The sequence below is a fragment of the Leisingera daeponensis DSM 23529 genome, assembly GCF_000473145.1.
Taxonomy (GTDB): Bacteria; Pseudomonadota; Alphaproteobacteria; order Rhodobacterales; family Rhodobacteraceae; genus Leisingera; species Leisingera daeponensis.
The window spans coordinates 1-55,863 of sequence record NZ_KI421502.1 but is presented as its reverse complement, the minus strand read 5'-3'; the positions used below and the strand labels follow the sequence as shown (position 1 = coordinate 55,863).

Sequence of the window (55,863 nt, the reverse complement as noted above, 5' to 3'; positions counted from 1 at the left end):
TTGGGAGTGGTTCGAGGATCAGGTCGATCTTTACGAGCCTCTTGAGGCCACCGACCGGATCATGCACCCGATCCAGATCGGCAAGCGCAGCGCCGCCGCAGAACGGCTGATGCTGGCCGGGAACCGGGATTTCTACCGCATCGTCGGATCCTTCAAGGAACGGGTCATCGCGCGCGCGATGCACTCGCACAGGATGCTGAGCGAGGTGCCGTATATCGTCACCGACGAGGAGCTGGACGTGATCATCAAGGGGCTGCGGGTGCGCGGCGGCTACCGCAAGGTGACCATGCGGGTGACCGGCCCCCGGGGGGAGCCGGTCACGGCCGTTTTCTCAAAGATTACCTGGCTCGACACTGCTGACAATATGCGAGAAGTGGACTGCGTTGAGGCCTAGGATCATCTGATCGTTCGCCAGCCCTTCGGGCACCGGATCCGCCCAGGAAATCGCGTTGCGGTATTTGCCGTTAAAGCCGTAATCATCGGCCAGGCGGCGGTGCTTGTAGGCAATGATCGTGTACATCCAGTCAAAGTCCCACCGCGTGGCGGCCAGCAGTTTCACATACTGGGCGAAATCGCCCAGCCGCCGGATGCCGCCGCGTTCGTCCGGCGCGACCTCGATCCCGCCAAAGTAGATCAGCCTGCCCCGCAGCTCATCGACCAGCGGCTGCGAAACGCTCTCCACCACCTGATCGCGGTTGCTGTAGCGGGAAGCCGCAAGGCCGCGGAAGTAATTTCCGAAGTCCTTGCCGCCAAGGTCCACACTCTTGGCCGAAATGCAGGTGATGCAACGGTCCTGCCGCTTCAGGAACAGCCAGAGCGCCCGCCCCGACCTCAGTTCCTCGGCGCTGACTTCGGACATCGGGTGAACCTGCTTCTTTCCCACATCCTCCAGAAGCGCCGGCAGCTCTTCGGGATCGGTGCACACGTAAAGCGTCAGGCCCTCGGCGTTGAACCTGTCTTCAATGGCCCGCATATGTGTGAGGATGCTGTTACGTTCCATTTTATTCTCCTTTAACTAATGGACTGTCGCACTCGCATGACGAGTGCAGAACAAGGATTCCCTCATTTTTAGTTGTGGAAAATGCCTTTCCCGCCGAATTCCGCTGCGGCTTGCGGTCAGGCACCGGATTTCAGGCCCGCGGCAGGCCGGCCCGGCGCGGCGGCGCGCCGATCCGGGAGGCCATCCTCGAAAAAACAGGCCCTAATCAGCGCCGTTTGCCGCAGACTCATGCTGCCGCCTTATCCGGTGCGACTCGGCCCCGGCAGGCGTTTCGGATTCTGCCAACTGCCGCAGGGATGGCCCGCCCTCCCCTGCCCCGGCGCTGCGGCGAGCATATTTTGTATTTATTTTCAGTCTATTATGGCGAAACTTGCCGCGGGTTTCGCAATCCGGCAGAAATCCGGAAAACACGTCTGCAACCTGTAAATGAAGGAATCTATTGCAAAACGCTGTTCGCATTGCGTATAGAAACGATAAATAAGGCGCTGACGCAAAACAGCGTTACTACCGAGAGGGCAGCAGTTGGCAGTAGCACTCCACATCAATCAGCGAATCCGCGAAAACGCGGAGAACCTAAGTGCGGCCCTCAACAGCCATATGCTGGCGAGTTTTGCGCCGGATGCAAGGAAGGAGCTGCGGCTGTTCAGCCCCGGGGAAGCGGCGGAGATGCTGGGCATTTCCTCCAGTTTTCTGCGCAAGCTGCATTTTGACGGAAAACTTCCCGAGGTTCACACCACACCGGGCGGGCGGCGCCATTATTCCGCCGCCGATCTGCTGGAGATGCGCAAGATCCTGGATGCCTCGGCCAAGACGCCGGGCACCTACCTGCGCGGCCGCCGCGAGGGCGACAAGGTGCAGGTGCTGTCCTTCCTGAACTTCAAAGGCGGCTCGGGCAAGACCACCTCGTCCATCCATACCGCGCAGCGGCTGGCGCTCAAGGGCTACCGGGTGCTGGCGGTGGATATCGACCCTCAGGCGTCGCTGACGACGCTTTTCGGCTACCGGCCAGAGGTCGATTTCCTCGAAACAGGGACGATTTACGACGCAATCCGCTATGATGACCCCCTGCCCCTGCGCCAGATCATCCAGCAAACCTATTTCACCGGCCTGGACCTGGCGCCGGGCGGTCTGATCCTGCAGGAATTCGAGCATGAGACGCCGCAGGCGCTGATCCACAACGTGCAGCCCGCGTTCTTTTCGCGCATGGCCGCGGCGCTGGAGGAGGTCGAGGCCGATTACGACGTGATCATCTTCGACTGCCCGCCGCAGCTCGGCTATCTCACCATGTCGGCGCTCTGCGCCTCGACCGGCGTGATCATCACCGTGGTGCCGAACATGCTCGACATCGCGTCTATGTCGCAGTTCCTGCAGATGTCAGCCGAGCTGCTGGACGTGGTGTCCAACGCAGGCGCAGCGCTGGAGTTCGATTTCCTGCGCTTCCTGATCAACCGGTACGAGCCGAACGACGGCCCGCAGCAACAGGTGGTTGCATTCCTGCGGCAATTGTTCGGCGAGGAGGTCATGGTCGCCCCGATGCTGAAATCCACCGCGATTTCCGACGCGGGCCTGACCCAGCAGACGGTCTATGAGGTCGAAAGATCCCAGTTTCACAGGTCAACCTATGACCGTGCGGTCGATTCACTGAATCAAGTTAACGATGAAATAGAATCGCTCCTTCAACAAGCATGGAGGCGTTGATGGCACGCAAAGGCATTCTCAGCACGGCACTCAGCAGCCCGGCAGCATCCGCTGGCGGGCCGAAACCCAAGATGATGCCGCGCGGCGCGGTCGGGGCGCTGCAATCCTCGCTCAGCAAGCTGCAGGAAAGCGCGGTGCAGGAAATCGACACGGCCCTGATCGACGACGCCGGCTACGAGGACCGGCTGGGCATGGACGGCGCGGCCTTCAACCAGCTGAAGGACAGCCTGAAGACCTATGGCCAGCAGGTGCCGGTGCTGCTGCGGCCGCACTCCAAGACGCCGGGGCGGTTTGAAATCGTCTATGGCCGCCGCCGCCTGAAGGCGCTGCGCGAGCTGGGCCTGCCCGTCAAGGCGATGGTGCGGCAGCTGGACGACCACGCGCTGGTGATGGCGCAGGGCCAGGAAAACACCTCGCGCCAGGACCTCAGCTTTATCGAAAAGGCCGCCTTTGCGGCGCAGTTGCAGGCCGATGGCTATGGACGGCAGACAATTGCCGCCGCGCTGTCCATCGACCTGCCGATGGTGTCGCGGATGCTCAAGGTCGGCACCGCCTTTGATCTGCCCTTCCTGCGGGCAATCGGCTCTGCCCCCGGCATCGGCCGCGACCGCTGGATGATGCTGGTCAAGCTGTTCGACGATCCCGCGGCACGGTCCCGGGCAATCACCCGGACGAACCGGCCCGATTTCACGACCTTTGATTCCGACGGCCGGTTCGAGGCCGTTCTGAAACACGCCCAGGACGTGCCGCAGGAGGTCAAACCGGCCCCTGCCCCGCCGAAGTCGCGCCCCCTGCCCGGCAGCAACGGCGCTGAGGTCGCGGGCATCAAGACCACCGCCAAGGGGATCACCCTGACGATCGCCGCCAAGGACGCGCCGGGCTTTGACGCCTGGTTCGACGCCAACGCGGAAGAGATCATGGCAGAGCTTCACGGCCGCTGGCAGCAAGACCAGCCCGAGCAGCCGGAAGACTGAGCAAGAGCAGAGAAAACAGGACAGGAGGCACGTAGCAGGCAAAAGAAAAGCCCCCCAGGACATTACATCCCAGAAGGCCGTTCTCAGATTTAGCACCTTTGGAATAGCCCTTCAGACTCGTCAGTGTCAACTCTGTGCGCCGCACAGGGGCGGGTATTTTTTGTCTTTCGTGAAAAAATCATGGAAAAGGCGTCCCAAATCGCATTTGGGCGGCAGGATCCGTGCGGCCGGCTGGCAGGTACTCACGACAAGTGGGACCTTCTGGCTGCGCTGACGCACGCCGCCGCGGAATTCGAACTCAGCCACCGCACCCTTGGGGTGCTGAAGGCCCTGCTCACCTTCTTCCCGGAGCGCGCCCTGCCCGCGGACCCGGACAGCGCCATCGTGTTCCCGTCGAACCGCAAGCTGATGGAGCGCTTGAACGGGATGCCCGAAAGCACCCTGCGCCGCCATCTGGCCGCCCTCACCCGCATTGGCATTGTCAGCCGGAAGAACAGCCCCAACCGCAAGCGCTATGCCCGCCGCAGCGGCGAGGACACGGCGCTGGCCTTCGGCTTCGACCTGTCTCCCCTCGCCCGCCACGCCAGCCAGATCTTTGACGCCGCGCTGGAGGCCAAGGCCCGCGCCGAGCGTTTGGCGGTTATGCGTGACCGGGTGGCCGTGCTGCGCCAGCAGCTGTTGGACCTGGCAGACGGCGCTGCGGAGCTGCTGGACACCGCCCGCAAGCTGCTGCGCCGCAAACCCTGCGCGGCGGAGCTGGCTCGGATGGCTGAAACGCTGCGCGACGAAATTGCCAGCCGGACACCGGAGGAGACGCCGCAGCCTTCCCGGCTGCCTGCACGCGAAATGAGCGGCAGCACCGGCCAGAATGAGCGGCACATACAGTATTCAATAAAAAAAGATTCTGACTCTGAAGCGGCGCAGGCCGCAGCCCCCCAAGGCCCCTCGGACGGTGCAGACACAGCCCGGGAAAAGGCTGAGAATGACAATGGCCTCACCACGGTTCTGCGGGCCTGCCCGGAAGTGCAAAGCTACTACCCCGGCGGATTGCGAAGCTGGCAGGATGCCGACCGGATTGCCGAGAAGCTGTCACCGATGATGGGGATCGCAATGCCCGTGCTGAGCGATGCACGCGCCGCCATGGGCCGCAGGGACGCGGCAACAGCGGTCATGTGCATACTGGAGAAGCTGGGCACCATCCGCAGCCCGGGCGCCTATCTGCGGCGGCTGGCGCAGAAGGCGCGGGCCGGTCAGTTTTCGACCAAGCCGATGCTGGATGCGCTGCTGCAAAGGGGTGCCGGGGCGAAAATTGTCAGCTGACAATTTTCTGCCGGGTGCGGGATTGCGAAGGGTCTGCAAAGCCCAATGGCGCTTCTGCGGGATGATGCGCGCCCTGCCCGCGGTCCTGCTGACCTCGGCTCGCATCGTCTGCCTATGAAAAATTGTCAGCTGACAATTCCGGCTGTTTCTGGCGGCGCCTGCCGCTCACACGGGTCATTCCCAAGCGGTTTCGCAGCCAGCCGCCGCCCGCGCTCAGCGCCAGCACACGCTTGGACTCCAATAATTGTCAGCTGACAATTTTTCTCTGCCGCGGCGTTCCGGTGGTCCGGGCCGTTGCTTTTGCCACTGGCCTCCGGCCACAGTGGCGGCAACGCTCCCAGCCCGAGGACCCAGTGGCCCATGCTCTCCATCCTGAAGAACCGGACTTACCGGCATCTGTTCCTGGCCCAGATCGTGGCGCTGACCGGCACCGGCCTGGCGACCGTGGCGCTTGGGCTGCTGGCCTTTGACCTGGCGGGCGACCGCGCCGGGCTGGTGCTGGGCACCGCGCTGACGATCAAGATGGTGGCCTATGTCACCGTGGCCCCGATCGCGGCCGCCTGGGCGGAACAGGCGGACCGGCGGACAATGCTGATCGGCTTGGATCTGGTGCGGATGGCGGTGGCGGTTTGCCTGCCGTTCGTCAGCGAGGTCTGGCAGGTCTATGTGCTGATCTTCGTGCTGCAATCCGCCTCTGCCGGGTTCACGCCCGCGTTCCAGGCCTCGATCCCCGATGTGCTGACCGATGAGAAGGAATACACCCAGGCGCTGTCGCTGTCGCGGCTGGCGTTTGAGCTGGAGAGCCTGGCCAGCCCGATGCTGGCCGCGGCGCTGCTGCTGGTGGTCAGTTCCGGCACTCTGTTCTGGGGCACCGCGGCGGGGTTCGCCGGATCGGCGCTGCTGCTGCTGACAATCGTGCTGCCGTCGCCCGCGCCCAAGGCGCCGCGCCCGGTCTGGGAGCGCACGACCCGCGGCATCCGCAATTACCTCAAGACACCGCGGCTGCGCGGGCTTCTGGCGCTGAACTGGGTGGTGTCGGCCATCGGCGCGATGGTGATCGTCAACACGGTGGTGCTGGTGCGTGCGGGCATGACCCTGCCTGAAAGCTCCGTCGCGCTGGCGCTGGCGGCGTTCGGCGGCGGCTCGATGCTGTCGGCCATGCTGCTGCCGCGGCTGCTGGAGCGGCTGCCGGACCGGACCGTGATGCTGGCCGGGGCAGGGCTGGGCATCGCCGCCATGGCCATCCTGGCGCTGGCGGCCTTTGCCGCGCCGCTGACCTTTGCACGGCTGGCAATCGGCTGGGCGGTGATCGGCGTTGGCTGGTCGGCGGTGCTGACGCCCTCGGGGCGGCTGCTGGCGCGCTCGGCCCATGCGGCGGACCGGCCCGCGATCTTTGCCGCGCAGTTCACCCTGTCGCACGCCTGCTGGCTGCTGTTCTATCCGCTGTCGGCCTGGCTGATGGCCGCCTGGGGCGGGGCGGCAGCGATGCTGGTGCTGGCGCTTCTGGCCGCAGCAGGGCTGTTTGCCGCACAGCGCCTGTGGCCCCGCGACAGCGCCGCACCGGTTGCGCACAGCCATCCGGATTTGCCAGCCGACCATCCGCACCTGCGGGGGGCCGCGCCGCACGCGCATCCGATCATCATCGACGATCTGCATCCGCGGTATCCCCGCTAAAGGGGGGGCAGGCTGCGGCCGGAAGCGCACGCGGTCTTGCGATTTTATGACTAGACATAATATCCTAAATGAGTAGCTTAATGCCAAACCAGCACCACAGCGACTCGGGGGGATTCCGTGACAGGGAACTACGTTCTGACAGACGCCCGGCTGGCCACGATGGCCGGTTCAGACACGCCTTATGGCCTGATTGAGGACGGGGCCGTCGCGGTTTCGGACGGCAGCATCGTCTGGGCCGGGCCGCGGGAAAAATTGTCAGCTGACAATTTTCCGTGGGAGCAGCGCAGCCAGGGCGGGCGGCTGGTCACGCCGGGTCTGATCGACTGCCACACCCATATCGTCTTTGGCGGCAACCGCGCGATGGAGTTCGAGATGCGCCTCAATGGGGCGTCTTACGAGGAAGTCGCAAGGGCAGGGGGCGGCATCGTCTCCACCGTGTCGGCCACCCGCACCGCATCGCAGGAGGATCTGGTGCAGGGCGCGCTGCCGCGGCTGGATGCGCTGATCGCCGAGGGCGCAACCGTGGTAGAGGTGAAATCCGGCTACGGGCTGGATCTGGACACCGAACTCAACATGCTGCGCGCCGCCCGCCGTCTGGGGGAATTGCGCCCGGTGACGGTCAAGACCACCTTCCTTGGCGCCCATGCCACGCCGGGCGAGTACAAGGGCCGTGACGATGCCTACATCGATCAGGTCTGCATCCCCGCCCTGCGCGCCGCCCATGCGGAGGGGCTGGTGGATGCGGTTGACGGCTTCTGCGAAAACATCGCGTTTTCCCCTGCGCAGATCGAACGGGTGTTCAAGGTGGCGCAGGAACTGGGCCTGCCGGTGAAACTGCACGCCGAACAGCTGAGCCACCAGGGCGGCACCAAGCTGGCCGCGGACTACGGCGCGTTGTCAGTCGATCATGTGGAATACGCCACCGGGGACGATGCCAGGGCGATGGCCGCCGCGGGCTCCGTCGCGGTGATCCTGCCCGGCGCCTTCTACACCATCCGCGAAACGCAAGCGCCGCCGATTGAACATTTCCGCGCCCACGGCGTGCCGATGGCGCTGGCGACCGACTGCAACCCCGGCTCCTCGCCGCTGACCTCCTTGCTGCTGACCATGAACATGGGCTGCACCCTGTTCCGGATGACCCCGGAGGAGGCGCTGGCAGGCGTCACCCGCAACGCAGCCCGTGCGCTGGGGCTGGCGGACCGGGGACAGATCGCTGCCGGTATGCGCGCCGATCTGGCGGTCTGGGACGTGGAAACGCCGGCTGAGCTCGCCTACCGCATCGGCTTCAACCCGCTTTACACCCGTATCTATGAGGGAAAACGATGATCGAGATGATCCCCGGCACGGTAACGCTTGCCACGCTGGAAGATATCTACCGCAACCTGACCCCGGCCAAGCTGGATGCCTCCGCCCGCGAACCGGTGGAGGCCGCTGCGAAAATGGTGGCGGATGCCGCTGCCGGTGAGGAGGCCGTCTATGGCATCAACACCGGTTTCGGCAAGCTTGCCTCGACCAAGATCGCACCGGCTGACACTGCCACGCTGCAGCGCAACCTGATCCTCAGCCACTGCTGCGGGGTAGGGGAGGCGCTGCCGGAGGACAAGACCCGGCTGATGATGACGCTGAAGCTCTTGTCGATGGGCCGCGGCGCGTCGGGCGTGCGCTGGCTGGTGATCGAGCAGATCGAGCAGATGCTGGAACGCGGCGTCGTGCCGGTGATCCCGTCGCAGGGCTCCGTCGGCGCTTCCGGCGATCTGGCACCGCTGGCGCATATGGCGGCGGCGATGATCGGGGCAGGGGAGGCCACATTTGAGGGCACCCGCATGTCCAGCGCGGATGCGCTGAAAAAGGCCGGGTTAGAGCCTATTGTGCTCGGCCCCAAGGAAGGCCTGGGGCTGATCAACGGCACCCAGTTCTCCACCGCCTGCGCGCTGGCCGGGCTGTTTGACGCCTGGCGCATGGCAGAGGCCTCGATGGCGATTGCATCGCTCACCACCGACGCCATCATGGGCTCCACCGCGCCGCTGGTGGCCGACATTCACACCCTGCGCGGCCATGCCGGGCAGATCGACGTGGCCCGCGAGATGCGCGCGATCATGGACGGATCGGAAATCCGCGAAAGCCACCGCGAGGGCGACACCCGGGTGCAGGATCCCTATTGCATCCGCTGCCAGCCGCAGGTGGTGGGCGCGGCGCTGGACGTGCTGCGGATGGCCGCCAAAACGCTGGAGATCGAGGCCAACGCCGTCACCGACAACCCGCTGGTGCTGGTGAACGAGGGGCGCATCGTCTCCGGCGGCAATTTCCATGCCGAATACGTGGGCTTTGCCGCCGACCAGATCGCGCTCGCCGTGGCCGAGATCGGCGCCATCGCGCAGCGCCGGGTGGCCTTGATGGTGGACCCGACCCTCAGCCACGACCTGCCGCCCTTCCTGACGCCCGATCCGGGCCTGAACTCCGGCTTCATGATCGCCGAGGTGACCACCGCCGCGCTGATGAGCGAAAACAAGCATTTGGCGAATCCTTGCGTGACGGATTCAACCCCAACGTCAGCAAACCAGGAAGACCACGTGTCGATGGCCGCCCACGGTGCGCTGCGGCTGGGACGGATGAACGCCAACCTCTCGGTGATCCTGGGCGTCGAAATGCTCTGCGCCGCGCAAGGCGTCGAGGCGCGCGCGCCTCTGCAAACCTCTGCCCGCCTGCAGGACGTTCTGGCGATGCTGCGCAAGGAGATCCCCGCGCTGGCGGAGGACCGTTACCTGGCGCCGGATATTGAGGCTGCCAGCGCCATGGTCCGCGCAGGCCGCGTCGCGGACGCCGCGGGCGTCAAGGTGGCGGCATGATCGGCGTCACCCAAGGGTCATCGCCGCTGGTGCTGGGGCTGCCCCACACCGGCACCGATGTGCCGCCGGAGATCTGGGAGTGCCTCAATGAGACGGGCAGGGCGCTGGCCGACACCGACTGGCATATCCATGACCTGTATTCCGCGCTGGTGGAGGAGGTAACAACCGTGCGCACCCCCATCCACCGCTATGTGATCGACGTGAACCGCGATCCCGCCGGTATCAGCCTCTATCCCGGGCAGAACACCACCACTCTGGTGCCGATGACCGATTTCGACGGGCTGCCTGTCTGGCAGGAGGGCAGGGAGCCGGATGAGGCGGAAATCACCCGCCGCCGCGCGGCCTATCACGCGCCGTACCACACGGCGCTGGCGGCAGAGCTGGAGCGGGTGAAGGCACTCCACGGCTTTGCCATCCTCTACGATTGCCACTCGATCCGCGGCGACATCCCGTTTCTGTTCGAGGGCCGCCTGCCGGATTTCAACGTCGGCACCAACATGGGCGAAACCTGCGATCCTGCCATCGAGGCGCTGACCGTGGCCCATTGCGAGGCGGCGGAGGGCTATACCTCCACCCTCAACGGGCGCTTCAAGGGCGGCTGGACCACCCGCCACTACGGGCGGCCCGGCGAAGGCTATCACGCCATCCAGATGGAGCTGGCGCAGGCCACCTACTGCCAGGAAAGCCCGCCCTGGACCTATCTGCCGGAGCGCGCGGAAGCCCTGCGCGCCCATCTCACCAATATTCTCACCGATCTTCAGACCTGGAGGCCCGCATGAGCGATCCCCGCAAGAACACCCGCGACATCTTCCCGCCGACCGGCACGGAGCTTAACGCCAAGTCCTGGATGACCGAGGCGCCGCTGCGGATGATGATGAACAACCTGCATCCGGATGTGGCCGAAAACCCGCATGAGCTGGTGGTGTACGGCGGCATCGGCCGCGCCGCGCGCACCTGGAAGGATTTCGACATGATCGTCGAGACCCTGAAAAACCTTGAGGAAGATCAGACCCTTATGGTTCAGTCGGGCAAGCCCGTGGGCGTCTTCCAGACCCACAAGGACGCGCCCCGCGTGCTGATCGCCAACTCCAACCTGGTGCCGCATTGGGCCAACTGGGACCACTTCAACGAGCTCGATAAGAAGGGCCTGATGATGTACGGCCAGATGACGGCCGGCTCCTGGATCTATATCGGCACGCAGGGCATCGTGCAGGGCACTTACGAGACCTTTGCCGAGGCCGGCCGCCAGCATTACGGCGGCGACCTCAAGGGCAAGTGGATCCTGACCGGCGGCCTCGGCGGCATGGGCGGCGCGCAGCCGCTGGCCGCTGTCTTCGCCGGTGCCTGCTGCCTGGCGGTGGAGTGCAACCCGGACTCCATCGACTTCCGCCTGCGCACCAAATACCTGGACGAGAAGGCCGAAACCCTGGACGAAGCGCTGGAGATGATCGAGCGCTGGACCGCGGCGGGCGAAGCGAAATCCGTGGGCCTTCTGGGCAACGCGGCAGAGATCTTCCCCGAACTGGTGGAACGCGCCAAGGCGGGCGGCATCCGCCCCGATATCGTGACCGACCAGACCTCTGCCCACGACCCGGTGAACGGCTACCTGCCGCTGGGCTGGACCATGGGCGAGTGGAAGGAGCGCCGGGTCTCCGAGCCGAAAGCGGTGGAAATGGCCGCCCGCGCCAGCATGCGCGTGCAGGTGAAGGCGATGTGCGATTTCCACGCGATGGGCGTGCCGACGGTGGATTACGGCAACAACATCCGCCAGATGGCGCTGGAGGAGGGGCTAGAGAACGCCTTTGACTTCCCCGGTTTCGTGCCCGCCTACATCCGCCCGCTGTTCTGCCGCGGCATCGGCCCGTTCCGCTGGGCCGCACTCTCGGGCGATCCGGAGGATATCAGGAAGACCGACGCCAAGATGAAGGAGCTGTTCCCCGAGAACGAGGGACTGCACCGCTGGCTGGACATGGCGCAGGAGCGGATTGCCTTCCAGGGCCTGCCCGCGCGGATTTGCTGGATCGGGCTTGGCGACCGCCACAAGGCGGGCCTCGCCTTCAACGAGATGGTCCGCACTGGCGAGCTGAAGGCGCCGGTGGTCATTGGCCGCGACCATCTGGACTCGGGTTCCGTCGCGTCCCCGAACCGCGAGACCGAGGCGATGATGGACGGCTCCGACGCGGTGTCCGACTGGCCGCTGCTGAACGCGCTCCTCAACACCGCCTCCGGTGCGACCTGGGTGTCGCTGCACCACGGCGGCGGGGTCGGCATGGGCTTCTCGCAGCATTCCGGCGTGGTGATCTGCTGCGACGGCAGCGAGGACGCCGCGCGCCGGATCGGCCGCGTGCTGTGGAACGACCCGGCCACCGGCGTCATGCGCCATGCGGATGCGGGGTATGAGATCGCCAAGGACTGCGCGCGCGAGCATGGTCTGAACCTGCCCGGTATTCTGGGCTGACCTGGAAACGGCTGAAATCCGGCGCGGATTTCAGCCCTGAAAAATCCGATTTTTCAGGGCCGTTTCCCTTGCAGGGAAACGGCTTTTTTCAGTCTGAGCGCCAGTGCAGCCCGTGCATTAGCAACTGCCGCTGCACCCGCCCCGGAAAATCGGTGCAGATGGCATCGACGCCAAGGGCGATCATCCGGTCGATGTCTTCCGGCTCATTCACCGTCCAGACCACCGTCACCAGCCCCAGCGCCCGGGCGCGGGCCAGCGAGTCTGCCGTGATATCCAGAAAATAGGGGCACCAGAACTGGCCCTTGGCGGCAGCCACCCGGTCCGGCAGGTCAATGGCGCTGAAGCCCGCCACCGGGTTCACCGCCTTGGAGGAATCCTCGCCCGCGTCGTCGTCGTTCTCCGGCAGCTGGGTCAGGAAGGAGGCAGGCATTTCCGGGGCGATCCGCTGGCAGTCTGTCAGCAGATCCCAGTCGAAACTGTGCAGCACCGTGCGCGGCTGCATCCGGGCCTGGCGCACCTCTGCCACCACTGCCTCCACCAGTTTGCGGCGCGCGGCGGTGTCGCCGATCAGGTCCGGATCGGACTTGATCTCCAGCAGCAGATGCACGTTCTGATGCTCGGGCCGCTGCAGCAGCGCCAGCAAGTCCGCAAGCCGGGGAATGCGCACGCCGGTCAGAAACGCCTGATCCGGGAACCGCTGGCCATAGACGCTGCTGCCGTCCAGCCCGCCCGCGTCATAGGCCTGCAGTTCGGCGTAAGTCAGAGACGCCACCTTGGGTTCCTCCCCCTGCAGCCAGCAGCCATCGGCGCCGCGGATCATCGACCGGGTGAGGCGGTGGTTGTGGGTGATCACCGGGACGCCGTCGCGGGTGGCAGTCACGTCCAGCTCTAGCAGCTCCACCCCGGCGGTCAGGGCAAACGCAAAGCCTTCCATCGTGTTTTCCGGCAGCACGCCGCGGGCGCCGCGGTGGCCGATCAGGCGGATCACGCCCGGCCGGGCGGCGAAGGCGGGGATTTGGGGGTACTGCATCAGCCTTCCAGACGTTTGCCGGTGGCGGGATCGAACAGGTGGGTCAGCTCCGGCGCCACGGAAAAGCGGCGGATGCTGCCGGTGCCGTCATTGGCATGGCCCGGCACGCTGGCGGTGATGCTGAGATCGGTGCCCGGCAGGCGGCCGTGGATCAGGGTGTTGGCGCCCAGCTGTTCCAGCAGCTCCACCTCGATGGCGATGGGGCCTGCGGGGTCTTGCATCAGGTGTTCCGGGCGCAGGCCCAGGGTGGCGGTGCCGCTGCGGGCAGAGGCCACCGGCAGCACGCTGCCGCCGGGCAGGGCGGCCTGGCCGCCGCTGAGGTCCGCCGGGAAGAAATTCATCGCCGGGCTGCCGATGAACCCCGCCACAAACACCGAGGCCGGGCGGTCATAAAGCTCGATCGGGGTGCCGAACTGCTCCACATAGCCGCCGTTCAGCACCATCAGCCGGTCGCCCAGCGTCATCGCCTCGACCTGATCGTGGGTCACGTAGATCGACGTGACCCCCAGCCGCTGCTGCAGCTTGCGGATTTCCAGCCGCATCTGCACCCGCAGCTTGGCGTCGAGGTTGGACAGCGGCTCGTCGAACAGGAACACCTGCGGGTCGCGCACGATGGCGCGGCCCATGGCAACCCGCTGGCGCTGGCCGCCCGACAGCTGGCGCGGCTTGCGGTCAAGGTATTGCCTGATCTCCAGGATCTCCGCCGCCTCCTCGACGCGGCGGTTGATCTCGTCCTTCGGCAGTTTGCGGATCTTCAGGCCATAGGCCATGTTCTGGCGCACCGACATATGCGGATAAAGCGCGTAGTTCTGGAACACCATGGCGATATCGCGCGCCGAGGGTTCCAGCTCGTTCACCCGGCGCCCGCCGATGGCGATTTCGCCGGAGGTGACGCTTTCCAGCCCCGCCACCATCCGCAGCAGCGTGGACTTGCCGCAGCCGGAGGGGCCGACGATGACGATGAACTCGCCATCCCTGATGTCGCCTTCGATATGGTGCAGCACCTCGGTCGGGCCGTAGGATTTCACCAGGTCTTTGAGTTGAATATCAGCCATTATTCGGCGCGCCTTACTTATCGGTTTCCGTCAAGCCCTGCACAAAGAGCTTTTGCATTGCGATGACCACGAACACCGGCGGGATCATCGCCAGAAGGGCCGTGGTCATGATGATGTTCCACTGCGGGCTTTGCTCCGCCGCCTCCAGCATCTGCTTGATCGACATCACGATGGTGGTCATCGAGGTGTCGGTGGTGATCAAAAGCGGCCAGAGGTACTGGTTCCAGCCGAAGATGAACAGGATCACGAACAGCGCCGCGATGTTGGTGCGCGACAAGGGCAGCAGGATATCAAAGAAGAACCGGAGCGGCCCGGCGCCGTCGATGCGGGCGCTTTCCAAGAGCTCATCCGGCACCGTCAGGAACACCTGGCGGAACATGAAGGTCGCGGTGGCCGAGGCGATCAGCGGGACCGACAGGCCCCAATAGCTGTTCAGCATTCCCAGGTTGGCAACCACCTCGAAGGTCGGCAGGATCCGCACCTCGACCGGCAGCATCAGGGTGATGAAGATCATCCAGAAGAAGGTCATGCGGAACGGGAACTTGAAGTAGACGATGGCAAAGGCCGACAGCAGCGAAATCGCGATCTTGCCGGTGGAGATCATCAGCGCCATCGCCAATGAGTTCAGCAGCATCAGCCAGACCGGCGCGGTTTCGGTCCCGCTGAGGCCGGAGCCGAACAGGGTCTGCTTCATGTTCACCAGGAAATGATCGCCGGGCCACAGCGGCAGCGGCGCCTGGTTCATCCGCAGCTGGTCGTGGGTGGCGGCGACAAAGGTGATCCACACCGGCAGCGCGATCGCCAGAACCCCAAGGATCAGCACCAGATGGGTGAGGAAGGCGGTAAGGGGGCGGTTTTCGACCATCAGTATGCCACCTTTCTTTCAACAAAGCGGAACTGGACCACGGTCATGGCGATCACCAGCACCATCAGCACAACCGACTGCGCGGCAGAGCCGCCGAGGTCGAGGCCGACAAAACCGTCGTTGAACACCTTGTAGACCAGAATGGTGGTGGAGGTGCCGGGGCCGCCCTGGGTCACGGCGTGGATGATGCCGAAGGTCTCGAAAAAGGCATAGACCATGTTGATCACCAGCAGGAAGAACGTGGTGGGCGAGATCAGCGGGAAGATGATGGTCCAGAACCGCCGTGCCGGGCCTGCGCCGTCGATGGCGGCGGCCTCGATCACGGAATTGGGGATCGACTGCATGGCGGCAAGGTAGAACAGGAAGTTATAGGCGACCTGTTTCCACGCCGCGGCCAGGATCACCAGCGCCATCGCCTGGGTGCCGTTGAGGTAGTGGTTCCAGGTGATGCCCGCGAATTCCAGGAAATAGGGGAAGATGCCAAGGGTGGGGTTGAACATGAACACCCACAGCGCGCCCGCCAGAACCGGCGCCACCGCATAGGGCCAGATCAGCATGGTGCGGTAGAACATGGCGCCGCGCACCACCCGCTGGGCAAAGCCCGCGAGGATCAGCGCAAAGCCCATCGACAGCGCCGCCACCAGCAATGAGAACACCGCGGTGCGCTGGAAACTGGCCAGATAGTGCGGGTCGGTGGCGAGAATCTCGAAATTCTCGAACCAGACGAATTCGGTGCCAAGGCCAAAGGCGTCCTCGATCAGGAACGACTGATACATCGCCTGGCTGGCAGGCCAGAGGAAGAACACCAGGGTAATGGCGATTTGCGGCGCAACCAGCAGGTAGGGCAGCGCCGAGGTTGGGAAATGCACCCGTTTGAGCATGAAGGACCCCAATCAGGAAAATGGCCCTGCCGCCCGGGGAAGGGGCGGCAGGGCCGGGGCGTCAGGGAGGGGTTACTTGGCGGTGCGCTCGAACTTGCGCAGCAGGTCGTTGCCGCGCTCAACCGCGGCGTCCAGCGCCTCCTGTGCGGTTTTCTCGCCGCCCCACAGCGCTTCCAGCTCCTCGTTGATCACGTCGCGGACCTGAACGAAGTTGCCATAGCGCAGGCCGCGGCTGTTGGCGGTGGGGGTGTTCAGGCTGAGCTGCTTGATCGCGGTGTCGGTGCCCGGGTTGCTGTCATAGAACCCCTGCTCCTTGGACAGCTCATAGGCTGCCGCGGTGATCGGCACGTAACCGGTCTCCTGGTGCCACCAGGCCTGCACCTCGGGCGAGGACAGGTAGCTGAGGAACTTGGCGGTGCCCTTGTATTCCTCCTCCTCGTGGCCGGCCAGCACCCACAGGGTCGCGCCGCCGATGATCGAGTTCTGCGGCGCGTCGGCCACGCCGGTGTCCAGCGGCAGCATGGTCTGGCCGAATTCGAACCCGGCCTGGTCCTTGATCGAGCCGTAATAGGCCGAGGAGTTCATCCACATGCCGCATTCGCCGTTGGTGAACAGCGGCAGGCTGTCGCCGCGGCGGCCGCCATAGACGAACAGGCCGTCCTTGCCCATCGACGCGACATCATCCAGGCGCGCGGCCAGCTTGTCGTTGTTGAAGGTCAGTTCGGTGTCAAAGCCCGCAAAGCCGTTTTCCTGGGTGCCGGTGGGCAGGTTGTGCCAGGCCGAGAAGTTCTCGATCATCACCCAGGACTGCCAGCCGAAGGACAGGCCGCATTTCATGCCGTTGCCGACCAGCTTCTGCGCCGCGGCTTTCACCTCGTCCCAGGTTTCGGGCACCTCGGCGCCGGCCGCGTCCAGCGCGTCCTTGTTGTACCACAGCACCGGGGTGGAGCTGTTGAAGGGCATCGACAGCAGCTCGCCCTCGGGGGTTTCGTAATAGGACACCACGGCGGGCAGGAAGGCGTCGCCGTCAAACGGTTCGCCTGTGTCGTTCATGAGCTGTTCGACCGGGTAGATCGCGCCCTTGGCGGACATCATGGTGGCGGTGCCGACCTCGAAGACCTGCACAATCTGCGGGTGTTCCTTGGCGCGGAAGGCGGCAATCGCCGCGGTCATGGTCTCGGTGTAGTTGCCCTTGTAGACGGGCACGACCTTGTAGTCGTCCTGAGTGGCGTTGAAGTCTTCGGCGATCTTGTTGACGCGCTCGCCATTGGTGCCGCCCATGGCGTGCCACCACTGAATTTCGGTTTCTGCAAATGCGGTGCTGCCGGCGACGGCCAGAATTGCCGAGGCGCAGAGCAAGGATTTAACGGACATGAGCTTCTCTCCCAATGTTGGCTCTGCAAAAGCTTTTGTCCGGCGAAGGGAATAATTCAAGCAAAAGTTTTTTGACAAAAATCATAACATCATGTTATGCCGCGGCCAGTTCACCCCCGGCAGAAGGCCGCTAAACCCTTGAAATTCAGTCTCAGACAGCTCGAGGCCTTTCAGGCCGTGGCCCGCAGCGGCTCTGTCACCCGGGCGGCGGAGACGCTGGGAATCTCGCAGCCCGCCGCCAGCCGGCTGCTTTCGGATTTTTCGAAATCGGTGGCGGTGGAGCTGTTCACCCGGCAGGACGGGGTTCTGATTCCCACCAGCGAGGCGCGTTACCTGCTGTCCGAGGTGGGGCGCGTGTTCGACAGCCTGAACCACCTGGAAGAGCTCAACCGCGACTTGACGGAGCGCACCGCCGGGCACCTGCGCATAGCCTGCCTGCCGGGGTTCGCCACAGCCCTGCTGCCCAAGCTGCTGGCCCGGTTTCTGGAGCACCGCCCGGGCGTGCGGCTGACGCTGGAGCCGGACCGGCCGGAGCGGATTTTGGAGTGGATCATCGGCGAGCAGTATGACTGCGGCATCACCGACGGTTTTGCCGCCCATCCGGCCGTGGAAAACATCGACATCCCGATCCGCACCGTCTGCGTGCTGCCCGAAGCGGATCCGCTGGCAGAACAGGATGTTATCACGCCCCGCGATCTGCAGGACCGCAAGATCATCCACACACGGCGCGACAGCCCGTTTTACCGCAAGCTGCACAAGGCGTTTTCCGAAGACGGGGTGGAGCTGAACAGCTGGATCGAGGTGCGCCAGTTCTCCACCGCCTGCATTATCATCAGCCAGGGGCAGGGCGCCTCGGTGGTGAGCGCACTGGACGCCGAGCAGTTCCGCGGCCAGGGGATCGCCATTGTGCCGTTTGCGCCGGAGCTGCACCACCGGCTGTCGATACTGCGGCCGGTGTCGGGCAGCCGCTCGCTGCTGGCGCTGGATTTCCTGGACGCCTTTGTCGACAGCCTGAAACCTTTCCGCGCCGGTCCGCACCAGCCGCCGCAGATCTGAGGCCGGACCGGTTACGCCTGGTTCAGCAGCCGCTCGGCAGTGTGCTTGGCGTCGTCCAAGTGCTGTTCGATGGCGGCCTGCGCGGCCCGGGCATCGCCGGACACGATGGCGGCGCAGATCTCCTGCATATGGGCGGGGCCGGGTTTCTGGCGGTCCGCAGTCGACAGCGTCACCGCCCGCAGGCGGCTGATGCGGCCGTTAAGACGCTGGGCGATCTCCCAGGCGACAGTGTGGCCCGCGCCTTCGAAGATGATCCGGTAGAACTCCGTCGTGGCGCGCAGCATCGGGCCGGGCACGCCTGCCGCCACCGCCTCTTGCAGCTTCTGCAGCGCGGCCTTCAGCTGTTCTGCCAGCGCTGGCGTGATGTGCTGCGCGCAGGCGGTGGCGGCGGCGGTCTCCAGCATCTGGCGGATGTCGTAGATCTGCCGCGCGTCCTCCCAGGTGAGCTGCGCCACGATCGGGCCCTTGCCGGGCAGGATCTCCACCAGCCCCTCCGCCTCCAGATAACGGATGGTCTCGCGCACCACGGTGCGGCTGACGCCCAGCTGGTCGCACAGGGGCCGCTCCACCAGACGCGCGCCGGGGGCAAACTGGCCGGAGATGATCGCCTCCCGCATCCGCTCCTGCACGATGTCGCGCAGGGTCTGCGGCGGGTGGTCGATCTTGCTCATCACAGGCTGGTTCATTGGGCTGGTCATGTGACCTCCGATAGCAACAGGGGAAGGGCGGAACAAGGCTGCATTGACATACTGTATGATGGTATACCATATTACGGCAACTGGAATCAGACAGGAAAGACCCACCCATGCCCGCCGAGATCCGCAAGACGCTGCTGCATGTCGAAGAAACCCTGATCGAGGGCGGCAAACCGGCTGAGGTGCCGCTGAAGATGATTGCCGCCGTGGCGGTGATCAAAAACCCCTGGGCGGGGCAGGGGTTTGTCGAGGACCTGCGCCCGGCCATCCACGATTGCGCGCCGGGTCTGGGGGCCAGGCTGACCGCGATGATCCTGGAGGCCGCAGGCGGCGGCGACCGGGTGGAGGGCTACGGCAAATCCGCCATTGTCGGTGTGAATGGCGAGGTGGAACATGCTTCTGCCCTGATCCACACGCTGCGCTTCGGCAACCACTTCCGCGAGGCGGTGGGGGCGAAGTCCTACCTTGCCTTCACCAACACCCGCGGGCCGGCCAATGCGCCCTTGCAGATCCCGCTGATGGACAAGAACGACGGCGGGCGGCGCAGCCATTACCTGACCATTCAGCTGTCGGTGGCCGATGCGCCGGGGCCGGATGAGATCGTGATCGCGCTGGGGGCCTCCATCGGCGGGCGGCCGCATCACCGCATCGGCGACCGCTATCAGGACCTGAAGGAACTGGGCCATGACGCCGACAACCCTGCCGCCGTCTGAGCCTTACGGCACCGTCACCTGCCAGCGGGCGGGGCGTGGCGATCCGGTGGTGCTGATCCACGGGGTCGGGATGCAATCGGCGGCCTGGGGGCCGCAGTTTGACGCGCTCTCGAACGCTCACGAAGTAATCGCGCTGGACATGCCCGGCCACGGCGGCAGCGCGCCGCTGCCGGAGGGCGCGGAGCTGCCGGACTATGTGGCGTGGCTGCATGAAGTGCTGACGGCGCTGGATCTGGGGCCGGTGTCGCTGGCGGGTCATTCCATGGGGGCGCTGATTGCCGGCGGCTATGCGGTCTGCCATCCTCAGAATGCGGCCCGCGCGGCGCTGCTGAACGGGGTGTTCCGCCGCTCAGCCGGGGCACGGGCTGCGGTGGAGGCACGCGCCGCCGAAATCCGGGCGGGGAGCTTTGATCTGGAAACGCCGCTGGCGCGCTGGTTCGGGGAGAGTGAGGCAGACCAGAGCGCACGGGCGCAGGTCGCGGAATGGCTGTCTGCCGTGAACCTTCAGGGCTACGCCGCCGCCTACACCGCCTTTGCCCGCGGGGACAGCACCTATGCGGATGGCTTTGCGGGCATCCGCTGCCCCCTGCTGGCGCTGACCGGCGATGGCGATCCGAACTCCACGCCCGCGATGGCTGAGGCGATGGCCGCTGCCGCGCCGCGGGGACGGGCGGTTGTCATTGAGGGCCACCGGCATATGGTCAACCTGACTGCGCCCGCCGCGGTCAACGCCGCGCTGCGGGACTGGCTGAACACGGAAGGGGAGCCGTCATGAGCGATATCGACCCGAGATCCCTGCGCAACGCCTTCGGCACCTTCATGACCGGCGTCACAGTGGTGACAACGCATGACCCGGAGGGACACCCCATCGGCTTTACCGCCAATTCCTTCACCTCCGTGTCGCTGGATCCGCCGCTGGTGCTGGTCTGCATTGCCAATTCCTCCAGCAACTACGCCGCATTTGAAACGGCCGCAGGTTTTGCCGTGAACGTTCTGGCGGAGGATCAGAAGGATGTCTCCAACACCTTCGCCCGCCCTGTCGAGGACCGCTTTGCTGCCGTCGCTTGGCAAAAGGGGCCGCAGGGCAGCCCGGTGTTCGAGGGCGTTTCCGCCTGGTTCGACTGCTCCATGCATAACCGGGTGGAGGCGGGCGACCACCTGATCCTGATCGGCAAGGTGGAGGCGTTTGAGACCTCGCCCGCGCCGGGACTGGGATACGCCCGCGGTGCCTATGTGACGGCGGCGGCGGAGGCGGAGGCGCTGAGCCAGGGCGCCAAGCTCATTGTCTCGGCATTGATCGAGCATGAAGGCAAGGTGCTGCTCATGGGCAACGGCCAGGGCAAGCTGACGCTGCCGGAAACCCGGGTCGGGAAGGAGGGCGCCTCAGCCGCGCTCGCCCGGCTGATCGCGGACACCGGCGTCGCGGCGGAGCCGGGGTTCATCTATTCCGTTTTCGAGGACAAGGCGCGCGAACATCAGCACATCTCGTTCCTGTGCCAATCGGCCGGCGGCACACCGGCCAAGGGGGTTTTCACCCAGCTCAGCCAGACCACGCTGATGGACATCGCCGACGCGGCGGTCTGCACCATGCTGGAACGGTTTGCCAGTGAAAGCCGGATGGGCAATTTCGGGGTGTATTACGGCAATCAGACCAGCGGGCAGGTTCGGCCCGTTGCCACAGGGAGCAAGGGCGCATGAAGTTTTCCCTCTTTGCGCATATGGAGCGGATTTCCGCGGCGGACGACCAGAAGCAGCTTTATGACGAGTTCATCCAGCTTTGCAAAATCGCCGATGACGGCGGGATGCACGCGGTCTGGACGGGCGAGCATCACGGGATGAACTTCACCATCTCGCCCAACCCGTTCCTGAACCTCATTGACGTGGCGCGGCACACCAGGAATGTGCGTCTGGGCACCGGCACGGTGATTGCGCCCTTCTGGCACCCGATCCGGCTGGCCGGTGAGGCGGCGATGACCGACATTATCACCAATGGCCGTCTGGACCTGGGCATCGCGCGCGGCGCCTATTCGTTTGAATATGAGCGGATGATGCCCGGCATGGACGCCTGGGAGGCCGGCCAGCGGATGCGGGAGCTGATCCCGGCGGTGAAGGGGCTGTGGCAAGGCGATTACGCGCATGAGGGGGAGTTTCACGCCTTCCCGAAAACCACCTCCTCGCCCAAGCCGTTGCAGGAAAACGGCCCGCCGGTCTGGGTCGCGGCGCGCGATCCCAACAGCCACGAGTTCGCTGTCGCCAACGGCTGCAACGTGCAGGTGACGCCGCTGTGGAAGGGCGATGCGGAAATCGCCGACCTGATGGGCAAGTTCAACGATGCCTGCGCCAAGCATTCGGATGTCCCCCGGCCCAAGATCATGCTGCTGCAGCATACTTATGTGGCCGACAGCGCGGCGGATGTGAAACGCGGCGCGGAGGAGCTCAATCGCTTCTACTGCTACTTCGGCGCCTGGTTCATGAACCAGCGCGAGGTCAGCCAGGGCCTGATCGACCCGTTGAGCGATGAGGAAATCGCTGCGCATCCGTTCTACTCTCCCGAGGCGATGGAGCGCGATCTGGTGATCGGGGAACCGGCGGCGGTGATTGAGCGTCTGAAGAAATACGAGGCGCTGGGGTATGACGAATATTCGTTCTGGATCGACTCCAGCATGAGTTTCGAGCGCAAGAAAGCCTCGCTTGAGCGGTTCATCACGGATGTGATGCCGGCGTTTCAGTAAGGGAGCGGCAGATGCAGACCTTCCAGCAGTATATTGGCGGGGCGTTTGAGGACGCAGGCGAGACCTTTGCCAGTCTCGATCCGGCCACCGGCAAAGCCTGGGCATGGATGCCAAGCGCTTCGGCGGCGGATGTGGACCGGGCGGTTCGGGCCGCAGAGACTGCATTCTTCTCACCCGAGTGGGCGGGCATGAGTGCCACCCAGCGCGGCAAGCTGCTGATGCGGCTGGCCGATCTGGTGGCGGAAAATGCGCCGCGTCTGGCGGAGCTGGAAACCCGCGACACCGGCAAGATCATCCGCGAGACCTCGGCCCAGATCGCCTATGTGGCGGAATACTACCGCTATTACGCGGGGCTGGCGGACAAGATCGAGGGCGCGCATCTGCCGATCGACAAGCCGGATATGGAGGTCTGGCTGCGGCGCGAGCCGGTGGGCGTGGTGGCCGCCATCGTGCCGTGGAATTCGCAGCTGTTCCTGTCCGCTGTCAAAATCGGCCCGGCGCTGGCCGCGGGCTGCACGGTGGTGCTGAAAGCGTCTGAGGACGGTCCCGCGCCGATGCTGGAGTTTGCCCGGATCTTTGATCAGGCGGGTTTCCCGCCCGGTGTTTTGAACGTGATCACCGGCGGGCCGGAGGCGGGGGCGGCGCTGACCCGCCACGCATCGGTCGCGCATGTCGCCTTCACCGGCGGGCCGGAAACCGCGCGGCACATCGTGCGCAATTCGGCGGAAAACCTCGCCTCCACCTCGCTGGAGCTGGGCGGCAAGTCGCCCTTCATCGTGTTCGACGACGCCGATCTGGAAAGCGCGGTGAATGCGCAGGTGTCGGGGATCTTTGCCGCCACCGGGCAAAGCTGCGTCGCCGGATCGCGGCTGGTGATCCAGAGGGGCATCAAGGATGCGTTTCTGAAGCGGCTGAAGGAAAAGGCCGAAGCGGTGGTCATCGGCGCGCCGGATGACATGGCGACCGAAGTAGGGCCGCTTTGTACCCTCAGACAGCGCGACCATGCGCTGCGGCTGATTGCGGCGTCGGTAGAGGCGGGCGCGAAGCTGGTCACCGGCGGCACCGTGCCGGAGGGGGAGGGGTTCTATTTCCCGCCCACGGTGCTGGACTGCTCTGACGCGCCGGGGGCGCCCTGCCTCAGCACCGAATTCTTCGGACCCGTCCTGTCAGTGGTGGCGTTCGGGACCGAGGCGGAGGCGGTGGAGATTGCCAACAGCACCGCCTTTGGCCTCGCCTCGGGCGTGTTCACCCGGAACCTGACCCGCGCGCACCGGATGATCCGGGGCATCCGGGCCGGGATCGTCTGGGTCAACACCTACCGCGCGGTCAGCCCGGTTGCGCCCTTTGGCGGCCACGGGCTGTCCGGTCACGGGCGCGAGGGCGGGCTGCAGGCGGCGCTGGATTACACCAGGGTGAAGTCGGTCTGGCTGCGCACCAGCGACGATCCCATCCCCGATCCCTTCGTGATGCGCTGACGGCCGTGCGCCGGGCGGAGGATCCATGCCGCGGCGTCCTGCAAGTCTCTGCGAACAAGGGAAACTCCTTGCTTAGCCAAAAGCGAAGCAGCAGTTCGCCATGCAATTCTTTGCCTTGGCCCCGCGATGTGGAAATGCTGCCGGAACAGCGCGGCGGGGCAGCAGCCCGCGCGGGATCGCAGGGGGGGCGGATATGGCGGCAGAAACGATTGACACGCTGGTGGTTGGCGCAGGCCAGGCGGGCATCGCCATGAGCGAGCATCTGAGCCGCAACGGCGTGCCGCATCTGGTGCTGGAAAAGAACCGCATCGCCGAGGCCTGGCGGACCGGCCGCTGGGATTCCCTGGTGGCCAACGGCCCGGCCTGGCACGACCGCTTTCCCGGCCTCGAATTCACCGGCACCGACCCGGAGGCGTTTGCGGGCAAGGACCGGGTGGCAGACTATTTTGCCGAATATGCCGAACGCATCAGCGCGCCGGTCCGCACCGGGGTGGAGGTGCTGAAGGCAGAACGCCTCGACGGCAGCGGCAGGTTCCGGGTGGAGACCTCGGACGGGGTGATCGAGGCGCAGCGCATCGTCGCCGCCACCGGCGCGTTTCAGCATCCGGTGATCCCGCCGCTGGTGCCGGACGGGGCCGGCGTGCATCAGCTGCACTCCTTCCGCTACCGCAACCCCGGGCAACTGCCGGACGGCGCGGTGCTGGTGGTGGGGGCGGGCTCCTCCGGCGCGCAGATCGCCGATGAGCTGAACCGCGCGGGCCGCAAGGTCTATCTGTCGGTGGGGCCGCACGACCGGCCGCCGCGGCGGTACCGGGGACGCGATTATGTCTGGTGGCTGGGGGTGCTGGGCCTGTGGGACGTGGCGGCGCAGGACCCGGGCAGGCAGCATGTGACGATCTCCGTCAGCGGCGCCTATGGCGGGCGCACGATGGATTTCCGCCGTCTGGCGGGCGAGGGCGTGACCCTCTTGGGGATGACCGAAGCCTTTGAGGGCGGGGTGCTGGCCTTTGCGGGCGATCTGCAGCAGAACATCGCCAATGGCGATGCCGATTACCTGAAGATCCTCGACCTCGCCGATGCCTATGCGGTGCGCAACGGCCTGGATCTGCCCGAGGAGCCGCAGGCGCGCGCGGCCTTCCCCGACCCGGAGTGCCTGACCCGGCCGCTGCGCGCGCTGGACCTGGAGGCGCAGGGCATAACCACTATTCTCTGGGCAACCGGCTTCCGGCAGGATTTCTCCTGGCTGAAGGCGGATGCGTTTGACGATCAGGGCCGCCCGCAGCACCAGCGCGGGGTGTCGCGCGCGCCGGGCGTCTATTTTCTGGGCCTGCCCTGGCAGTCGCGGCGCGGCTCGACCTTTATCTGGGGCGTCTGGCATGATGCCAGCCATGTGGCGGACCAGATCGCCATCCAGCGCCAGTATGAAGGCTACCGCGGCCCTGCCGGGCGCCGCGCGGATCAGGATTGAGGGCGGGCTCCGCCCCATCCGCTGCAACAGGCAGTTTGCCTGCCAGCCGTCACGCCAGGAGGACACCATGGCCCATACCCGTATCCGCAAGTTCAACACCAGGGACACCTACCCGGAACAGAACCTGGACAACGACCTGTGCCAGGCGGTTGTGACCTATGGCGGCAAGACCGTCTATCTGCGCGGCCAGTGCCCGCAGAACCTGGATGATGCGAAGACCATTGCGAGCCACGATCCGGTGGAGCAGACCCGTAAGGTGATGCAGAACATCCAGCAGCTGATCGGGGAGGCGGGCGGCTCGATGGAGCATCTGGTGAAGGTGGTGGTCTATATCACCGACGTGCGCCACCGCGAGGCGGTCTACCGCACCATGGGCGAATACATCAAAGGGGTGTATCCCGTAAGCACCGGGCTGGTGGTGCAGGCGCTGGCGCGGCCCGAGTGGCTGGTGGAGATCGACGCCACGGCGGTCATTCCGGACTGATCCGGAAGCGCGAAGGGGGCTGTCTGCCCCCTCTTGAGCCTGCGGCTCAATTCACCCCTGAGGATATTTCCGGCCAGATGAAGAACGGATCATCTCCAGCGGCTGGTGAGGAGGAGAGACGATGACATTTTCGCTTGTGGCGCGCTGTGCGGACAGCGGCATGTTCGGGGTGGCGATCGCGTCGTCGTCGCCAGCGGTGGCGGCGCGCTGTTCCTTTGCCCGGGCGGGCACCGGCGCGGTGGCGAGCCAGAACGTGACCGACCCCAGCCTGGGGCCTTTGGCGCTGGACCTGATGGAACAGGGCATGAGCGCGGCTGAGGCCCTGCGGGAATTGCAGCGGCGCGGCAGCTTCATGGAATACCGGCAGGTGCTGGCGGTGGACAGCACGGGCGGCACCGCCATTCATTCCGGGGCGAACGCGCTGGGGATCTGGGCGCAGGCAGAAGGCCGGGATGTGGCCTCGGGCGGGAACCTCTTGGCCAACGGCGGGGTGTGCCAGGCGATCGCGGAGGGGTTTCAGGCGGCAGGGGGGCATCTGGGCGGCCGGCTGATTGCCGCCTTGCGCGCCGGGCTGGCGGCGGGCGGCGAGGCCGGGCCGGTGCATTCCGCGGGGCTGAAGCTGGTCGGCAAGGTGAGCTGGCCGGTGGCCGACCTGCGCTGCGACTGGACGGAGGACTGCCCGGTGGAGGCCGTCGCCGCCGCCTGGGACATCTACGAGCCGCAGCTGGACGCCTATGTCCAGCGCGCCCTCGACCCGCGGGCGGCTCCGTCCTACGGGGTGCCCGGCGACGAATGACAGGCGGCGGGGGGCGGGGCTGTGCGGGCGCGCGCGGCCCCTGTCCTTGCCCCTGCCGCGGACGTAGACTGCGCTGAAAACCGCCCGGATCAGGGGTGCGCCCTGATCCGCCAAGCCCCCGGAGAGCCTGACCTTGCCTTTCAGATACACGCTGCGCCAGCTTGAGTATTTCGTGGCCGTGGGGGAAGCGGGGTCGATCGCGCTGGCCTCGGAGAAGGTGAATGTGTCCTCGCCCTCGATCTCGGCGGCGATTGCGCAACTGGAGCAGGAATTCGGCCTGCCGCTGTTTGTCCGCCGCCACGCGCAGGGGCTGGCGCTGACGCAGGCGGGGCGGGTGATGCTGGCGCAGGCCCGCTGCGTGCTGCGCGAGGCCGCCCGCATGGGCGAAATCGCGGACGGCATCTGCGGCCAGGTGCGGGGGCCGCTGGCGGTCGGCTGCCTGCTGACCTTTGCCCAGGTGGTGCTGCCTGCGGTGCGGCGCAGCTTCGAGGACCGCTATGGCGAGGTGACGGTGCGCCAGATCGAGCTGGATCAGGCGGCGATCTTCAGCGGCATCCGGCGGGCGGAGCTGGACATCGCGCTGACCTATGACCTGGATATTCCGGCCGATCTGCGCTTCATCCCCCTGGCGGAGCTGCCGCCCTACGTGCTGGCGGGCGAAGACCATCCGCTGGCGGATCTGCCGGAGATCACGGTGGAGGCGCTCTGCGCCCATCCGATGGTGCTGCTGGATCTGCCGTTCAGCGCGGATTATTTCCTGTCGTTCTTCCAGCAGGCCGGGATCACGCCCAACGTGGCGGAGCGCACCCGCGACATGGCTGTGATGCGCAGCCTGGTGGCCAATGGCTATGGCTATTCGATTGCCAATATCCGCCCGGTCAACGACCGGTCGCCGGATGGCAAACCGCTGAGGTTCATTCCGCTGAAGGGGGATCTGCGCCCGATGCGGATTGGGTTGCTGATGGCGCCGGATGCGGAGCAGTCGAGCACCATCCGCGCCTTTGCCGGTCACTGCGCGGAGCTGGTGACGGACGGCGCGCTGCCGGGGTTGAACGCTGCGCCGCCGGGGCAGGCCGCAGCACCGGGGGGGCAAGGCTGGGGCCTGTGAGGCGGAATGGCTGGACGCAGGCGGCAAATCCGTCACACTGGCTGGCGCTGAACGGGCCGGCACCGGCGCTGCGCCGCAGGTGCGGCGCGCCATTGCCGGGCTGGCCGCAGAGTGAGGAGAAACGTGATGAGTGACGCCATTTACAAGACGGTTGACGTGGTGGGCAGCTCCGCCAGCAGCATCGAGGATGCGGTGAGCGGCGCGATTGCCCGGGCCGCCAAGACCATCGACCACATCAACTGGTTCGAGGTCGGCGAGATCCGCGGCCATGTCGAGGACGGCAAGATCGCCCACTATCAGGTCGGGCTGAAGATCGGGTTCCGGCTTGACTGACCTTGCCGGGACACTGGAGATCCTGGAGCGGCTGACCGCCTTTGACACGGTCAGCCGCAACTCCAACCTGGACCTGGCCGCCTATGCGGAGAGTGTTCTGGCCGGGCATGGCTTTCGGGTGACGCGCCTGCCGTCGCCCTGCGGGCGCAAGACCGGGCTTTATGCGGAAACCGGCCCGGCGGGGGCGGGGGTTCTGCTGTCGGCGCATACCGATGTGGTGCCGGCGGACGGGCAGGCGTGGACCCGCGACCCCTTCCGCCTGACCCGCGAGGGCGCGCGCGTCTATGGCCGCGGCACCACCGACATGAAGGGGTACGCCGCGAGCGTTCTGGCGCTTGCCGGGCGGGCGGCGGCGGCTGAGCTGAAGGAGCCGCTGAAGATCGTGCTGTCTTATGACGAGGAGATCGGCTGCGTCGGCATTCAGCAGATGCAGGACCGGCTGGCGCCGCTGGCGGGCCGCCCGCGCGCCTGTATCGTCGGCGAGCCGACGCAGATGCAGGTGGCCACTGGCCACAAGGGCAAGGCCGCGCTGCGCGCCGTCTGCCGCGGCCGGGGCGGCCATTCGGCGCTGGCGCCGGAGTTCACCAACGCCTTGCATCTGGCGGCGGATTTCCTGGCGGAACTGCGCGCGCTGCAGGCGGATTTCGCCGCCAATGGCGCGCGGGATGCGGCCTATGACGTGCCTTATACCACGGTGCATGCCGGGAAGCTCTCCGGCGGCAGTGCGCTCAACATCGTGCCGGACCGGGCCGAGCTGGCGTTTGAATACCGCCATCTGCCCGCCGACCGGCCCGGGGACATAATGGCCCGCATTCGGGCGGCGGCGGACCGGGTTGCCGCCCGCTACCCGGCACCGGAGGCCGGCATCGAGGTGCAGCAGGACAGCGCCTATCCCGGTCTCGGCACGCCGCCGGACAGCCCGGTTGCGGTCTATGCCCGCGCCCTCGCCCGCAGCCCCGGCTGCACCAAGGTGGCGTTTGGCACCGAGGCCGGGGTCTTTGACCGGCTGGGCATTCCAACCGTGGTCTGCGGCCCGGGGTCGATGGCGGGGCAGGGGCATCAGCCGGACGAGTATCTGGAGCTGAGCCAGCTGGTCGCCTGCGATGCGATGATGGACCGGATCCTGGCGGATCTGACGGTCTGAGGCCGGTGTCCGGGAGGGCGGTCCTGACCGCGCGCCAGCCTGGCGGGGTGCCTAAAATTTTACCGGAGTTGTCAGCTGACAATTTGCCCGCCGCCTGCCGCGCCGCACGCGGGCTGGCGATGGCGCCGGGGCGGCGCACTTGCTGCCGCCGGTGGCGCGGGCGGGCGGGCGCGCTATGTGGTAGCGCTGCTAGGGGTTGGTCCGGCGGGCGGTTGCTGCCGGGCGGGCAGGCCTGCGCCGCTGACGCAGGCTTACGCGGGGCGAAACGCCATGAAGACCAGCGTGCGGAATGTGATCGTGCTTGGCGGCACCGGGTTTCTGGGCCAGCGGGTGGTGCGCCGGCTGCAGGACCGCGGCTGCCCTGTCAGTGCCGGAACCCGGTTTCCGGAGGCCGCCGCCTCCTATCGCAGCTGCTGGGACCGCGGGGTCCGGCTGGTGGGGATGGATCTGGCGGACCCGGACACCCTGGCCCGGGCGCTGGAAGGCGCCTCTGCCGTGGTCAACTGCATTGGCTTTTACGCCGAGACCCGCCAGCAAAGCTTTCAGGGCGTTCATGCCGAGGGCGCCCGCCGGATTGCCCGGCTGGCGCGTGACGGCGGGGTGCAGCGGCTGGTCCATATCTCCGGCATTGGCGCCAGCCTGCAATCGCCCTCGGCCTATGTGCGCGCCCGTGCCGAGGGCGAGGCCGCCGTGCGCAGCGTCTCTCCGGGCGCCGTGATCCTGCGGCCCAGCGTGATGTTCAGCCGCAGCGGCGCCTTCTTCGGCGACCTGCAGAAGATTGTCGACCGCCTGCCGGTGATCCCGCTGTTCGGCAACGGGCGCACGCGGCTGCAGCCGGTCTGGGCGGGCGATGTGGCGGAGGCCGTCTGCCGCCTGCTGGATGGCGCGCGGGCGCCGCGTAAGGTGTTTGAGCTGGGCGGGCCGGATGTGTTCACCTACCGGCAAATCCTGCGGCGGCTCGCGGTGCGGTCGGGGCGCCGCCGCCTGCTGGTGCCGGTGCCCTTTGCGCTGTGGCGGGCGGGGGCTGTGCCGCTGTCGCTGCTGCCGCATCCGCCGGTGACGCGGGCGCAGATCGCCCTGATGGAGCATGACAATACGGTGGGGGAGGCAACGGCGGGATTTGCCGATCTCGGGATCACGCCGCAGTCCGCCATCGCCATGGGGCTGGTCTGAGACGTGGGTCTAAAATCTTGTATTTAAAACGGATTTCCCCGCACCGGACTCCTTGTCCGGCGCGGGGAGAGGCTCAGGCGAAGCTGACGCCGTTGAGGTTCATCGGCAGCTCTGTCACTCGCGGGCCGTTCGCCGCGATGGCATTGGCCAGCGCCGGGGCCGCGGGCGGGGTGCCGGGCTCGCCAACCCCCGTGGGCATCTCGGCGGAGGGCACGATATGCACCTCGATGGCGCCGATGTCACCGATCCGCAGCGGCTCGTAATCGGGGAAGTTGAACTGGTCCACGACGCCCTCGGTCAGGGTGATCTGGTTGCGCATCGCATGGCCCAGGCCGTAGCCGATGCCGCCCTCCATCTGCGCCTTGATCACATCCGGGTTGACGGCGATGCCGCAGTCAACCGCGCAGGTGACTTTCTCGATCTGCACCCCGTCATCGGCAGTGCCGGAGATCTCCACCACCTCGGCCACATAGCTGCCAAAGCTCTTGTGGACAGCGATGCCCTGGCTGCGGCCCTCCGGCGCGCTGCCCCAGCCGCCCTTGTCCGCGGCCAGTTTCAGCACCCCTGCCAGCCGCTGCTGATCCTCGCCGCCGCCCTCCAGCAGGGCAAGGCGGAAGTCCACCGGATCGCGGCCTGCGGCGCGGGCGGCGGCGTCCATCATGACCTCCATCACATAGGCGGTATGGGTGTGCCCGACGGAGCGCCACCACAGCACCGGGGTCGCCTTGGCCACGTCGCTGAGGCCGGTGAACTGCCCCGGTATCCTGTAGGGGGTGTCCGCCGCGCCCTCGACCGAGCTGTGATCGACGCCGCCGTGCACCATCATGCTCTCGAACGCGGTGCCTTTCAGGATCGACTGCGCGGCGATGCGGTGGTCCCAGCCGGTGATATTGCCCTCTGCGTCCAGACCAACCCGCACCCGGTGCGCCACCGCGGGGCGGTAATAGCCGCCGGTGATGTCATCCTCGCGCGACCAGACCAGTTTGACCGGGCGGGTGCGGTCGGTCAGGGCAAAGGCCAGCGCCGCCTCCACCTGGTAATCCGCCGTGGGCGTGGCGCGGCGGCCGAAGGAGCCGCCGGCAAACATGGTGTTGATGCGCACCTTGTCCATCGGCAGCTGGAAGATCTGCGCCAGCGCCATATGCGGCCCGCTGGGGAACTGGCAGCCGTCGTGCAGGGTGACGCCGCCGTCCGCGCCGGCTTCGATGGTGCAGGTGAGCGGCTCCATCGGCGCGTGCGCCAGCAGCGGGAAGTAGAAGGTCTGCTCCACCACCTGCGCCGCGCCCTCGATCTGCTCCGTGGTGGCGGCGTGGTCCGCGCCGGTCACGTTGAATTCCGGCTCCGCGTTCACCGCGGCCAGAAGTTCCTCGCGGATCTGGTCCGAGCTGCGGCTTTCGGCGTTTGAGAAATCCCAGTCCGCGGTGATCGCGTCGCGGGCCTGGAACGCGGCCCAGGTGTTCTCGGCATAGACTGCGACGCCCGCCTGGTTGGGCAGGACGGCGGCGCGGATGTAGCCTTTGACCGCCTTGGCACCGGTATCGTCAAACCCGTTGGCCAGCCCGCCCATCCGCGGACTGCGGAGGATGACGGCAACCATCTGGTTTGGCAGGTGCAGGTCCATGGCAAACTTCGCGGTGCCATTGGTCTTGGGCAGCGAGTCCTTGCGCTTCACCTGCGGGTTGCCGATCAGGCGGAATTCGCTGGGATCCTTCAGCCGCGGCTCTGCCGGGGCCTCCATCTGCGCGGCGGCGGCGACGAAATCCGCAATCGGCGCCTCCTGGCCTGCGCCCGTGATGCGGCCGTCTTCAAGGGTCAGCGCTGCCGCGTCTGCGCCCCAGGCCTCGGCAGCGGCCTGGATCAGCATCTCGCGCGCGGCGGCCCCGGCCTGGCGGTACTGCATAAAGGAGTTGGCCATCGCGGTGGAGCCGCCGGTGCCCTGCATCTGCCCGAACGCCAGGTTGGCATAGCGCGCGGCATCTGAGGGGGCGAATTCGTAACGAATGTCCTCCATCGAAACGCCCAGCTCCTCGGCGATCAGGGTGGTGAGGCCGGTGGCCGGGCCCTGGCCCTTCTCGAAGTGCTTGATAATGGCGGTGACGGTGCCGTCGGCGCTGATCTTCACAAACGGGTTCAGATGCGCAGGCGCGGCGCCTGCCGCCAGCGCGCCGTTCGGCCGGACGCCGACATAGAGGACCGCGGCAGCGGCGGCGGCGGACGCGAGGAAACCGCGGCGGGAGGTGGTGAGGGTCATATCAGGCCTCCATCATTTCGGATGCGCGCTGGATCGCGGCGCGGATGCGCTGGTAGGTTGCGCAGCGGCAGACGTTGCCGTTCATGTAATCGTCGATCTCCTCGACCGTCGGCTTGGGGTTTTCGCTCAGCAGGCCCACGGCGGACATGATCTGGCCCGACTGGCAGTAGCCGCACTGCACCACGTCCAGCTCCACCCAGGCGTCCTGCACGGCCTTGGACACCTTGGAGTCCAGCCCTTCGATGGTGGTGATCTCGGCGCCTTCGGCGTCCTCGACATAGGTCTGGCAGGAGCGCACGGGCTCGCCGTCCAGATGCACGGTGCAGGCGCCGCAGGCGGCCACGCCGCAGCCGAACTTGGTGCCGGTGAGCTTCAGTTCATCGCGGATCACCCACAGCAGCGGGGTGCCGGGGTCGGCCTCGACCTGATGCGTCTGGCCGTTGAGTTTCAATGAAATTGCCATGGCTGAGGGGTCTCCCTTGGCTGTAATTTACGGGTCAGGATTTTTCGAAACCGGCAAAGGCGTCCGCGTAATCGGGATGCCAGCGCGACAGGGCCGGGCGGTTTTCCAGGATGTCGCCCAGGGCCCAGGCGACCCGGCGCTGGTCGCGCTCGGGGGTCACGTCGTTGTCGGGGCAGAGGATATAGAAATCGCCCGCTGCCATGCGGGTCAGCAGATGGTCCACCGTCTGCGCCGAGGTCCAGGCGGCGGCGGGTTTTTCCGGCATGAAGCTGGCGATCATGCCGGTATAGGTGAAGCCGGGCACGAACAGATGCGCGCTGATTGGCGCTTCCGCCTGGCGCAGATCATGGGCCAGCATCTCTGTCAGCACCTTCACGGCCGCCTTGGAGACATTGTATCCCGGATTGCCCGGCGGCGTGGTGATGCCCTGTTTGGAGCCGGTGTTGACCACTGCCGCGGGGCGCGCGGCGGCGATCATCCGCGGCAGAAAGGCCTGCACGCCGTTCAGCACGCCGAACAGGTTCACCTCGATCATCGCGCGCCAGGCGTCGGGGTTTTCCCAGCTGCCGGAGGGGCGGGCGATGCCCGCGTTGTTCATCAGCACCGCCACCTCGCCCGCATCAAAGGCCGCGTCGGCCAGCGCCGCGAGGCCCTGCGCCTTGCTGACGTCGGTTGCAACCGCCAGCACCGGCGCGTTCGCCGCGGCCAGGCTGCGCAAGCGCTCTGCCGCCTGGTCCAGCGCCTCGCCCGGCAGGTCGGCCAGAACCACCCCCAGCCCGGCCTGGGCAAAGCGTTCGGCGGCCGCGAAACCAACCCCGCTGGCGCCGCCGGTCACCACTGCCAGGCCGCCTGCTGCAACTGCGTCTGTGTACATGAAATGTCCTCCCGCAAGTGTTGTGCTGCCAGGGCCTGCCGCCGCCCCGGCTGTGCTGTTTGCAGCAAAAGGTAGGGCGCGCGCGGCGGATTGCCTTGCCTGATCCTCCGGATGATCTGCCTGATCCTCCGGAGCGCCGGGATTTACGGTTCTGCCGCGGCGGCCCCGCGCCTATAGTCAGGGCGGAACAGGAGGTGCGCCGATGGTGCCGCAGGATCTGATTGACGAGGTTGCCGCCTTTGTCCGCGCCAAGGGCACGCCGGAGGAGGGCTGCGAGACCGGGGTGGACGGGCTGCTGGCCTTTTGCCGCGAGACCCCGAGCGCGTTTCAGGCGATGGTCTATGAGCCGGTCATGTGCCTGGTGCTGCAGGGCGCCAAGGAGGCGCATCTGGACGACCGGGTGATCCGCTATGGCGCGGGCATGTCGCTGATCGTCAGCCATGCGCTGCCGGTGACGGCGGGGGTGATCGAGGCCGCGCCGGACAGGCCCTATGTCTCGCTGGTGCTGCGGCTGGACCTGGCCACCGCGCGCAGCCTGTATGATCTGGCCGGCGCGGCGCAAGGGCAGCAGCGGGGCACCCATTCGATGAGCGTGGCGGACAGCGATGCGGCGCTGACCGATGCCATGGCGCGGCTGTTCCGGCTGTCCCGGGACCCGGCGGAGGTGCAGGCGCTGGCGCCGCTGGTGCTGCGGGAGATCCATTTCCGGCTGCTGCGCGCCCAGCACGGCGGGATGCTGCGGCAACTGCTGCTGCACGAAAGCCCGGCGAGCCGGATTTCCAAGGCGATTGCGCTGATCCGCGCGGGGTATAAGGCGCCGATTGCGGTGGCGGAGCTGGCCGCCGCGGCAGGGATGAGCCAATCGACCTTTCACGAGCATTTCAAGACGCTCACCTCCACCACGCCGCTGCAGTACCAGAAGGAGCTGCGCCTGCTGGAGGCGCGGCGCCTGCTGATGAGCGGCGGCCGGTCGGTGGCCTCGGCGGCCTATGACGTGGGCTATGAAAGCCCGACTCAGTTCAGCCGTGAATATGCCCGCAAGTTCGGCCTCCCGCCGCGGGACGAAAAACCGGCCCCGGCGGCCGCGTCCTAGGCGGGCCTGGAACAGCCCCGCCTGGCGCATCCCAGTGTCAGAGCCGGATCACCGCCATCTTGTCCTGGGTCATGTCATGCATTGTGTAGCCGATGCCGCCGGTGTTGTAGCCGGACTGGCGGCGGCCGGCGAAGGGCATCCAGTCGACCCGGAAGGCGGTGTGGTCGTTGACCATGACCGCGGTGGCATCCAGTCCGCGCACCGCCTGCATCGCGGTGTCCAGGCTTTGGGTGAAAACCGCGGCCTGGAAGGCATAGGGCAGGCTGTTGGCGGTCGCGATGGCCTGCGGAATGCTGCCGGTGCTGTAGACGCAGATCACCGGGCCGAAGATCTCCTGCTGCGAGACGCGGGCGTCCGCGGGCGGGTCCAGCAGCACGGTGGGGGCATAGGTGGTCTCGCCCAGCCGCTTGCCGCCCGCCAGCACCCTGGCGCCGCCGTCAACAGCTTCCTGCACCCAGTCCTCCACCCGGTCGACCTCGGCGGGGCGGATCAGCGGGCCGCAATCGACGCTGGGGTCGGTGGCGTCGCCCACCTTCAGCGCCTGTGCCGCCTCCGCCAGTTTCTGCGCGATCTCTTCGGCCTTGGCGGCGGGGGCAAAGACGCGCTGGACCGAGACGCAGACCTGGCCGGAGTGGTAGAAGCCGCCCTTGGCCAGCAGCGGGATCATCGCGTCGATCCCGGCATCCTCTGCCACGATCACCGGCGCGGCGCCGCCGTGTTCCAGGGCGCAGCGGGTGCCGGGGGCGAGCTTGGAGCGCAGCATCCAGCCGACGCGGGCGGAGCCGATGAAGGAGAAGAAGCCCGCGCGCGGGTCGGTGATCATCCTCTCCGCCACCGCGTTGGAGCAGACCACATCGCGGCACCAGTCCTGCGGCAGCCCGGCTTCGTGCAGGATGCCGACAAAGGCCCGGCACGACAGCGGCGTGTCCTGTGCGGGCTTCACGATCACCGGGCAGCCGGTGGCAACGGCGGGCGCGACCTGATGCACGATCAGGTTCAAGGGGTGGTTGAAGGCGCTGGCGGCCACGACCACCCCGATCGGCTCGCGCTGGGTAAAGGCGATGCGGCCCGATCCGGCCTCGGTCAGGTCCATCGGGATTTCCCTGCCCGTCATCTGTCCGGTCTCATGCACGCACAGCTCCACCCCGCCGATGGCGCGGGTGACCTCGACCTTGGCGTCGGCCAGGGGCTTGCCGCCCTCGCTGGCGATCAAGAGGGCCAGCTCGTCAAAGCGGTCCTCCATCAGCCGGGCGGTTTTCTTGAGGATATCGATACGCTGATAGGCGGGCAGCCACCCGTCGCGGTTGCGGAACAGCCCGTGCGCGGTGTCCAGCATGGCGTCGATCCGGTCCCAGTCGCTGGTCTCGACCGTGCCGATAGGTTCCAGGCTGAACGGGTTCACAACCTCTATGGTTTCGCTCATATCAGGCAGACCTTGCTGGCCAGTTCCTCGATCAGCACACGCTGGTTTTCGCTGTAGTCGACCGGCACGTCGATCAGATGCACGCCGCCTGCGTCAAAGGCCTTCCGGAACGTGGGCAGCAGGTCTTCGGTACGCTCGATCCGGTGGCCGGTGGCGCCGTAGCTGCCGGCGTACTGGACGAAATCGGGGTTGTTGAATTCCAGTCCCCAGTCGCCGAAGCCTGCGTGCGCCTGTTTCCAGCGGATCATGCCATAGGCGCTGTCGTTCAGCACCGTCACAACCAGGTTGAGGCCGAGACGGACAGCGGTTTCCATCTCCTGGCTGTTCATCATGAAGCCGCCGTCGCCGCAGATCGCCATCACCCGGCGGTCCGGGTTCAGCTTGGCCGCCATCATCGCCGAGGGCAGGCCCGCGCCCATGGTCGCCAGCGCGTTGTCCAGCAACACGGTGTTCGGCTGATAGGCCTTGTAGTTGCGGGCGTACCACAGCTTGTAGATGCCGTTGTCCAGCGCGATGATATCGCATTCGTCCATCACTTTGCGGGTGTCGGCGACCAGCCGCTGCGGGATCACCGGGAAGCGCGGATCGTCGGCGCCTTCGGAGATGTGCTCGTCGGCCTCCCGCTTGACGCGCTCGAAATAGCTGCGGTCGAAATCCAGCGGGCCGCCCAGGATCTGTCCCAGCCGGGTGATCGACTGGGCAAGATCGCCAACCACCTCCAGCTGCGGGAAATAGACCCGGTCCACCTGCGCCGCCTTGTAGTTCACATGGATCACCCTGGTGCCGCCTTCCTCCATGAAGAAGGGCGGTTTTTCGACGACGTCGTGGCCGACGTTGATGATCAGATCGGCGCGGTCGATGGCGCAGTGCAGATAATCGCCGTCCGACAGCGCCGCGGTGCCCAGAAACAGGTCCGAGCGTTCGTCGACCACGCCCTTGCCCATCTGGGTATTGAAGAAGGGGATCTGGATCTGATCGGTGAAATCGCACAGGGCGGAGCGTGCCTTGCGCCGGTTGGCCCCGGCCCCGACCAGCAGCAGCGGCATCCTGGCGGCCCGGATCATCTCTGCCGCCTCGTTCAGCACCGCGTCGCCCGCCACCGCGTAATGGCGCGGGTGGGGCTGCAGGACGGAAGCATCGGTGTCTTCGGCGGCGATATCCTCGGGCAGTTCCAGCAGAACCGCGCCGGGGCGTTCCTCCTCGGCGGTGCGGAAGGCCTCGCGGATCAGGGCCGGGATGGTGTTGCCGTGGACGATCTGCTTGGACATCTTGCAGATCGGGTCGAACAGGTTGACGATGTCGATGATCTGGAACCGGCCCTGTTTCGATTTCTTGATCGGCTTCTGCCCGGTGATCATGATCAGCGGCATCGCCCCCAGATGCGCATAGGCGGCGGCGGTGGCCAGGTTGGTGGCGCCGGGGCCAAGCGTCGCCATGCACACCCCCGCCTTGCCGGTCAGGCGGCCATAGGTTGCCGCCATGAATCCCGCGCCCTGCTCGTGGCGGGTCAGCACCAGTTCGATGCTGGAGGTGCGCAGGGATTCCAGCAGGTCGAGGTTCTCCTCGCCGGGGACGGCAAAGATGTATTCGACGCCTTCCCGCTCCAGCGCGGCAACAAGCAGATCGGAGGCTTTGGACGGAGCGGAAGCGGGGGAGTGAGAGTCGGGCATGGGGGTCTCCTGCAGGAGTGATGGCTTGGGGGCCTTATTGCGCGGCGTGCTGCTGTTCCGGCGTCGGATACAGCTCGTCCATCGAGACGGAGCGGCCGGTATCCAGCACGATGCGCGCATGGTAGCGTTTCAAGAGCCGCGGCTCTGACACGCCGCAGCTGTGGGCGATGATGCCGACTTCCTTTTTCATGTTGCGGGCATAATAGGCGACCCGTTCCGATTTGCTGGCCGGGTCGAGGCCGAATTGCAGCCTGCGGTCGTGGGTGGTGATGCCGGTGGGGCAGGTGTTCTTGTTGCACTGCAGCGCCTGGATGCAGCCGAGCGCAAACATGAAGCCGCGGGCGGAGTTGACGAAATCGGCCCCGGCGCAGAACGCCCAGGCGACCTCTGACGGGTTGACCAGCTTGCCGCTGGCGCAGACCTTGATGCGGTCGCGCAGGCCATAGCGGATCAGGGTGTCGACGGCCAGCGGCAGGCTTTCGCGCAGAGGCATCCCCATGTTGTCGATCAGGCTCATCGGGGCGGCGCCGGTGCCGCCGTCGGCGCTGTCGATGGTGATGAAATCCGGGGCGCTTTCGATGCCGCGGGACAGGACCTCCTGGCAGATGCCCTCGATAAAGCCATGGGCGCCCAGCACCGCCTTGAACCCCACCGGCTTGCCGGTCACCTCGCGAACATAGGCAATCATGTCCAGCAGGTCGCCGACACAGCCGATTTCCGGGTGGCGGTTTGGGCTGATCGCGTCCTCGCCGGGGGTGAGGCCGCGGATGGCGGCGATTTCCGGAGTCACCTTGGCGCCGGGCAGGATGCCGCCCTTGCCGGGCTTGGCGCCCTGGCTGAGCTTCAGTTCGAACATGCGGACGGTGTCATGCGCGGCCACCGCGCGCAGCTTGTCCTCGTCAAAGCCGCCTTCGGGCTTGCGGACGCCGAACTTGCCGGTGCCGATCTGGAACACGAGGTCGCAGCCGCCTTCCAGATGGTAGGGCGACAAGCCGCCCTCGCCGGTGTTGAGCCAGATGCCGGCCTTTTTGGCGCCGGCCGACAGCGCCCGCACCGCGGGCACCGAAATCGCGCCATAGCTCATGCCGGAGATGTTGAAGATCGAGCTGGTGGTGTAGGGGTGGCGGGCATGGGGGCCGATGGTGATTTCGGCCGGGGGCGAGGCCTCATGCGACAGCGACGGGAACGGGCAATTGGCGAAATAGACGGTGCCGGGCCGCCGCAGATCGCGGGTGGAGCCGAAGGCGATCGTGGAATCCACATTCTTGGCGGCGCGGTAGACCCAGGAGCGTTCGGCGCGGTTGAACGGCATCTCCTCGCGGTCGAGGGCAAAGAAATACTGCCGGAAAAACTCGCCCAGATGCTCAAACAGATAGCGGAAGCGGGCAATCACCGGATAGTTGCGCCGCAGGGTGCTGTCGGTCTGGGTCTTGTCGCGGATATACAGAACGATCAGCCACAACAGGCCCGCCCCGATGGCGAAGATGAAGGCGTAGGACAGGAATTCAAGCAGCGCCAGGAGGGTACTGGATATCTGGGACATGTTCTCCATCGCTCCTTCAGGGGCTTGGCGGTGCGGCTGGCTCCGCGCGCCCGGCTTATGCCGTTACAGAATGCGCATTGGCCGCAGGTATTGCATTCACGGGCCGATCACTTCCTCAGGAGCCGCGCCGGCGGCGGGGAGGAGGGCAGGCTGCCCGCAGGGCCGGAGTCCCCGCAGGATAACGGCTGGCAGGCCTGTTTGGTTCCCCCGCAGCGCGCGCGTGGCTCCTGTTGGCGATACTGCGCCAGCGGGGCGAAAGTTGTCCAGCCTGCGGGGACAGGCCGCCACTCGGATCAGATGCTTGGCCGGATACGGAAAACCGCTTCGATCTCGACCGCCGCGTTTGCGGGCAGGCTTGGGCTGCGGGCAGCAAACCGCACGTGATTTGCTGTCTCAGGCCCCAACGCCTCAACCATAAAGTCCGATGCACCGTTCACGACCTTTGGATGGCCGGAAAAGTCCGGGACCGAATTCACGAAAGCGCCCAGCTTTATCAGCCGTTCTATCTTATCAAGATCGCCGAGGGCGGCTTTGGCACGGGCCAAGATACCTATACCGCAGCAGCGTGCGGACGGGCTTACAGGTCCAGTTCAATCGTGCCCGCTGCCGGGACGGCGCAGCAGATCAGGGCGCTGCCCTCCTCTGGCGCGGCGGCGGGCGGGGTGCGGTAGGCAACCGTGCCTGCCGCCAGCCGGGTGGCGCAGCTGCCGCAATCGCCCGCGCGGCAGCTGAAGTCCGGCGTCAGCCCGTGGCGTTCGGCCAGCTCCAGCAGGGTGCCGTCCGCCGGGGTCCAGGGCTGTTCAAAACCTGATTTTTTGAAGCGGACAATGGCGCTGGCGGCTTCGGCAGGGGTGTTTTCGGGGCGCGCAGCGTCAGTGGCGCGTGTCAGCGCGGAGGGGCCAAAGGCCTCGGCATGGATGTCTGCGTCCTTTAAGCCAAGGCTGAGCAGACCGTCATAGGCCGCCTGCATGAAGCCGGCCGGGCCGCAGAGGTACACATCGGCGTCCGCCTGCGGCAGCGCTTGTTTCAGGACGTCTGCGCTGAGCCGTCCGGCATGGTCGAAATCACGGCCTGCCGCCTCCCCCGCAGCAGGCGCGCTGATCAGAGAGACATAGCGGAGCTGCCCGCCGGAGGCCTGCTCCAGGCTGCGGAACTCACGGGCAAATGCGCGCTCCTGAGTGGTGCGGGCCGCGTGCAGGATGGTCAGCGGGCGCAGGTGCCGGGTGCGAACCCCCTCGCGCAGGGCATGGCGCGCCATGGCGATCATGGGGGTGATGCCGGCGCCGCCGGCGATCAGCACCGCCGGGCGCTCCGCTGCGGTGTCCAGAAAGTACGCGCCGCGCGGCGCCCTGGCCTCGATCACCGCGCCGGTTTGCAGATGGGCGTGCAGGTGGCGGGAGGCGGCGCCGGCCTCCTCGCGCTTGACCGAGAGGCGGTAATGGCCCTCGCCGGGGGCGCAGGACACGGTGTAGGTCCGCACCAGCGGCCTTTCCGCGCCCGGCGGCGTGATGCGGATCGTCAGGGATTGCCCGGCCTCAAACGGCAGCAGCGGGCCTCCGCCTCTGCCCAGGTGCCGGTCATCAGCGTATTGGGCGAAAACGCACCGCGCTCGGCGCGCAGGGGCAGGATGCCCTCCAGCCAGGTGCCCTTGTGCAGGGTGAACCGCCAGCCGCGCTCAGCCCCCTGGAAGGCGGTGACTTCGGGGTGCGTTTCGTCCAGCAGTTCAACGGTGCCGGTGAGCAGCAGCAGGCTGCCGGTGGTGAAGTCCGGGAACACCAGCCCCGCGCGCGGGTTCAGCAGGAAATTTCCCAGCGTGTTGAAGTAGTTGTTGCCCGGGAAGTCAGGGATGGTCAGGCGGTTGCCGTCGATGCGGACAAAGCCGGGCCGCCCGCCGCGGTGCGAGACATCGACGCCTTCGCGCTCCGGGCGGCTGGCAGCGGGGATGTGGCTGGCGGCAAAGAACATGTCGGCTCCGGCGATCAGCGCGGTGTGGCTGCTGCCAAGCGCGGTGAAGTGCTGCGGCTGTGCAGGGGCAAGCTGTTCAGCCGGTTGCAGGCCGCGCAGCTGGATGTACTGCGGGCAATTGCCGAAGGACTGGTCGACGCGCAGGGTAAAGCCATCGGGACCGGCGGCAGCCACCCGCCCGTTGACCCGGTTGCGGCGGCGGCTGTGCAGCTCGATCCCGAGCAATCCAACCGCGGCCCCTTCGCGGATCGCCGCCTGCACCGGATCGCGGGGATCCGGCGTCAGCGCGATATCCAGGTGCTGCGGGTCCGGCGAGGCGGCGAAACCGGGCGGGCCGCTCAGCAGGCTGGCCCAGGGCCAGCCTTCGCTGTCCACGGCACCTGCTGCCAGGAACGGCAGCTGGGCATAGAACAGCCGGTGCTGGTCGGGCATGAAGCTGCGGATCACCCGGCGGCCGAAGGTCTCCACCCTCTCGCGCTTGCCCGCACGGCGCTGCATTTCCTGTTCGCCTTCGTGGAAGGGGGAGGGGGTGTTTGCATCGAGGGGGGTCATGGAAACCTCCTGCTGCCTGAGAGGGGGGCGCGGCGGTCCCTGAGGAGGCCGCCGCGCGCTGAGGTGAAGGCGCGATCAGACTGCCAGCCCGGCCTTGGTGGCGGGCATCGGCTTGAAGCCCTTCAGCCCTTCGATATTGGCCAGCAGGGCGCGCACGTTGGGGTAGGGCTCCAGCGAGATGCCGCCTTCGGGCGCGTGGGCGACGTAGGAATAGATCGCCGCGTCGGCGATGGTGGGGGCGTCCCCGACCAGGAAGGAGCGGCCCTCCATATGGGCGTCGATCTTGCCCAGCACGCGGGCCGCCACGGTGGCGCAGAACGCAGCATCGAGCGGCGCATTGAAGATGTTGATCAGCCGCGCCGCCGCCGGGCCAAAGGCGATCTCGCCCGCGGCCAGGGTCAGGAACTTCTGCACCTCGGCCTCCTGCACCGGGTCGGAAGGCAGCCAGGAGGGGGCGTACTTGCGGGCGAGGTAGACCAGAATGGCGTTGGAATCGCTGATAACGGTGCCGCCGTCCTCGATCACCGGCACCTGGCCTGCGGGGTTCAGCGCCAGGAACGGCGGCTGCTTGTGCTCGCCCGCGGCAAGGTCGACGGTGACCACCTCATGGGCGATCCCGGCGAGGCAGGCGAACAGTTCCACCCGGTGGGAATGACCGGACAGGGGGAAGCCGTGAATGCGGAGGGTCTGGGGCATGTCTGTGGTCCTTTTGCATGGCATGTGCCGCGGGGTTGCGACGGCACCCGGAAGATACACGGCCTGAATATTGGCGATAATATCCCTCGTTGTGGAATGATTATGTACACTGCATTCATAAAATGGCGATGGGAGCACCCGCGATGGACAAGCTGGACTGTATGCGCACCTTTGCCGCGGTGGCGGCGCAAAGCTCCTTTACCGGCGGCGCCCGGCAGATGGGGATCAGCACCAAGCTGGCCAGCAAATACGTCGCCCGGCTGGAGGAGCAGCTGGGCGCGCAGCTGCTCAACCGCACCACCCGCAAGGTGACGCTGACCGACACCGGGCGGGCCTATCTGGAGCGCTGCCTGCCGCTCTTGGATCAGTTCGACGAGCTGGAGGACGTGGTGCAGCTCCGCCAGCAGGAGCTGGCGGGCCCGGTCCGCATCACCGCGCCCACCGGCCTCGGCAGCCGCGAGCTGGTGGAGGCGCTGCACCCCTTCCAGCAGGCGCACCCCAAGGTCACGGTCGAGCTGGTGCTGTCCGACCGCCACCTGCCGATTCTGGAGGAGGGGGTGGACCTGGCGGTCCGCTTTGGCGCGCTGAAGGATTCGACGCTGGTGGCGCGCAAGCTGTGCAGCATGCGCCGGGTGGTGGTGGCCTCGCCGGAGTATTTGGCAGCGCATGGCGAGCCTGCCGGACCGGAGGCGCTGGCGGCTCGCAACTGCCTGCTGCTCACCTCCGCGCCGCAGCCGGAGGCCTGGGCGTTCGGCCGCGGCAGCGGGGCGCGCACCATCACTGTGGGCGGCAGCTTCCGGGCCAACTCGCCGCGGGCGGTGGCGCATATGGCGGCCCATGGCCTGGGCATTGCCCGTTGCCCGCATTACACCGCGCTGCCGTTTCTGCGGGACGGCAGGCTGCAAGTGCTTTTCGAAAAACAGGAAACCGATCCGGTCACGCTTTATGCGGTGTATCCCCCCAGCCGCCATCTGACGGCACGGATCCGGGCCTTGATCGACCATCTGGCGGCCTTCTTCGCGCCAGCCTGACCCGTGCGCCCGGCACCGGGAAATCCCCGTTGTTTCATCTTTCCCCAAATACTCCGGGGAGCGCGAGGGGCCGGCCCCTCGCCTGTGCCGCTGCCGCATTTGAACGGCCTGCGGACAAATAGGGCAACAATATTTCCCTACATATTTTATGCTTGAAATAATAATCCAAGCCTGCGTAGGCTCATCCCAAGGGCTGGCGCGAGATCAGCCGGGGAGATGCGGGCTTTTGCCGGTCTTGGCTGCTGCCGGGGCGGCGGTAAAGCCGCAAGCATTTGATCAAGAACCCAGGCCCGAGGGCCGGGGCACATTCTGGGAGGAAAGACGTAATGAAGACCATTCGGATGCTCGCCATGGCAGCGGCGGTTCCGGCGCTGGCGGCCGCGGCCCAGGCCGACACCAAGATCGGCATGATCACCACCCTGTCCGGCGGCGGCGCGGGGCTGGGCGTGGATGTGCGCGACGGTTTCATGCTGGCGATCGAACAGGACGGCCGCGAGGGCGTCGAGGTGGTGATCGAGGACGATCAGCGCAAGCCCGAAGCGGCGGTGCAGATTGCCGACCGGATGATCCAGTCCGAGAAGGTGGACATCATGACCGGCATCATCTGGTCGAACCTGGCGATGGCGGTGGTGCCCGCCGCAACCGCGCAGGGCGTGTTCTACCTGTCGCCGAACGCTGGCCCCTCGGCGCTGGCGGGCAAGCGCTGCCATCCGAATTATTTCAACGTCGCCTGGCAGAACGACAACCTGCACGAGGCCGCGGGCGCCTACGCCAATGAGGCGGGGCTGAAGAACAGCTTCATCCTGGCGCCGAACTATCCGGCGGGGCAGGACGCGCTGACCGGCTACAAGCGGATGTACGAGGGCGCGCTGGCCGGTGAGATCTACACCCAGCTCGGCCAGACCGACTATGCCGCAGAGATCGCGCAGATCCGGGCGTCGGGTGCTGACTCGGTCTATTTCTTCCTGCCCGGCGGCATGGGGATTTCCTTCCTCAAGCAGTATGCGGGCAGCGGCGTCGGCCTGCCGGTGGTCGGCCCTGCGTTCTCCTTCGATCAGGGCATCCTGCAGGCGGTGGGCGATGCCGCGCTGGGGGTGAAGAACACCTCGCAGTGGAACAAGGACATCGACAATGAGGCGAACGCCGCCTTCGTCGCCTCCTTCCAGGAAAAATACGGCCGCCTGCCGTCGCTTTACGCCAGCCAGGGCTTTGACACCGCCAACCTGATCCTGAGCGCGCTGGACAAGGCGGAGCCTGCCGATCAGGACGCCTTCCGGGCGGCGCTGAAGGCGGCAGATTTTGCCTCCGTGCGCGGCAGCTTCAAGTTCGGGGACAACCATCACCCGATCCAGGACATTTACGTCCGCGAAGTGATCAAGGAAGGCGATGTATATACCAACAAGATCATCGCCACCGGCCTGAAAGACCACGCCGACGCCTATGGCGGCGAGTGCAAGATGTAAGCTAAGCGCTTGAGCGGAGACGCCTTTTGCGGCGTCTCCGCAAGCGGTCAAGCTTCCCCGCGGAAATCCGAAAATGACTTATATTCTTGTTCTGGAGCAGATCCTGAATGGGCTCCAGCTCGGGGTGATGCTGTTCCTGATGGCAGCCGGGCTGACGCTGGTGTTCGGGGTGATGGGGCTGATCAACCTCGCCCATGGCTCGCTTTACATGGTGGGCGCCTTTGCAGCGGCTGCCGTTGCGGGCTGGACCGGGTCGTTCCTGCTGGCGCTGATCGCCAGCCTTGCCGCTGCGGCGGCTGCCGGCGCGCTGATGGAGCTGGTGGTGATCCGGCGCCTCTACCGGCGCGACCATCTGGACCAAGTGCTGGCGACCTTCGCGCTGATCCTGATCTTTTCCGAGGGCACCCGCTGGCTGTTCGGCTCCTTCCCGCTGTTTCTGGATGTGCCGTCCTACCTCTCCGGGCCGGTGAGCCTGCCGGGCGGCATTGAATATCCGCTCTACCGGCTGACCATCATCCTGATCGGATTGGGCATTGCCGCCGGGCTGTTCCTGCTGATCGCCCGCACCCGCATCGGCATCCAGATCCGCGCAGGCGAGGCCGACCGGGAGATGATTGCGGCGCTTGGCGTTGATATCTCGAAACTCTACACGCTGGTCTTTGCCCTGGGCGCGGCGCTGGCCGGGCTGGCGGGCGCGCTGGTCGGCGCGATCCAGTCGGTGCAGGTCGGCATGGGCGAGCCTGTGCTGATCCTCGCCTTTGTGGTGATCGTCATTGGCGGTATCGGCTCCATCAAGGGCGCGCTGGCGGGTGCGCTCTTGGTGGGGATGACCGACACCCTGGGCGGCGTGTTCCTGCCGAAGCTGTTTGCGCTGTTCCTGGACCCGGCCAGCGCGGCCTCTGCCGGGGCGTCGCTGGCGTCGATGCTGATCTATATCCTGATGGCGGCAATCCTGCTGGTGCGCCCCTCTGGCCTTTATGGAGGGAGCGCATGATGCTGACGCGCGAGAGCCTGCTTAATTGGGCGATGATTGCGGCGCTGCTGATCGTGCCGCTGGCGGCGTGGTCGCTGGATGAGCCGTTCATCATCACGCTCGCCACCAAGGCCGCGATCCTGGCGCTGGCCGGGGTTGGGCTGAACATTGCCCTCGGCCTTGGCGGGCTGATCAGCCTGGGCCATGCGGCATTTTTCGGGATCGGCGGCTATGCCATGGGCATCCTGGCCGCCCATGCCCAGAATTATGAGCCGCTGTTTGAATGGCCGTTTCTGTTCGAGGGCAGCAACCAGATGCCGCTGATCTGGCTGGTGGCGGTGGTCTTCAGCGCGCTGGCCGCACTGGTGATCGGGGCACTGTCCTTGCGCACCTCGGGCGTCTATTTCATCATGATCACGCTCGCATTCGGCCAGATGCTCTATTACTTCGCGATCAGCTGGAGCGCTTATGGCGGCGAGGACGGGCTGTCGATCTGGGTGCGCAATGAATTTCCGGGCCTCAACACCCTTGATCCGATCCAGTTCTTTGCCATTGCCTATGTGATCCTGTGCCTGGCGCTGTTTTTTGCCGCCCGGCTGGCGCGCTCTCCTTTCGGGCTGGCGCTGGCGGCGGCGCGGCAGAACGAGGACCGGGTGCAGGCGGTGGGGCTTACGCCCTTCACCCTGCGGCTGACGGCATTCGTGATTTCCGGCGCCATCACCGGGCTGGCGGGGGCGCTGTTTGCGGACCTCAACCGCTTTGTCAGCCCGACCATGCTGAGCTGGCACACCAGCGGCGAAATCATGATCTTTGTGATCCTGGGCGGGGTCGGGCGGCTGTACGGGCCGGTTGCGGGTGCGGCGCTGTATATCATTCTGGAGCACCTGTTGGGCGGCATCAGCGATTACTGGCAGATTTTCCTGGGCGTGCTCTTGCTGCTGATCGTGCTGTTTGCCCGCGGCGGGCTGATCGGGGCGCTGGCAGGACGGGAGAAGGCGCATGGCTGAGGCGGTTCTGAGGGCACAAGGCCTGAGCAAGAGCTATGGCGCGCTGCAGGCCAGCAAAGATGTCTCGCTGGACCTGCGGCCCGGTGAAATCCACGCGCTGATCGGGCCGAACGGGGCGGGTAAATCCACCCTGATCAAGCAGATCGCGGGCAATATCGCGCCGGACAGCGGACGGGTGGAACTGCTGGGCCGCGACGTGACCGCGCTGGACACGGTGGCGCGGGCGCGGATGGGGCTGGGGCGGACGTTCCAGATCTCGGCGCTGGCGATGGAATACACGGTCTTGCAGAACGCGGTGCTGGGGGCGCTTGGCGGGCGGGGCAGGCCGTTCCATTTTTTCCGCAACGTGATGAAGGACCCGGAGCTGCTGGAGCAGGCGCGCGACGCGCTGGAGCGGGTGGGGCTGACGGATGATGCAAACCGCCGCACCGCCGACCTGTCGCATGGCCAGCGCCGCCAGCTGGAGGTGGCGGTGGCGCTGACGCTGAGGCCCAGGCTGTTCCTGATGGATGAGCCGATGGCGGGGCTGGGTGCGGCCGGGTCCAAGGCGCTGACAGGGTTCCTGGACGGATTGCGGCAGGAGGCGCCGATCCTGCTGGTGGAACATGACATGGACGCGGTCTTTGCGCTCGCGGACCGGATCAGCGTGCTGGTCTACGGCCAGATCATCGCCACCGGCACCGCGGATGAGATCCGCGCCAACGCCGAGGTGCGCCGCGCCTATCTGGGAGAGGAGGACGCCGCATGACCCTGCTGACCTTACGGGGCGTCGAGGCCTCTTACGGCCCGGCGCAGGCCTTGTTCGGCGTCGGTCTGGAGATCGGCGAGGGCGAGGTGGTGGCGCTGATGGGCCGCAACGGGATGGGCAAATCCACCACCATCAAGACCATCTGCGGGATGCTGGCACCCTCCAAGGGGGAGCTGCGGTTTGACGGCCATGACCTGCGCCAGATGCCGTCCTACAAGATCGCGCGGCTGGGGGTCGGGCTGGTGCCCGAGGGGCGGCGCTGCTTTGCGCCGCTGACGGTGGAGGAGAATCTGATTGCCGCGGCCCGGCCCGGACCTTGGGACATGCGGCGGGTGGCAGAGCTGTTCCCGCGGCTGGAGGAACGGCGGACGCAGACCGCCGGGTCGCTGTCCGGCGGTGAGCAGCAGATGCTGACCATCGGCCGCGCCCTGATGACCAACCCGCGCCTGCTGATCCTGGATGAAGCGACCGAAGGCCTGGCGCCGGTGGTGCGGCAGGAGATCTGGGCTGCGATCGGGTGGCTCAAGCGGGAGGCGGGGCTGGCCATTCTGGTGGTGGACAAATCGCTGCGGGAGCTGTCGGCCATCGCCGACCGCGCGGTGATCCTCAACAAGGGCAGCAACGCCTGGGGCGGCAGTATCGGCGATTTGCCGGCAGAGGTGGCGGACCGCTATCTGGGGGTGTGAGGCGGCGCGCGCCTCAAGGGCGCGCACGGGCTGCAAAGGTGATGCATTTTTGCAAGTTTTGAACCTTGGGAACTGCTGTTCCCGGCAACCCGCGCGCCTTTGGCCCGGCGGGCGGCGATTGGCGCTTGACCCCGCGCCTGATCCTTACTAGCCCGCAGTTACCCAGCAATACGTCAGGCAGAAATTGCAACCGCACATAGCGGAGATGGGACATGATTCTGCGACGTACTGCTGCGTCAGCTTGCGCCCTGCTGGCAGCCATGCCGGCACTGGCCGAAGTTGTCGAGCTTGAACAAATCAACGTAAACCAGCACAGCGGCGAGGGCTTCTTTGGCGAAAGCGTCTCGCTGGAGACCGGCACCATTGCCAAGACCGGCGACCCGATTGCACAAACGCCGCGGTCGGTGACGGTTGTGACCGCCCAGGAAATCGCCGCGCGCGGCGCTCAGAACGTGGAGCAGGCGCTGCAATACTCCGCGGGCATCGTCGGCGGCCAGTGGGGGCTGGACAACCGCTCCGACTGGTATCTGGTCCGCGGCTTCAGGGCCAGCACGCTGCATGACGGGCTGCCCGCCCGCTATGGGTTCTATAATGACACCAAGCCTGAGCCATTCCTGCTGAACAGCGTCGAAGTGCTGAAAGGGCCGGCCTCCGGGCTTTATGGCAGCGGCTCGGTCGGCGGGGTGGTGAACACCACCTCGAAAACCGCGGCACAGGACGCTGAAAACCTGCTGCAACTGCAGTTGGGGTCGCATGACCGCAAGCAGGTTGCCGCGGATGTGAGCGGTGATCTGAACGCAAGCGGCACCCTGCGCTACCGTTTCGCCGGGGTGCTGCGGGACGCGGAAACCCAGGTCGATCATTCGCAGGACGATGTGCTGGCGCTGGCGCCGTCCATCACCTGGCAGCCCAATGCGGATACCGAGCTGACGGTGCTGGCCAACTATCAGGAAAACAACGGCAGCCCGCTGATCCAGTTCGCCTCCATCTATGGCACGCTGCTGCCCGCGACGGGGTTCGGAAATGGCGATTTCCTCCCGAACAGCGTCTTTGTTGGCGAGCCGGGGTTTGACCGGTTCGACAGCGAGCAGCGCGCCATCACCGCGATGTTCAAGCACCGGTTCAACCCGGTCTGGAGCCTGAACGCCAACGCGCGCTATCTGGAGGCCGAAGCGCTGTACCAGCACGCCTGGTGGGCCTTCGACAACACCGGCACCGGCCGGTACAATCCGGACGGCACCATCAACCGCACCTTCTACCGCGCGGAAAACAAGCTGAAGACCTGGGCGATAGACGCCTATGCTACCGCGGAATATGCGGCTGGCGGCTTTGACATGCGGACCTTTGCCGGGGTCAGCTACAGCCGCGGGCATTATGACAGCGATAGCGGTTATGGCGCCCAGGTTGGCCCCATCGACCCGTTCAACCCCGTCTATGCGGGTTATCCGTCGATCACCGTGGCCGACACGCCCGGCACCTCGATCACCGAGGCCGGCGCCTATGTGCAGCATCGCGCGGTCTATGACGACCGGCTGTTCATTGATCTGGGCCTGCGCTACGGCGACATCGAAACCGGGCCGAGCACGGGCAGCTTCGGTGCCACGAGCATCGCCGCCAAGGACAGCGAGTGGACCGGCAATGCCGCGGTGATGTACCGGTTTAGCAACGGTCTGGCCCCCTACGTCAGCTATGCCGAAAGCTTCCGCCAGGATGCGATCGGCACCGATGCGGCGGGCAACCCGTTTGAGCCGACCCGGGGCGAGCAGGTTGAAATCGGGGTGAAATACCAGCCGCCTGGCACCGATACGCTGCTGACGGCGGCAGTGTTCGACCTGACCAAATCGAACCTGTCGGTGGCCGATCCGGGCAACCCGGGCTTTCAGGTGCAAACGGGCGAAGCCTCCGCCAGGGGGCTGGAGCTGGAGGCGTACCACCGCTTCGGCGATCTGACGGTTGATGCCGCCTATACCTATCTCGATACCGAGGATGCGGAGGGCGACTACATCGCCCAGGTGCCCAAGAACGCGGCGTCGCTGTGGCTGAACTACGCACCGCTGGAGGGCCGGCTGCAGGGTTGGACCCTGGGCGCCGGGGTCCGCTACAATGGCGAGGCCTGGGGCGGATCCAGCACCTATCTGACGCCGTCCTACACGCTGTACGACGCGGCGGTGTCTTATGGCCAGGACAACTGGCTGGTGTCGCTGAACCTGCGCAACCTGAGCGATGAGCGGTATGTCAGCACCTGTGCGGGCGGTGCCTGCTACTTTGGCGACGGGCGCAATGTGGCGCTGACGCTGACCACGAAGTTCTGAGCCGCCCCGCAGCGGTTCACGCAAGGAAAAGGCCCGCGCAAGGAGCGCGGGCCTTTTATTGTTTCGCGGACCGCAGCCGCAGCCGTGTTTATTTCGAGAAGGCCATGGGCAGGGTGAAGGTGAGCTGGCTGAGGCCGAGTTTTTGGGGCGCGGAGGGGAATGTCCCGGCGCGGGCGACCGCCTGCAGCGCCGCCTGGTCGAACGCGGCGCTGCCGGAGGATTTGGCAATCCGGTAATCCAGCAGCCGGCCGGAGCGGGACACGGTGATCCGCACCACCGCCACGCCGCTGCCGCTGGCACCCGCGGGGAACCGTTTGCGGCGTTCGATGCGGGCGCGGATCCTGGCGCCCCAGACCGCTTGCAGCTTGGCCTCTTGCCCGGCCTGGGCGGTGGCAGCGGCAGCGTTTCCGGCCTGCCCGGCCTGTGCACCGCCCCCTGATCCCGCCGCCCGCTGCCCGGCCCGGCTGGCCGCGGTCTGCTCGGCCTTGCGCGCCTGCCGCGGTTCGGGCACCGCCTTGGGACGGGGGGCTGGCTTGGCTGCGGTTTCCGGCTGTTTCTTGGGCGGCGGCGGGGCTGTGGCTGTCTCCACCTCCAGCGTGCCGGCGGGCGCGGGCCGGGCCAGCGCAATTTGCGCTGCTGCGCGCGGCGCCTGGGCCAGTTCGAATTGCGGCACTGCGGGGGCCGCCGGGACAGTTGGCGGCTGGCTCAGGTCCGGCTCAAGTTGCGGCATGTTCTGCGGCGGGCGCTGCCAGGCTTCCACCATTTCGGCAACGGCGGCATCGGCGGCCTGGACCGAAACCAGCGCCTCGCCGCCCGCGCCGCTCGACTGGGCGCCGGAACCGGGCGCGGCGGCAAACAGCGCAGCGTGGATCAGCGCGGCGATCCCGGCAAAGACGGTGAGCTCGGCGGCGCGTTTCATTGCGGGCGCACCGTTAGTTCGGCCCGGCTGAGCCCGGCGGCCGCCAGCCGCCGCAGGATCCGCGCCAGCGCCGCGGCTTCCAGCCCGGCATCGGCCCGCAGCTGCACCGCGGGGCTGCCTGCGCCGGCCGCGGCCAGCCGGGCAATCGCGGCCTCTCCTCCGGCGCCGTCAAAGTGCATCTGGCCTTGCGCATCAACGTAGAGCACAGCCTCCGCCGTGGCTTCGGTGTCCAGCGCGGCCTCGGGCGGGGTGACCTCGAACGGGTCCGGCTGGGCCAGACGCGAGGTCATCAGGAAGAAAATCAGCAGCAGGAACACCACGTTGATCATCGGCACGATGGATTCGGAGCGCGGGCGGCGGGGGGGATCGGTCAGGTCCATGCGCGCCGCCTCATTCCACCAGCACGAAGTTGGTGAACCCCGCCTGCCGCAGCAGCGCCGTCACATCGGTGAGGCGCTGCAGGCCGGCCTGGCCGCGCCCGCGCAGCACCAGCATGTCGCCGGGCGTCCGCATCAGCGGCGCCAGGGCCTGGGCCAGGTTGCTGTCCGCCACCGGCACGCCGTTGATGTCCAGGTTGTTCGGACCGATCCCGATCAGCCGCGGCGGGCCGGTGTAGGGGCCGCCCTGGCCGGCCAGCGGCAGGTCCAGCACCGCCTCCGTGCCAAAGCGCGAGGCCAGCATGAAGAACACCAAAAGCAGGAACACCACGTCGATCATCGGCGTCAGGCTCGGATTGCGGCGGGGTTTGGCGGGCAGGTCCAGCAGCATCGCGTCACTCGGCCGCCAGTTTCAGCTCTGCGGGCGCTGCCGCCAAGAACAGCCGGGTGGCGCTGTCTTCGATATCGCGGCGGATGCGGCTGATCACCGCCTCGAACCAGGTCAGCGCGGCGGAGGCCGGGATCGCCACTGCCATGCCCGCGGCGGTGGTCAGCAGCGCCTCCCAGATGCCGCCCGCCAGCAGGGCCGGATCGGCGCGCGCGCCTGCCGCCTGAAGCGCCTGAAAAGCGGCGATCATGCCCAGCACGGTGCCAAGCAGGCCCAGCAGCGGCGCGATGGTGGCAATCAGCTCCAGCGCGCCCAGCCCGGTGGCCGCGCTGCCGAGGTGCAGCTTGGCAACCCGGGCGGTTTCTTCGCGGGCGCGGTCCTCTGGCAGGGCGGCGAGGGCGGCCAGGGCCGCGGCCACCACCCGGGAGCGGATGCCGGTGCGGCCCTTGACGATGGCCATCGCGGTGCCGGTGTCGCCGCGTTCAAAGGCTTCCACCGCGCGGCCTGCCTTGCCGCGCGACCAGGCCCCGATCAGCGCCAGGCGCCAGATCTTCCACAGGATCAGCGCCAGGGTGATCACGGACAGCGCCGCAATCGCCCAGATCGACGGGCCGCCGTCGCGCAGGAAATTCAAGGCCTTGGCAGCCGTATCGCGGACGGTTTGCGCCAGCTCCTCCCGCCGGGGGAGCGGGTCTGCGGGCGGCAGCGGCTGTGCCGCCGGCGCATCATCGGCGGCTTCGGTTAGGGCAACGTCAGTGCCGGACGGGGCCACAGGCGCGGCGGCTGCCGGGACGTCCAATGCGGGTGCCGCTGGCGCGTCAGGCGAGGATGCCGCCGGGGCCTCGGCGGCGATCTGCGGCACCGGTGCCGCGGGCGAGTTCTGCGCGGCAGCCGGGGCTGCAAGCAGCGGGGCGGTCAGAAACACGGCGGCAAGGGCCGCCTGGGCGCGACGGGTCATGATTGGCTCCAATATGCGGCGATATAGCTGGTTCCGGGGGCGGGTTTGTCCTGCTGGAGGGCTGCGCGCAGGCGCTGCACCTCGGCCTTTTCGCAGGCAAACCACAGGAAATGGCCGGGCGCGCGTTTGCGTGCGGCCAGGGCGCGCTCTGCCAGGCTGTGCCCGCCATCGCGGCGCAGCCAGGTCAGGGAGACGCCTGCCGGGGCGGTCACCGGATAGCCGCAGTCCTTGCCGCCGGAGCTGAGCAGAACCGCCGCGCCCGCGCTGTCCCGCGGCAGGCTTTCCAGGATGCGGGCGGCGGCGGGCAGGGCGGTTTCGTCGGCGAACAGCAGGATGTTCGAGGTGTCCGGGACGCCGCCGCCGCCGGGGCCTGCAAGGACCAGCCGGTCCCCCGGAGTTGCGTTGCGCGCCCACTCGGTTGCCCGCCCTCCATCGTGCAGGAAGATGTCGAACTCCATCAGCCCGGCCTCATGGCTGATCCAGCGGGTGGTGTAGACCGGGCGGTGCAGCGCGGTCTCTCCCTTGGGCCAGACGGTGGCGCCGGTTTCCGACAGCCGGGGCCAGTCCGGCTCGGCACAGCCCGCGGGCGGCAGCAGCAGGCGGAAGTGGATGGCATCGTCCTGGAAACTGGCGAGGTCCGGGGATTTGACCCGGACGCGCAGGAAGGCGCTGCCGACCGGGGTGATCGACTGGACCGTGGTGAAATGGACATTGGGCGGCAGGCTGCCAGCGGCGGCGGCGCCGGGCCAGCGCAGGGCGGCGGAGGCACCGGGCCGGATCTCGTCCAGATGCGCGGCGATACCGTCCTTCAGCATGTGCAGCCGGTCCGGCAGGGCCGCCGAAACGCCGATCGCCGTGCCGCCGTTCCTTGCGCCAAAGCGGTAGTGGCCAAAGCCTGCGATCTCCACCGTGACGGCGGCGGCGCTGGCCTCGATCACCGGCAGCTCATGCTCCTGCGCCATTGCCAGGACGGCTTGGCGGACGTCCGGGAACGGCAGCATCGGCAGGTCGGTGTCCGCTTGCAGCGGAAAGGCGGGGCGGAGGGTCATGGCGGCCTCGTTCATTCGGGGATGATATGCGGGGTGCCGTGCAGCGGATCGGGGATGATCCGGCAGGGCAGCTGAAAGACGGAGTGCAGGACCGCTTCCGTGACCACTTCGGCAGGGGGGCCCTGGCAGAACACCCTCCCGTCCTTGAGCGCGATCATGTGGCTGGCAAAGCGGGCGGCCAGGTTGATGTCGTGCAGCACCATGGCCACGGTGCGCCCGGTTTCGCGGTTGAGCCGCTGCACCAGTTTCAGAAGCTCGATCTGATGCGGCAGGTCCAGATAGGTCGTCGGCTCGTCCAGCAGCAGGATGCCGGTTTCCTGCGCCAGCGCCATCGCGATCCACGCCCGCTGGCGCTGCCCGCCCGACAGCGCCTCCAGCGGTCTGCGGGCGTGCCCGGTCATTCTGGTGAGCTCCAGCGCCCGGGCAACCGCCGCCGCGTCCTGCCGCGACCATTGCCGCAGCGCCGATTGATAGGGGGTGCGGCCCTGCGCCACCAGGTCGCGCACCGTCAGCCCTTCGGGCGCTGCCGGGGTTTGCGGCAGGATCGCCAGCCGCCGGGCCACCGAGCGGCTGCTCTGCCGGTGGATCGCCTTGCCGTCCAGCACCGCCTGGCCGCGGCCGGCCGGCTGCAGCCGGGCGAGGGTTCTGAGCAGGGTGGATTTGCCGCAGGCGTTGGGGCCGACGATGGCGGTCAGCCCGCCATCGGGGATGGCGGCGGTCAGGCTGTCCAGCACGGGTGTTCCGGCATAACCGGCCGAGAGGTTCTCGGCGCGCAGGCGGGCGGTGTCAGGCATCAGAGCGTTCCTTTGCGGAAATGCGCCAGCAGCAGCCACAGCAGCACCGGGGCGCCGGTGAGCGCGGTAAAGACGCCGGCGGGCAGCTGCACCCCCGGCACCATGCGGGCGGCGGTGTCGGCCAGCAGGGTCATCAGGGCGCCGGCCGCGGCGGCGGCCAGCAGCGCAGGCTTGCCGGAGGGAACCAGGCGGCGGGCAATCGGCCCGGCGGCAAAGGCGACAAAGGGCAGGGGGCCCGCGGCGGTCACTGCAAGCGCGGTCAGCAGAATGCCGGCA

General features: G+C 66.9%; 54 protein-coding genes (1 of these 54 only partly in view). 30 read left to right on the top strand and 24 right to left on the bottom strand.

The annotated features are described in order from the left end of the window. Positions 1–394 carry the 3' portion of a hypothetical protein gene (locus tag DAEP_RS0120425; protein ID WP_027246000.1) on the top strand. The gene continues 344 nt to the left of window position 1, outside the view, so the window shows 394 of its 738 coding nt (coding positions 345–738); its start codon lies off the left edge, out of view; it ends in the stop codon at positions 392–394. Here DAEP_RS0120425 and DAEP_RS0120420 read toward each other — a convergent pair. Next, entirely contained in the window at positions 332–1,000 is a 669-nt protein-coding gene (locus DAEP_RS0120420) for a hypothetical protein (RefSeq protein WP_154665121.1), read from the bottom strand. The two genes, DAEP_RS0120425 and DAEP_RS0120420, sit on opposite strands and share 63 nt — an antisense overlap. A 522-nt stretch (positions 1,001–1,522) precedes the next feature. On the opposite strand from DAEP_RS0120420, the gene repA reads away from it, so the two are divergent. From repA to hutU, 8 genes are all read left to right on the top strand, one after another. Then, positions 1,523–2,698: a plasmid partitioning protein RepA gene (gene repA / locus DAEP_RS0120415; protein WP_008558293.1), complete on the top strand. Its 1,176-nt coding sequence runs from the start codon at positions 1,523–1,525 to the stop codon at positions 2,696–2,698. Next, positions 2,698–3,672: a plasmid partitioning protein RepB gene (gene repB, locus DAEP_RS0120410; protein ID WP_008558297.1), complete on the top strand. Its 975-nt coding sequence runs from the start codon at positions 2,698–2,700 to the stop codon at positions 3,670–3,672. The genes repA and repB overlap by 1 nt, the downstream gene beginning before the upstream one ends. A gap of 180 nt (positions 3,673–3,852) precedes the next feature. Further along, positions 3,853–4,992: a plasmid replication protein RepC gene (gene repC, locus DAEP_RS0120405; RefSeq protein ID WP_027245998.1), complete on the top strand. Its 1,140-nt coding sequence runs from the start codon at positions 3,853–3,855 to the stop codon at positions 4,990–4,992. A gap of 360 nt (positions 4,993–5,352) precedes the next feature. Next, the gene (locus tag DAEP_RS0120400; protein ID WP_027245997.1) at positions 5,353–6,666 is read left to right on the top strand and encodes an MFS transporter; all 1,314 of its coding nucleotides are present in this window, start codon (positions 5,353–5,355) and stop codon (positions 6,664–6,666) included. 117 nt (positions 6,667–6,783) lie between these two features. Next, on the top strand, positions 6,784–7,992 hold the full coding sequence (gene hutI / locus DAEP_RS0120395; RefSeq protein ID WP_027245996.1) for an imidazolonepropionase: 1,209 nt from the start codon (positions 6,784–6,786) through the stop codon (positions 7,990–7,992). Beyond that, the gene (gene hutH, locus DAEP_RS0120390) at positions 7,989–9,512 is read left to right on the top strand and encodes a histidine ammonia-lyase (protein WP_027245995.1); all 1,524 of its coding nucleotides are present in this window, start codon (positions 7,989–7,991) and stop codon (positions 9,510–9,512) included. The genes hutI and hutH overlap by 4 nt, the downstream gene beginning before the upstream one ends. Next, positions 9,509–10,291, top strand: a complete 783-nt coding sequence (hutG, locus tag DAEP_RS0120385) for an N-formylglutamate deformylase (RefSeq protein ID WP_027245994.1) — start codon at positions 9,509–9,511, stop codon at positions 10,289–10,291. The genes hutH and hutG overlap by 4 nt, the downstream gene beginning before the upstream one ends. Further along, complete coding sequence (gene hutU / locus DAEP_RS0120380) at positions 10,288–11,970, top strand: urocanate hydratase (RefSeq protein ID WP_027245993.1); 1,683 nt, start codon at positions 10,288–10,290, stop codon at positions 11,968–11,970. Before hutG ends, hutU begins: the two co-directional genes overlap by 4 nt. An 88-nt stretch (positions 11,971–12,058) precedes the next feature. Here the strand turns inward: hutU and DAEP_RS0120375 are convergent, their stop codons facing one another. The 5 genes from DAEP_RS0120375 to ugpB all read right to left on the bottom strand — a co-directional run bounded on the left by DAEP_RS0120375 (position 12,059) and on the right by ugpB (position 17,175). Further along, positions 12,059–13,000 carry a glycerophosphodiester phosphodiesterase gene (locus tag DAEP_RS0120375; protein ID WP_027245992.1) on the bottom strand — a complete coding sequence of 314 codons (942 nt, stop codon included), beginning with the start codon at positions 12,998–13,000 and terminating at the stop codon, positions 12,059–12,061. After that, entirely contained in the window at positions 13,000–14,055 is a 1,056-nt protein-coding gene (locus DAEP_RS0120370; RefSeq protein ID WP_027245991.1) for a sn-glycerol-3-phosphate import ATP-binding protein UgpC, read from the bottom strand. The genes DAEP_RS0120375 and DAEP_RS0120370 overlap by 1 nt, the downstream gene beginning before the upstream one ends. Positions 14,056–14,068: 13 nt before the next feature. Continuing rightward, complete coding sequence (gene ugpE / locus DAEP_RS0120365) at positions 14,069–14,920, bottom strand: sn-glycerol-3-phosphate ABC transporter permease UgpE (RefSeq protein WP_008558167.1); 852 nt, start codon at positions 14,918–14,920, stop codon at positions 14,069–14,071. Beyond that, positions 14,920–15,801 (bottom strand): sn-glycerol-3-phosphate ABC transporter permease UgpA, encoded by an 882-nt coding sequence (gene ugpA / locus DAEP_RS0120360; RefSeq protein ID WP_008558267.1) that lies wholly within the window; start codon positions 15,799–15,801, stop codon positions 14,920–14,922. Before ugpA ends, ugpE begins: the two co-directional genes overlap by 1 nt. Before the next feature lie 72 nt (positions 15,802–15,873). Continuing rightward, positions 15,874–17,175 carry a sn-glycerol-3-phosphate ABC transporter substrate-binding protein UgpB gene (gene ugpB / locus DAEP_RS0120355; protein ID WP_027245990.1) on the bottom strand — a complete coding sequence of 434 codons (1,302 nt, stop codon included), beginning with the start codon at positions 17,173–17,175 and terminating at the stop codon, positions 15,874–15,876. 138 nt (positions 17,176–17,313) lie between these two features. Here ugpB and DAEP_RS0120350 point away from each other — a divergent pair, with 138 nt between their 5' ends. Next, positions 17,314–18,231: a LysR substrate-binding domain-containing protein gene (locus DAEP_RS0120350; protein WP_008558299.1), complete on the top strand. Its 918-nt coding sequence runs from the start codon at positions 17,314–17,316 to the stop codon at positions 18,229–18,231. 11 nt (positions 18,232–18,242) lie between these two features. On the opposite strand, the gene DAEP_RS0120345 is transcribed toward DAEP_RS0120350, so the two are convergent. Next, positions 18,243–18,917 (bottom strand): GntR family transcriptional regulator, encoded by a 675-nt coding sequence (locus tag DAEP_RS0120345; protein ID WP_154665123.1) that lies wholly within the window; start codon positions 18,915–18,917, stop codon positions 18,243–18,245. A gap of 119 nt (positions 18,918–19,036) precedes the next feature. Between DAEP_RS0120345 and DAEP_RS0120340 the strand changes: the two genes are divergently transcribed. From DAEP_RS0120340 to DAEP_RS0120285, 12 genes are all read left to right on the top strand, one after another. Further along, the gene (locus DAEP_RS0120340; RefSeq protein ID WP_008558169.1) at positions 19,037–19,639 is read left to right on the top strand and encodes an amino acid synthesis family protein; all 603 of its coding nucleotides are present in this window, start codon (positions 19,037–19,039) and stop codon (positions 19,637–19,639) included. Beyond that, positions 19,611–20,414 carry an alpha/beta fold hydrolase gene (locus DAEP_RS0120335; RefSeq protein WP_027245988.1) on the top strand — a complete coding sequence of 268 codons (804 nt, stop codon included), beginning with the start codon at positions 19,611–19,613 and terminating at the stop codon, positions 20,412–20,414. Before DAEP_RS0120340 ends, DAEP_RS0120335 begins: the two co-directional genes overlap by 29 nt. Then, positions 20,411–21,337: a flavin reductase gene (locus DAEP_RS0120330; protein WP_027245987.1), complete on the top strand. Its 927-nt coding sequence runs from the start codon at positions 20,411–20,413 to the stop codon at positions 21,335–21,337. The genes DAEP_RS0120335 and DAEP_RS0120330 overlap by 4 nt, the downstream gene beginning before the upstream one ends. After that, positions 21,334–22,371, top strand: coding sequence for an LLM class flavin-dependent oxidoreductase (locus tag DAEP_RS0120325; protein ID WP_027245986.1), 1,038 nt, complete (start codon positions 21,334–21,336; stop codon positions 22,369–22,371). The genes DAEP_RS0120330 and DAEP_RS0120325 overlap by 4 nt, the downstream gene beginning before the upstream one ends. Before the next feature lie 11 nt (positions 22,372–22,382). Further along, positions 22,383–23,846, top strand: a complete 1,464-nt coding sequence (locus tag DAEP_RS0120320; protein ID WP_027245985.1) for an aldehyde dehydrogenase — start codon at positions 22,383–22,385, stop codon at positions 23,844–23,846. Between the two features lie 193 nt (positions 23,847–24,039). Continuing rightward, entirely contained in the window at positions 24,040–25,314 is a 1,275-nt protein-coding gene (locus DAEP_RS0120315; protein ID WP_027245984.1) for a flavin-containing monooxygenase, read from the top strand. Positions 25,315–25,381: 67 nt separating this feature from the next. Beyond that, positions 25,382–25,798: a RidA family protein gene (locus DAEP_RS0120310; protein ID WP_027245983.1), complete on the top strand. Its 417-nt coding sequence runs from the start codon at positions 25,382–25,384 to the stop codon at positions 25,796–25,798. A gap of 121 nt (positions 25,799–25,919) precedes the next feature. Beyond that, on the top strand, positions 25,920–26,594 hold the full coding sequence (locus DAEP_RS0120305; protein WP_027245982.1) for a DUF1028 domain-containing protein: 675 nt from the start codon (positions 25,920–25,922) through the stop codon (positions 26,592–26,594). Positions 26,595–26,727: 133 nt separating this feature from the next. Continuing rightward, complete coding sequence (locus tag DAEP_RS0120300; protein ID WP_027245981.1) at positions 26,728–27,702, top strand: LysR family transcriptional regulator; 975 nt, start codon at positions 26,728–26,730, stop codon at positions 27,700–27,702. 126 nt (positions 27,703–27,828) lie between these two features. Then, positions 27,829–28,035 (top strand): dodecin, encoded by a 207-nt coding sequence (locus tag DAEP_RS0120295; RefSeq protein WP_008558291.1) that lies wholly within the window; start codon positions 27,829–27,831, stop codon positions 28,033–28,035. Next, positions 28,028–29,179, top strand: a complete 1,152-nt coding sequence (gene argE / locus DAEP_RS0120290) for an acetylornithine deacetylase (protein WP_027245980.1) — start codon at positions 28,028–28,030, stop codon at positions 29,177–29,179. The genes DAEP_RS0120295 and argE overlap by 8 nt, the downstream gene beginning before the upstream one ends. A 270-nt stretch (positions 29,180–29,449) precedes the next feature. Next, a complete protein-coding gene (locus DAEP_RS0120285; protein WP_027245979.1) occupies positions 29,450–30,352 on the top strand; it encodes a complex I NDUFA9 subunit family protein in 903 nt (300 codons plus the stop codon). Between the two features lie 73 nt (positions 30,353–30,425). Here DAEP_RS0120285 and DAEP_RS0120280 read toward each other — a convergent pair whose 3' ends face one another. Genes DAEP_RS0120280 through DAEP_RS0120270 form a run of 3 tightly spaced genes read right to left on the bottom strand, consistent with a single transcriptional unit; the run spans position 30,426 to position 33,940 of the window. Next, positions 30,426–32,603, bottom strand: a complete 2,178-nt coding sequence (locus DAEP_RS0120280; RefSeq protein WP_027245978.1) for a xanthine dehydrogenase family protein molybdopterin-binding subunit — start codon at positions 32,601–32,603, stop codon at positions 30,426–30,428. A 1-nt stretch (position 32,604) separates the two neighbouring features. Continuing rightward, positions 32,605–33,066, bottom strand: coding sequence for a (2Fe-2S)-binding protein (locus DAEP_RS0120275; protein ID WP_008558188.1), 462 nt, complete (start codon positions 33,064–33,066; stop codon positions 32,605–32,607). 34 nt (positions 33,067–33,100) lie between these two features. Next, the gene (locus DAEP_RS0120270; protein WP_027245977.1) at positions 33,101–33,940 is read right to left on the bottom strand and encodes an SDR family NAD(P)-dependent oxidoreductase; all 840 of its coding nucleotides are present in this window, start codon (positions 33,938–33,940) and stop codon (positions 33,101–33,103) included. Positions 33,941–34,142: 202 nt separating this feature from the next. Here DAEP_RS0120270 and DAEP_RS0120265 point away from each other — a divergent pair, with 202 nt between their 5' ends. Continuing rightward, on the top strand, positions 34,143–35,033 hold the full coding sequence (locus DAEP_RS0120265) for an AraC family transcriptional regulator (RefSeq protein WP_027245976.1): 891 nt from the start codon (positions 34,143–34,145) through the stop codon (positions 35,031–35,033). A 37-nt stretch (positions 35,034–35,070) separates the two neighbouring features. Here DAEP_RS0120265 and DAEP_RS0120260 read toward each other — a convergent pair whose 3' ends face one another. From DAEP_RS0120260 to DAEP_RS0120240, 7 genes are all read right to left on the bottom strand, one after another. Then, entirely contained in the window at positions 35,071–36,456 is a 1,386-nt protein-coding gene (locus DAEP_RS0120260) for an aldehyde dehydrogenase family protein (RefSeq protein ID WP_027245975.1), read from the bottom strand. Next, the gene (locus DAEP_RS0120255; protein ID WP_027245974.1) at positions 36,453–38,126 is read right to left on the bottom strand and encodes an acetolactate synthase large subunit; all 1,674 of its coding nucleotides are present in this window, start codon (positions 38,124–38,126) and stop codon (positions 36,453–36,455) included. Before DAEP_RS0120255 ends, DAEP_RS0120260 begins: the two co-directional genes overlap by 4 nt. Positions 38,127–38,160: 34 nt before the next feature. Beyond that, the gene (locus tag DAEP_RS0120250) at positions 38,161–39,669 is read right to left on the bottom strand and encodes an FMN-binding glutamate synthase family protein (RefSeq protein ID WP_027245973.1); all 1,509 of its coding nucleotides are present in this window, start codon (positions 39,667–39,669) and stop codon (positions 38,161–38,163) included. 293 nt (positions 39,670–39,962) lie between these two features. Continuing rightward, positions 39,963–40,214 carry a RidA family protein gene (locus DAEP_RS23745; protein ID WP_161787075.1) on the bottom strand — a complete coding sequence of 84 codons (252 nt, stop codon included), beginning with the start codon at positions 40,212–40,214 and terminating at the stop codon, positions 39,963–39,965. Positions 40,215–40,246: 32 nt separating this feature from the next. Further along, positions 40,247–41,179 carry a 2Fe-2S iron-sulfur cluster-binding protein gene (locus DAEP_RS24425; protein WP_483804900.1) on the bottom strand — a complete coding sequence of 311 codons (933 nt, stop codon included), beginning with the start codon at positions 41,177–41,179 and terminating at the stop codon, positions 40,247–40,249. Between the two features lie 8 nt (positions 41,180–41,187). Then, positions 41,188–42,186, bottom strand: a complete 999-nt coding sequence (locus DAEP_RS24420; RefSeq protein WP_051337534.1) for a pyridoxamine 5'-phosphate oxidase family protein — start codon at positions 42,184–42,186, stop codon at positions 41,188–41,190. A 75-nt stretch (positions 42,187–42,261) separates the two neighbouring features. Next, positions 42,262–42,882 (bottom strand): glutathione S-transferase family protein, encoded by a 621-nt coding sequence (locus tag DAEP_RS0120240; RefSeq protein ID WP_027245972.1) that lies wholly within the window; start codon positions 42,880–42,882, stop codon positions 42,262–42,264. Positions 42,883–43,010: 128 nt separating this feature from the next. Between DAEP_RS0120240 and DAEP_RS0120235 the strand changes: the two genes are divergently transcribed. The 7 genes from DAEP_RS0120235 to DAEP_RS0120205 all read left to right on the top strand — a co-directional run bounded on the left by DAEP_RS0120235 (position 43,011) and on the right by DAEP_RS0120205 (position 51,102). Further along, complete coding sequence (locus DAEP_RS0120235; RefSeq protein ID WP_245595140.1) at positions 43,011–43,913, top strand: LysR family transcriptional regulator; 903 nt, start codon at positions 43,011–43,013, stop codon at positions 43,911–43,913. A gap of 326 nt (positions 43,914–44,239) precedes the next feature. After that, complete coding sequence (locus DAEP_RS0120230) at positions 44,240–45,376, top strand: ABC transporter substrate-binding protein (RefSeq protein WP_027245971.1); 1,137 nt, start codon at positions 44,240–44,242, stop codon at positions 45,374–45,376. Between the two features lie 73 nt (positions 45,377–45,449). After that, positions 45,450–46,370, top strand: a complete 921-nt coding sequence (locus DAEP_RS0120225; RefSeq protein WP_008558238.1) for a branched-chain amino acid ABC transporter permease — start codon at positions 45,450–45,452, stop codon at positions 46,368–46,370. Then, positions 46,367–47,356 carry a branched-chain amino acid ABC transporter permease gene (locus DAEP_RS0120220; RefSeq protein WP_036761513.1) on the top strand — a complete coding sequence of 330 codons (990 nt, stop codon included), beginning with the start codon at positions 46,367–46,369 and terminating at the stop codon, positions 47,354–47,356. Before DAEP_RS0120225 ends, DAEP_RS0120220 begins: the two co-directional genes overlap by 4 nt. Beyond that, a complete protein-coding gene (locus DAEP_RS0120215; protein ID WP_027245969.1) occupies positions 47,349–48,104 on the top strand; it encodes an ABC transporter ATP-binding protein in 756 nt (251 codons plus the stop codon). Before DAEP_RS0120220 ends, DAEP_RS0120215 begins: the two co-directional genes overlap by 8 nt. Beyond that, positions 48,101–48,790 carry an ABC transporter ATP-binding protein gene (locus DAEP_RS0120210; protein ID WP_027245968.1) on the top strand — a complete coding sequence of 230 codons (690 nt, stop codon included), beginning with the start codon at positions 48,101–48,103 and terminating at the stop codon, positions 48,788–48,790. Before DAEP_RS0120215 ends, DAEP_RS0120210 begins: the two co-directional genes overlap by 4 nt. A gap of 212 nt (positions 48,791–49,002) precedes the next feature. Continuing rightward, entirely contained in the window at positions 49,003–51,102 is a 2,100-nt protein-coding gene (locus DAEP_RS0120205; protein WP_027245967.1) for a TonB-dependent siderophore receptor, read from the top strand. Between the two features lie 88 nt (positions 51,103–51,190). Here the strand turns inward: DAEP_RS0120205 and DAEP_RS0120200 are convergent, their stop codons facing one another. The 7 genes from DAEP_RS0120200 to DAEP_RS23090 all read right to left on the bottom strand — a co-directional run. Further along, a complete protein-coding gene (locus tag DAEP_RS0120200; RefSeq protein ID WP_027245966.1) occupies positions 51,191–52,021 on the bottom strand; it encodes a TonB family protein in 831 nt (276 codons plus the stop codon). After that, on the bottom strand, positions 52,018–52,401 hold the full coding sequence (locus DAEP_RS0120195; protein ID WP_027245965.1) for an ExbD/TolR family protein: 384 nt from the start codon (positions 52,399–52,401) through the stop codon (positions 52,018–52,020). Before DAEP_RS0120195 ends, DAEP_RS0120200 begins: the two co-directional genes overlap by 4 nt. Before the next feature lie 10 nt (positions 52,402–52,411). Continuing rightward, positions 52,412–52,789, bottom strand: a complete 378-nt coding sequence (locus tag DAEP_RS0120190; protein ID WP_027245964.1) for an ExbD/TolR family protein — start codon at positions 52,787–52,789, stop codon at positions 52,412–52,414. A 4-nt stretch (positions 52,790–52,793) separates the two neighbouring features. Next, complete coding sequence (locus DAEP_RS0120185; RefSeq protein ID WP_027245963.1) at positions 52,794–53,744, bottom strand: MotA/TolQ/ExbB proton channel family protein; 951 nt, start codon at positions 53,742–53,744, stop codon at positions 52,794–52,796. Further along, on the bottom strand, positions 53,741–54,793 hold the full coding sequence (locus DAEP_RS0120180) for a siderophore-interacting protein (protein ID WP_027245962.1): 1,053 nt from the start codon (positions 54,791–54,793) through the stop codon (positions 53,741–53,743). The genes DAEP_RS0120185 and DAEP_RS0120180 overlap by 4 nt, the downstream gene beginning before the upstream one ends. A gap of 11 nt (positions 54,794–54,804) precedes the next feature. Next, the gene (locus DAEP_RS0120175; protein WP_027245961.1) at positions 54,805–55,587 is read right to left on the bottom strand and encodes an ABC transporter ATP-binding protein; all 783 of its coding nucleotides are present in this window, start codon (positions 55,585–55,587) and stop codon (positions 54,805–54,807) included. Continuing rightward, on the bottom strand, positions 55,587–55,863 hold a 277-nt coding region (locus DAEP_RS23090; RefSeq protein ID WP_036761509.1), incomplete at its 5' end, for an iron chelate uptake ABC transporter family permease subunit. The genes DAEP_RS0120175 and DAEP_RS23090, both read right to left, overlap by 1 nt.

What these genes read in the sequence shown, in the direction of transcription:
- DAEP_RS0120285 (WP_027245979.1), top strand. Translation starts at nt 29,450, where the DNA reads ATGAAGACCAGCGTGCGGAATGTGATCGTGCTTGGCGGCACCGGGTTT.
- DAEP_RS0120230 (WP_027245971.1), top strand. Translation starts at nt 44,240, where the DNA reads ATGAAGACCATTCGGATGCTCGCCATGGCAGCGGCGGTTCCGGCGCTG.
- DAEP_RS0120280 (WP_027245978.1), bottom strand. Translation starts at nt 32,603, where the DNA reads ATGACCCTCACCACCTCCCGCCGCGGTTTCCTCGCGTCCGCCGCCGCC.
- DAEP_RS0120310 (WP_027245983.1), top strand. Translation starts at nt 25,382, where the DNA reads ATGGCCCATACCCGTATCCGCAAGTTCAACACCAGGGACACCTACCCG.
- DAEP_RS0120200 (WP_027245966.1), bottom strand. Translation starts at nt 52,021, where the DNA reads ATGAAACGCGCCGCCGAGCTCACCGTCTTTGCCGGGATCGCCGCGCTG.
- DAEP_RS0120180 (WP_027245962.1), bottom strand. Translation starts at nt 54,793, where the DNA reads ATGACCCTCCGCCCCGCCTTTCCGCTGCAAGCGGACACCGACCTGCCG.
- DAEP_RS0120345 (WP_154665123.1), bottom strand. Translation starts at nt 18,917, where the DNA reads ATGAACCAGCCTGTGATGAGCAAGATCGACCACCCGCCGCAGACCCTG.
- DAEP_RS0120295 (WP_008558291.1), top strand. Translation starts at nt 27,829, where the DNA reads ATGAGTGACGCCATTTACAAGACGGTTGACGTGGTGGGCAGCTCCGCC.
- ugpA (WP_008558267.1), bottom strand. Translation starts at nt 15,801, where the DNA reads ATGCTCAAACGGGTGCATTTCCCAACCTCGGCGCTGCCCTACCTGCTG.
- DAEP_RS0120225 (WP_008558238.1), top strand. Translation starts at nt 45,450, where the DNA reads ATGACTTATATTCTTGTTCTGGAGCAGATCCTGAATGGGCTCCAGCTC.
- DAEP_RS0120305 (WP_027245982.1), top strand. Translation starts at nt 25,920, where the DNA reads ATGACATTTTCGCTTGTGGCGCGCTGTGCGGACAGCGGCATGTTCGGG.
- DAEP_RS0120240 (WP_027245972.1), bottom strand. Translation starts at nt 42,882, where the DNA reads ATGCCCCAGACCCTCCGCATTCACGGCTTCCCCCTGTCCGGTCATTCC.
- DAEP_RS0120340 (WP_008558169.1), top strand. Translation starts at nt 19,037, where the DNA reads ATGCCCGCCGAGATCCGCAAGACGCTGCTGCATGTCGAAGAAACCCTG.
- DAEP_RS0120210 (WP_027245968.1), top strand. Translation starts at nt 48,101, where the DNA reads ATGACCCTGCTGACCTTACGGGGCGTCGAGGCCTCTTACGGCCCGGCG.
- DAEP_RS0120260 (WP_027245975.1), bottom strand. Translation starts at nt 36,456, where the DNA reads ATGAGCGAAACCATAGAGGTTGTGAACCCGTTCAGCCTGGAACCTATC.
- DAEP_RS0120330 (WP_027245987.1), top strand. Translation starts at nt 20,411, where the DNA reads ATGAGCGATATCGACCCGAGATCCCTGCGCAACGCCTTCGGCACCTTC.
- DAEP_RS0120420 (WP_154665121.1), bottom strand. Translation starts at nt 1,000, where the DNA reads ATGGAACGTAACAGCATCCTCACACATATGCGGGCCATTGAAGACAGG.
- DAEP_RS0120315 (WP_027245984.1), top strand. Translation starts at nt 24,040, where the DNA reads ATGGCGGCAGAAACGATTGACACGCTGGTGGTTGGCGCAGGCCAGGCG.
- DAEP_RS0120370 (WP_027245991.1), bottom strand. Translation starts at nt 14,055, where the DNA reads ATGGCTGATATTCAACTCAAAGACCTGGTGAAATCCTACGGCCCGACC.
- hutH (WP_027245995.1), top strand. Translation starts at nt 7,989, where the DNA reads ATGATCGAGATGATCCCCGGCACGGTAACGCTTGCCACGCTGGAAGAT.
- ugpE (WP_008558167.1), bottom strand. Translation starts at nt 14,920, where the DNA reads ATGGTCGAAAACCGCCCCCTTACCGCCTTCCTCACCCATCTGGTGCTG.
- DAEP_RS0120275 (WP_008558188.1), bottom strand. Translation starts at nt 33,066, where the DNA reads ATGGCAATTTCATTGAAACTCAACGGCCAGACGCATCAGGTCGAGGCC.
- DAEP_RS0120255 (WP_027245974.1), bottom strand. Translation starts at nt 38,126, where the DNA reads ATGCCCGACTCTCACTCCCCCGCTTCCGCTCCGTCCAAAGCCTCCGAT.
- DAEP_RS0120270 (WP_027245977.1), bottom strand. Translation starts at nt 33,940, where the DNA reads ATGTACACAGACGCAGTTGCAGCAGGCGGCCTGGCAGTGGTGACCGGC.
- repB (WP_008558297.1), top strand. Translation starts at nt 2,698, where the DNA reads ATGGCACGCAAAGGCATTCTCAGCACGGCACTCAGCAGCCCGGCAGCA.
- ugpB (WP_027245990.1), bottom strand. Translation starts at nt 17,175, where the DNA reads ATGTCCGTTAAATCCTTGCTCTGCGCCTCGGCAATTCTGGCCGTCGCC.
- DAEP_RS0120325 (WP_027245986.1), top strand. Translation starts at nt 21,334, where the DNA reads ATGAAGTTTTCCCTCTTTGCGCATATGGAGCGGATTTCCGCGGCGGAC.
- hutG (WP_027245994.1), top strand. Translation starts at nt 9,509, where the DNA reads ATGATCGGCGTCACCCAAGGGTCATCGCCGCTGGTGCTGGGGCTGCCC.
- DAEP_RS0120250 (WP_027245973.1), bottom strand. Translation starts at nt 39,669, where the DNA reads ATGTCCCAGATATCCAGTACCCTCCTGGCGCTGCTTGAATTCCTGTCC.
- DAEP_RS0120205 (WP_027245967.1), top strand. Translation starts at nt 49,003, where the DNA reads ATGATTCTGCGACGTACTGCTGCGTCAGCTTGCGCCCTGCTGGCAGCC.
- hutU (WP_027245993.1), top strand. Translation starts at nt 10,288, where the DNA reads ATGAGCGATCCCCGCAAGAACACCCGCGACATCTTCCCGCCGACCGGC.
- DAEP_RS0120400 (WP_027245997.1), top strand. Translation starts at nt 5,353, where the DNA reads ATGCTCTCCATCCTGAAGAACCGGACTTACCGGCATCTGTTCCTGGCC.
- repC (WP_027245998.1), top strand. Translation starts at nt 3,853, where the DNA reads ATGGAAAAGGCGTCCCAAATCGCATTTGGGCGGCAGGATCCGTGCGGC.
- DAEP_RS0120185 (WP_027245963.1), bottom strand. Translation starts at nt 53,744, where the DNA reads ATGACCCGTCGCGCCCAGGCGGCCCTTGCCGCCGTGTTTCTGACCGCC.
- DAEP_RS0120215 (WP_027245969.1), top strand. Translation starts at nt 47,349, where the DNA reads ATGGCTGAGGCGGTTCTGAGGGCACAAGGCCTGAGCAAGAGCTATGGC.
- DAEP_RS0120375 (WP_027245992.1), bottom strand. Translation starts at nt 13,000, where the DNA reads ATGCAGTACCCCCAAATCCCCGCCTTCGCCGCCCGGCCGGGCGTGATC.
- DAEP_RS0120220 (WP_036761513.1), top strand. Translation starts at nt 46,367, where the DNA reads ATGATGCTGACGCGCGAGAGCCTGCTTAATTGGGCGATGATTGCGGCG.
- DAEP_RS0120235 (WP_245595140.1), top strand. Translation starts at nt 43,011, where the DNA reads ATGGGAGCACCCGCGATGGACAAGCTGGACTGTATGCGCACCTTTGCC.
- DAEP_RS0120320 (WP_027245985.1), top strand. Translation starts at nt 22,383, where the DNA reads ATGCAGACCTTCCAGCAGTATATTGGCGGGGCGTTTGAGGACGCAGGC.
- DAEP_RS0120175 (WP_027245961.1), bottom strand. Translation starts at nt 55,587, where the DNA reads ATGCCTGACACCGCCCGCCTGCGCGCCGAGAACCTCTCGGCCGGTTAT.
- DAEP_RS0120265 (WP_027245976.1), top strand. Translation starts at nt 34,143, where the DNA reads ATGGTGCCGCAGGATCTGATTGACGAGGTTGCCGCCTTTGTCCGCGCC.
- DAEP_RS0120195 (WP_027245965.1), bottom strand. Translation starts at nt 52,401, where the DNA reads ATGGACCTGACCGATCCCCCCCGCCGCCCGCGCTCCGAATCCATCGTG.
- DAEP_RS24420 (WP_051337534.1), bottom strand. Translation starts at nt 42,186, where the DNA reads ATGACCCCCCTCGATGCAAACACCCCCTCCCCCTTCCACGAAGGCGAA.
- DAEP_RS0120335 (WP_027245988.1), top strand. Translation starts at nt 19,611, where the DNA reads ATGACGCCGACAACCCTGCCGCCGTCTGAGCCTTACGGCACCGTCACC.
- DAEP_RS0120190 (WP_027245964.1), bottom strand. Translation starts at nt 52,789, where the DNA reads ATGCTGCTGGACCTGCCCGCCAAACCCCGCCGCAATCCGAGCCTGACG.